This is a genomic window from Methanoculleus nereidis (assembly GCF_032944295.1).
In the GTDB taxonomy this organism is placed as follows: Archaea; Halobacteriota; Methanomicrobia; order Methanomicrobiales; family Methanoculleaceae; genus Methanoculleus; species Methanoculleus nereidis.
Genome location: NZ_JABFFQ010000001.1, coordinates 495813 through 553483, shown reverse-complemented (window position 1 = coordinate 553483; position 57671 = coordinate 495813). Strand labels below are relative to the sequence as shown.

Below are 57671 nucleotides of genomic sequence, written 5' to 3'. Positions count from 1 at the left end.
ATGCCGAGGAGAACGGCAGGCTGAAACGTGAGTTCCGCATCTCGCCCGGCGCGGACCCCTCGCAGATTGAACTGCTCTACGAGGGAGAGAGCATGCCTCACGTGGATGGGGACGGCGTGCTGCGGTTCGCGTCGCCGGCAGGGGAGCTGCTTGAGAGCCCTCTCGTCTGCTGGCAGGTGATCGGCGGGAAGAGAGTCGACCGGGCCGCGGAGTACATCGCCGATGACGGATCGGTTCGTATCGCGGTGGCGGAGTACGACGCCGGGCATGAGTTGATCATCGACCCCGAACTGGTCTACTCGAGTTATCTGGGCGGAGAGTATTGGGATATGGGGTATGCCCTTGCGGGTGACGGCGAAGGAGGGGTATGGGTTACGGGATATACGGCCTCTCCCGATTTCCCGGTCCTGGACGACTCCAATGGGAAATGGAGTCAGATTGCTTTCGTCTCCCACTTCTCGTCGACCGGCGCTCTCCTCTCATCGACCTGCCTCGGTGGAACGATCACCGAGTACGGACATGTCCTTGCGGGTGACGGCGTCGGTGGGGTCTGGGTCATGGGACAGACGGTCTCAACCGATTTCCCGGTCCTGAACCCATCCCAGAGCGACTATGGAGGTGGTGGAGATACCTTCATCTCCCACTTCTCGTCGGACGGTACTCTCCTCTCATCGACCTACCTGGGCGGAGGGGAAACTGAAATCGACAATGCCCTTGTGGGTGACGGCGAAGGAGGGGTCTGGGTCACGGGACTGACGACCTCAACCGACCTCCCGGTAACGGAGGATGCATACCAGAGCACCTATGGAGGAGGTTCTGGCGATGCCTTCGTAGCCCGCTTCTCGTTTGACGGCGATCTCCTCTTATCGACCTACCTGGGCGGGGAGAATTATGACTATGGATCGGCCCTTGCGGGTGACGGCACCGGCGGAGTCTGGGTCATGGGGGGCAACCAGTATGGCGGCTTCCCGGTCACGGGTGGTGCATTCGAGAGAGGCAACAGAGGGGGGTGGGATGTCTTCGTCTCCCACTTCGCATCGAACGGCACTCTCCTCTCATCGACCTGCCTGGGCGGAATGAATCAAGATGACGGATCCGCCCTCGCGGGTGATGGCGATGGAGGTGTCTGGGTCACTGGAGAGACACAGTCAGTGCATGTGCCGGATAACCCCAACAGTGGCTTCCCGGTCCTGAACGCATACCAGTGGGACAATGAGGGGAGTTATGATGCTTTCGTCTCTCACTTCTCGTCGAACGGCACTCTCCTCTACTCGACATACCTGGGTGGAGACGAACGTGATTCCGGATATGCCCTTGCGATTGACGGCGCCGGAGGGGTATGGGTCACAGGAGATACACGCTCTGATAATTTCCCGACCCTGAACGCACACCAGAGTATCTACGGGGGAGGGTCATCTTATGGCGATCGCTTCGTCTCCCACTTCTCGCCGGAGGGCGCTCTCCTCTCATCGACCTACCTGGGCGGAGAGGGGGATGATTGTGATGGAGGCGCAGGGAGAGAAGATGATCATCGATATACCCTTGCGGGTGACGGCGATGGAGGGGTATGGGTCACGGGGTGTACAAAATCTACCGCCTTCCCGATCACGGATGATGCGTTCCAGAGCACCTACGGAGGAGGAGATTATTACGATGCCTTCGTCTCCCACTTCTCGTCGGAGGGCGCTCTCCTCTTATCGACCTACCTGGGTGGAGAGGATACTGATTATGGAAAAGCGCTTGCGGGTGACGACGCCGGCGGAGTATGGGTCGCGGGGTATACGGGATCTAATGACTTCCCTGTCCTGCGGGCATACCAGAGCACCTATAGTGGAGGGAGTAGCGATGCCTTCGTCGCGAAGTTCGGCATCGTCGAACTACCAACCGCAGACTTTGCCGCGAACGTCACCTCTGGCCCCGTCCCGCTGGTCGTCCAGTTCACGGACCTCTCCACCGGCGACCCGACTTCCTGGCTCTGGTCCTTCGGCGACGGTGCCACCTCCACTGACCAGAACCCGATCCACATCTACACCGCAGCGGGCACCTACACGGTAAGCCTGACGGTGAGCAACAGCGCCGGCAGCGATGAGATATCTATAACCGATTACATCACCGTCGAACACGGAACGATCAGCATCACAGCACCCGGGTACGGAAACGCCACAATCGGTGACGAGATCACACTATGGGGAATGAACAACGATAGTGCGACGACCTACCTCTTCCTGACAGGGCCGGGGCTGAACGCAACCGGAGTAAACCTCACAGACCTTTCAATGCCCGTGGTCAACGATAACCCGTCGACATTTACCATCAGGTATGTCGAGATCGACGATTCGTGGGAGTACCTATGGAACACTCAATATGTGCGTGGCGGACTTCTCGAAGAGGAGACGTACACCATCTACGCTGTCTCCTCCCCCCGGGACGGAGCCCATCTCTCCGATGCCGTGTACGCCACGACCACCATCCGGTTCCAGGCCCCCACCATCACCGCCACGGCCTCCAGCGCCACCGTTGCCCCGGGAGACGAGTGCCGGATCACCGGAATCGCAGGGGGAGCGCCGCCCAACGTGCAGATCTGGATCTTCGGCCCGGACTATTACGGAGATTATAATGGGGCGCTGGGAGTATGGATCGCCAGCGTTGAGGCCGATGGCACCTTCGATTACGTCTTATACGGGACAGACATGCTTCAGGAGGGGCAGTACTATGTGGTCGTCCAGCACCCGGTTGATGATAACTTCGGGGTCATGGCCGACCCCGCTACCGGAGTGATCTACGGAGAAGGCATCGCCAACGTGACACTCACCGACCTGCAGGCCTCCGACGCCGTAACTGCGCTCATCAACGCCCTCGACTCGCCGGGTGTCGATGATATCTACGCCACGCTGAACTTCGAAGTCATTGACTCGGCCCCACAGGCAAACTTCACCGCGAACGTCACTGCCGGCACCATGCCACTCACCGTGCAGTTCACCGACACCTCGACCGGAGACCCGACGGCGTGGTCGTGGTCCTTTGGGGACGGCAACACCTCGACCGATCAGGACCCGGTCCACACCTATACCTCTCCCGGCAACTACTCCGTTGCACTCACAGTATCGGACGGCAACGCGATCGACACGATGACAAAAGAGCACTATATCCTGGTGCAGCAGCCGCTCCCCCGCGCCGAACTCATCTTCAACGTCAACTACAACCGGGGCACGGCGAACGACACCATCGCAAGCGGCACATCCCCCTGCCGGCTGGCGTACCTCACAGGGGTGTACAATCCCTCGGACAACCGGGAGAGCATCCTCGGCAACCTCTCATTCGTCCTCGACGCACCGGAGATTATCAGTACCGAGCCCGCTGCGGAGATCGACGGGACCCGGGTGACCTGGACCTTCCCCCCGACAACCGAGATTAGCCCTGGTATGACGCTCTCGACCGCGGCAACGACCTCGGCGTTTGCACCCAGGACTTCCGGCGTGACGCTGGAGCGGTCCTGCAACCGGACAACGTTCACCGAAGCGGGTGTGCAGCAGGTCACCCTGCAGATGACCTTCGATACCGTTGACAACCTCGACAACCTCTGGGGCAGGATCGAATGCACCGGGACCGACGACGTCCGGCCTGCAATCGCCCCGGGCTCGATCTCGACCGACCTCCCCCTCCGCAGTCTCGGTGAGGGGTATGCAGGTGTCCAGTTTACGATCAACCGATCTGCAATTGAAACCGGCCGGCAGTATACCCTCTCCTGTGCCGTGGAAGTCGACCCCCTCCGGCCGGTGACGTATACCCCGGCCTGCGCGGTCTGGGAGGTCAAGAACTCGGCGTCGGCAGTTGCGCCCGAGGGAACCACAGTGACCCTTCCTGCGAATCTCCTCCCGAAGAACGTCAACAATGTCGTGTTCTCCTCGGCCACCCCCTGTGCGTGGTCATGCACCCTAAACGACCATGTCATTACCAGCCTCCGTCAGCGGGCAGTCCCGGTATCGATGCCGTCAAACGCATCCTTCACCGCCGATACAACCGCCGGGGTGGCCCCGCTCACCGTCCGGTTCACCGACACCTCATCGAATAATCCAACCTCCTGGCTCTGGACCTTCGGTGACGGCGCGACCTCCACCGACCAGAACCCGATCCACACCTACACCCTCCCCGGCAACTACACGGTCACACTCTCCATAAACGGCGGCAAAGAGACCTGCACGAAACCCGGTTACATCAAGGTCACTCCAGTCCTCTTCGGGGACGCAAACGAGGACGGGACGGTCAACCAGGCCGACACCCTCGTCGTCCTCCAGGAGATCGTGGGCCTGGGCTTCCTGGAGAAGCCCGACCCCGAGACCGACCCCGACCGGTTCAGGAAGACCGATGTCCACGCAAACGGCGTGATCGAGGTCAGCGACGCCCTCTTCATCGCCCAGCACAACGTCGGCCTCCGGGACGTCTGGTTCGAGATACTCTGACGGCTCGGAAGGCTCACCCCTTTTTCCAGATACATCACTCTTCATAGTCCCGGTACTCCGCTAACCAGAGTCCCCGGCAGGGAACCTTGCGGCCGCAACGAAGACGCAAAGAGGAGTTGGCAGCACCCGGACACCGGAGTTCGAGCACCAGAGGTGTGAAATGCGATGTCTCGTAAGAACAGAGCCCGAAGGCCGGCAGATGTGAAGGAAGTCAGTTATTTGGCCTCCGGGGACTTCTTCGAAAAACGTTAGCGAAGTACTGAGTCCAGGAGCTCCGAGACGCCGATCAAAAGAACTCCCTCGCAAGAGAGAAACCATCGTGACGGGGTCCGTGAAACACCGGCAAACCGCCGGCGAAAGAAAAAAAAAGGTTTAGCCGAAGAGGGCACCGAGACCGGCCATGCCGCTCTCTTCTTCCTCTTCCTTCTTGGACTCTTCCTCGGGCTCTTCCTCGGCTGCCGGTGCGGCGGCTGCAGGGGCAGCGGCTGCGGGGGCAGCGGCGACGGGCGCGACGGCGGCCTTGCTGATGGCCTCCTCGATGTTCACGTCCTCGAGTGCGGCGACGAGCGCCTTCACGCGGGCGTCCTGGGCCTCGACACCGGCCGCGTTCAGGACAGCAGTCACATTCTCTTCAGTTACATCCTTGCCTGCGTTGTGCAGGAGCAGTGCAGCGTAGATATACTCCATAGTTCATTCACCTCTTTTTGAAATGATATTAGCCGAAGAGAGCGCCGAGACCGGCCATGCCGCCCTCTTCATCCTCTTCCTTCTTCTCCTCTTCCGTCTCTTCTTCCTCGGGCTTTTCCTCGGCTGCCGCCGGGGCTGCTGCCGCGGGTGCCGCAGCGGTCGCAGCCGATGCGGCTTTCAGGGTCGCCTCATCGAGCTCGAACCCACGGCCCTGTGCCGCGAGCGCGACGGCCAGCATCTCGCGCTGTGCCCGCCCGATGATCAAATCGACAATATCCTTCTCGTAGATGCTCGCCTCGACACCCACGTTCCGGGCTTCGCGCACCGCCTTGCCGATGATGGCCGCGACGGTGAGCCTGGTCGGGATGACAGCGTTAACCGAGAGGTTGAACGCCTGCTGGGCCGCGAGCACGATGTTGTTCGCGTAGGCGTCCTCATCGATAGCGAGCAGGTCCGGCGTGAAGATGGTCTCCCGGTAGTATGCGGCCTGCAGGATGAGGCCGACATCCATCGGCTTGACACCGAGTTTCACGAGAGCTTCGGCAACCTTCTTGTTGATGACCTCGCCCTTCTTCACGACCGTCTTCGTCTCACGGATCTTGACCTTTCCACCCTCAATGGCTGCGGGAATGCCCACCTGCTGAAGCTCGCCCACGATCGGGCCCGGCTTGAAGCTGGTCGGACCCTTCGGGATGACGATATCCTCCGGCGCAGTCTCGCCGGGTTTCGCCGCCATCTTCGTCTTGGTCTTCTCAAGCAGCTTGAAGAGTTTGAACGGGTTCTCGTTCGTGAAGATCAGGGCGCTCTGACCTTCGGCGTGGTCGTTTAAGGACGCGACGCTACCGCCGAGCTCGTTCAAGGCGTGCTCGATCAGTGTGTTGCGGGCCATCTTCACCCTCGCCGTGCCGCGGAGGTTCCGCCGGATCTGCTGGACCTGTGAGGCGGGAATGCCGTACATATCCACGACACCGACGAGCGTGTGCTCCTCGATACCGTGCTTGATCTCTTCTACTTCTTCCCGCTTCCACCGGGGCAGATGGTGCGTATAGAGTGCCATCTAGATCACCCTCACTGCTGGCCCCATGGTCGTCTTCACGTAGACCGAGTGGATGTTCATCGTTCCGCTCTCCAGGACGGACTCGACCCTGTGAAGGACGGCGTCGATGTTCTCGGCGATCTGCTCATGCTCCATCCCGGAAGTTCCGACCTTCGTGTGGAAGACCTTCTTGTCCTTCGTCCGGATCTTTACGGAACTTCTCAGGCGCTGAACGATGGGCCGGATATCCATTCCCTGCGGAACCGGCATCGGCATCCGTCCACGCGGACCGAGCCGGACACCGAGATAGCGGCCGACGAGAGGCATCATTGCCGTCTCGGCAAGGAAGAACCGGTACTCTTCCGCCACCTTACGCGCTTCCCGGGGTTCGCCCCCGAGCCGCTCGATCTCCTCAGGTCCGATGATCAGGTCCACATTCACCTCTTTTGCCTGGGTGACAATGTCGCCCTTCCCGAGAACTGCGATCTTGACGTTGTCAAAACCGTTCGGGAGATGAATCGTCTCATCAATACGATTCTTGGGCTGGGACATATCGATATTCCTGAGGTTGACGGTGATATCCACGCTCTCCTTGAACTTCCGTTCCGGAGCCTTTGAGAGGGCCGTCTTCACGGCTTCCTGTATAATGGTTTTGTCAACCATCCTTTGCCTCCATAGTACACGACCTCATGATCTTCTATGGTTGTCTGACATCTATGCGACGAGTACGCCGTCGTACTCCCCGTCATTGATGGCCTGGATCATCTCGCGGGGCTTCTTCCCCTCGACGGTGACACCGACGCTCACGCACGTTCCGAGGACCTCTTTGACCGCGGACTTCAGATCGTACGAGAGCATGCCATCAAACTTCATACGGGCAATACGAACGGCGGCCTCCAGCGGCAGATCTCCTGCCACCAAAGCACCCGGCTCTGCCGAACCCTTCCCGATACCGGCCTCTTTCATGACGAGCGCCGTCGTGGGCGGAATACCCACCTCAATCGTGAAGTTCTTCTTATCGTCGACCGTGACTGTCACCGGCACCTGCATGCCGTTGAATTCAGCGGTTTTCTTGTTAATCTCGTCGACGACAGCCTTCACGTTGATACCGAGAGGTCCGAGCGCAGGGCCCAGAGGCGGACCTGCTGTTGCCTTGCCGCCGGGTACCAATACCTCGACCGTTTCTGCCATACAAGTTCACCAGCTTATTATTCCTCAGGGGAATAGTTGCCTGGGTTATCTAAGGTCGACGTAAGAGGATTTAAAGGATGGTGCCCGGGTGTCGCACGGGCACCACACACATACATGCGCTCAGCCGATGAGAAGCACATCGGCGGCGGTTCTAACGTTCTTGCCGAACAAAAAAGAAGATAAACGTGTATTTCTCAACTGGCGTCTTCCGAGCGCTCCACAACACGGACGGAATCGCCGCGGACCGTGATCGGAATGGGAACCATACTCTCGTAGAGTTCGACCGTGATCTCTTCCTTTCCGGAATCGATGCGCTTGACGACTGCCTTCTCGCCCTTGAATGGGCCGGCGATGATCTCGACGATAGTACCCTCGGTAATGCCGCTGACAACCGGTTTCGGCACCAGGAAATGCTCCACCTCAGAGAGAGCTGTCGAGCCCTGCACCACCGCGCGCGCATGTGGGATCAACTCCACCAGCTGCTCTATCCGGGCGATGGAATCAGGGCTCTCCACGAGGACGTAGCCCTTCAGTTCCTCGGGAACCATGACGGCCATCACGTGGATGTCTTTCTGCTCGCGGGTCACCTTCTCGATGTTGTCGGCAACCGTCCGCTCCTGCTTTGCGGTCGTCTTGATCGCGTATACTCTGTTTGCGCTCTCAGCCATATCCATCATTTGGGCAATACCAGCAGGATCTCGTATATAATAAAGCCGACAAGGCCGATGAGCATGATCCCGGCCGCCGCCACGATGGCGATCTTGGAGAACTCATCGCGGGTTGGCGTCCGTGCCAGTTTCAGCACGCGCCAGTACTTCTTGAAGAGTTCCTCCTCGATCTTGAACGACTTTACTTCCTCCAACGTCTCTTTATAATCCATCATACCGGCTCACTTCAGGAAGTCGATCTCAAACTGTTTCATCATGCGTGGCATACTCTTTTCATTTCTCCCATATATTTGTGGTGACCGGACGCCGGTGACCACGAGCAGCGTACGCATCTTGCCCTGCATGTCAGGGTCGACCTGGGCACCCCAGATAATGCGGGCATCGGGGTCGATACGGTCATATACCTCCTGAATGACGCCTTCAGCCTCGGACATCGTCATATCGGGTCCGCCAACCACGTTGACGAGCGCGGCCGTCGCGCCGGAGATGTCGACGTCGAGCAGCGGGGAGCGCAGCGCCTTCTTGACCGAGTCGGCGGCTTTGTCCTCGCTATCGCTCTCTCCCATGCCGATCATCGCGACGCCTCCCCGCTCCATGACGGTCCGGACATCGGCGAAGTCGAGGTTCACAAGCCCGGGCATTGTGATGAGCTCGGTGATGCCCTTGACCGCTCGCATCAGCACCTCGTCCGAGACCTTGAAGGCGGCGTGGAGCGGAAGCCGGGGCACGACCTCGAGCAGACGGTCGTTGGGGACGACGATGACGGTATCCGCCACTTCGCGGAGCCGCTCGAGACCTGCCTCGGCGTTCTGCCCCCGGATAGCGCCTTCGGCCGTGAACGGCAGGGTGACCACCGCGATGGTCAGGGCACCCTCTTCCCGTGCTGACTTCGCCACCACGGGTGCGGAGCCGGTACCGGTGCCGCCCCCAAGCCCGGTGGTGATGAAGACCATGTCGCAGCCCTCGACTGCCCGCTTGATGTCGTCCTCGTTCTCGAGGGCCGCCTCCTCGCCGACCTGAGGGATCGAGCCCGCACCAAGGCCGCGGGTCCTCTGCCTTCCGATGAGAATCCGGGTCTCCGCCCGGGCCCGGATAAGGTGCTGAGCGTCGGTGTTGAGAGCGATCAGCCGCGCCCCGTTGATGCCTTCCTCCGCCATCCGGGTGACCGTGTTCGAACCGCCGCCTCCGCATCCGACGACTGCGATCTCCGTCCGGAGCTCCATGAGGACATCCTCAAGATCCTTGTCGACCTCTACGGGCTCTGCAAAGCGCTGCTCCTCTCGCGCCCGTGAAAGTGCCTCTTCTACGATGGATTTCATATGTATCTCTCCAATCCCGGGATATGTATCCGCTTTACGCTGGTTGTCTGCACTGCATCGGGTGTGATCATCCGCCCTTCAATCTCAACCGCTTTCCCGCCGGCAAGCATGCCGAAGAGCGGTCCCTTTGAAACCCCGTGTCTGCGCGCCTTCTCAGGGTCGAACCGCACCTTCCGGAGGACGAGGTGATCACCGTCGATAGCAGCATTTTCACAGATAAGTAAGAGTTTTACACACAGGGTAGTTATATCACTTGCGAGTCGGGACACCCCATTTTCAAAGCAGATGAACGTCGGTAGAACTTCTGTAGAACCTTTTGAAAGATGGATGACCGGCAATCCGTCAAGGCCCATGATAAACCCGGACTTATCGATTTTTAGTACCTCTTCAATAAGATCAGGAGTTATCAGCACCGTAACGGGAGTTCCTTCCCCTGTAAGATCGTGGATACAGATGCGTGACCCGGGAGCGATCTCTTCAGCAAGAGCCCTGACCCGGAGGTAGGTGGCCCACTCGAGGCGCGAGGCTTCCTGGACCTCCGACTCGGAGAGGACAGGGAGCCCGGTGTCGTCGAGCATCCGCTCGATCCGTCTGACCTCATCGTTAGAGAGCGATTTTTTGTCGATATACGCGGCCACGGCACCGCCCGCCGCCTGCATCGCTCGGAGGAGGGTCGGATTGACGGCACCGATCTGCCGTGCCGGAGCAATGTGCCCGAAGGCGCCCCGGGAGGAGAGGGCGATCTCGGTTTGCCGCACTGCGTAATGGGTTCCGCCGAAACCGAGGAGGTTGATCGTCTCCTGCGGCTCCGCGAAGAGGATGCTCTCCGCTACTGCCCTTCCGGCGACCGGATCGGCCCATTCGGTCGCGGTCGACCCGATCTCGACGAAGAGCGACGGAGTCTTGAGCGCCGTCGGACCGTGGTGCGTCACCTCATAGGAGACCCGGTACCCCTCCGGAGCCCGGGCGGCGAGGTTGCCGAGGATCGCGTGCATCCACGCGGGAGCTGCCGGAGCAAGTTTCCCGGGCTCCCCGCCGAGGTCGGCGGCCTCGTAATTGCCGGTGACGTGCACGGTCAGGGCGGGCGTCGGGTGTACGCTCGAGTGCCGGGATATGAAGAGGATGAGATCCGCATCGATCTCCTCGTCGATCCGGGCCTGGTGGATCAGCCTTCCTGCGACCTCGCAAAACGTCAGTTCGTGCTGTTCCGCAAGCGGCCACCGCCCGCCTGCCGCGAGCAGGGTCTCGAGATGGTGTTTGATGTTTACCCCCGCAACGTCTTCTCTTGAGTTAATCAGCGCGATCCGCATTGATATGTACATGGGCGGGCTGCATGGTAAATGGTAGTGCCTGACTGGCTCGATAGTAAATCCTATCTCCCTTCAGGCAGAATAAGTGAGTACTATGGATGAAGACAAGATACAGGAAGCATTCGAGGCGTACGGTATAACAGATGAGATCACCTGCCCGCAGGCGTTCGAGATAGCGGAGAAGTACAGCATCCCGAAGATGGACATTGCCCGATACTGCAACCAGCGTGAACCAAGAATAAAAATCAGGGGCTGCCAGCTGGGCTGCTTCAGATGAGCCTCTTTCTCGAGGTCGTTTCTGTCAGCGAGGCCGTGGAAACGGTGCGGAGGATCGCGCCCCTGCCAGGGTGCGAGGAAGTTCCACTCGAAGACGCGCTCCACCGGGTCCTCGCGAGGGACGTCCGCGCCGATATCGACATCCCGGGATTCGACCGCTCGACGGTCGACGGCTACGCGGTCGCCGCGGCCGAGACCACCGGGGCCTCCGAGGCCATCCCGGCGATGCTCCAGTGCCAGGGCCGGGTCGGAATGGGAACCGCGGATGCAGGGGTGGTCTCGCGAGGAACGTGCCTGTACGTCCCCACCGGCGGTGCTCTCCCCGGGGGCGCGGACGCGGTGGTGATGATCGAGCACACCGAACAGATCGGAGACGACGTCCTGATTCATCGTCCGGTGGCGCCCGGTGAGAACGTGGTATTCCGGGGCGAGGACTTCGGAGCAGGGAGGGTGATCCTGGAACGCGGGCGCGTGCTCTCGCCCCGGGAGATCGGGGTCGCCGCGGCCGTCGGCGCCGACCGGGTCGGTGTGGCAAAGATGCCAAAGATCGGGATCGTATCCACCGGGAATGAACTCGTCCCCGTCGTCGAGACCCCGGGGCCGGGGGAGGTGCGGGACGCGAACTCCTACCTCGCTGGCGCCTTCGTTACGGAGCGAGGCTGCCACCCGGTCTATTTCGGGATCGTCAGGGATGAGCGGGCGGTGCTGAAACGGGCGATCGCTTCAGCGCTTGATAGGTGCGACGCAGTCCTGGTCTCGGGCGGGTCCTCGAAGGACGACCGGGACAACACCGCGGCGGTCATCGCGGAACTCGGCAAGGTGCTGATCCACGGGATCGCCCTCGCGCCAGGAAAGCCGACCATCATCGGGACAGCACGGGGAAAACCGGTCATCGGGCTCCCGGGGCACCCGGCCTCGGCGTTTGTCGTGCTCGTCGCCGTCGTCGACCATCTGCTTGCGGCGATGCGGCAGACCGCTGTCTCCTGGCGGACCATCCCCGCACGGCTGACCCAGAACATCCCCTCCGCCCGCGGGCGGGAGGACTACGTCCGGGTCAGTCTCAGCGGTGGGGAGGCGACACCGGTCTTCGGGAAGTCAGGGCTCCTCAATACCCTGGTGCAGAGCGAAGGGCTGGTGCGGGTTCCGGCATCGAGCGAGGGGTTCGAGGTCGGCGAGGAGGTCGAGGTGATCCTGTGGTGAAGCGCTACCTCTCAGTCATATCGCTCGCAGAGGCGCGGGCGCTCGTGGAGCGCTCGTTTACGGCGATTCCTGGGGTCGCCCGGGTTCCGGTGAGTCCCCGAATGGTGGGGAGGATCACCGCAGAGCCCATATTCGCCCGGTTCTCGGTCCCCGCCATCCACCTCTCGGCGATGGACGGGATTGCGGCGAGAAGCGCCGATACCATCGGGGCGAGCGAGCAGAATCCGGTGACCCTCCCTGATGCAACGAGGGTCAACACGGGAAACATCGTCCCGCCCGGCTACGACACAGTGGTGATGATCGAGGATGTCTGGGTTGGGTCGAAGTCTGACGACGTCGCCCGCTCCGCTCCCGTGGAACGTCGCGACGGCGAGACCTACACCGTCCGAAAGCCGGTCAGCCCCTGGCAGCACGTCCGCCCGGTCGGCGAGGATATCGGCGAGTCGGAGATGATCCTCCCGAGGGGGCACCGGATCCGGCCGCACGATGTGGGAGCGCTTGCGAACTACGGCGTCACGGAGGTTGCGGTCCAGAACGTCCGGGCCGGCCTGATCCCCACCGGGAGCGAACTCGTGCCGGCTGGCGAGATGCCCCCGCCCGGAAAGGTGGTGGAGAGCAACACCCTGATGGCCGCGGCGGTCCTCGCCGGGGTGGGCGTGGAGGCGCACCGCTACCCTATCGTCCCGGACGACTACGATACGATCCGTGACGCCGTCCGGCGCGGCGTCGCGGAGAACGATATCCTGCTCGTCTCGGCGGGATCGTCCGCCGGAACGCGGGACTACACCGCCGATATCATCCGCGACCTCGGCGAGGTGCTGGCGCACGGGGTCGCCATCAAGCCGGGAAAGCCGGTGATCATTGGCAGGGTCGAGGGAAAGCCGGTGATCGGGCTCCCGGGCTACCCCCTTGCGGCGGCGACGGTGCTCCGCGAGCTTGTCATGCCCCTCGTCGCCCGCTACGGCATGCCCGGCCGCGAGCCCGGGCGCGTTGCCGCCCGGCTGACTACGAGCCTCCAATCGGATATCGGAACCGACGAGTTCGTCCTCGTCTCAACAGGGAGGATCGATGAGCGCTGGGTTGCGGTCCCGCAATCACGGGGCGCGGGAGTCCAGATGAGCGCGATACGGGCGAACGGCTACCTGCAGATCCCCTCGCAGAAGGAGGGGGCTGAGGCCGGGGAGACCATGGACGTCCGGCTCACCGTCCCGCGCGCGGAGGCGGAGGAGGCGGTGCTCGTCACCGGCAGCCACGACCCCGCCCTCGACTACCTGGCTGACCTGGTCCGGCCGCGCGGGGTCGATATCCACTCCACCCATACCGGGAGTATGGGCGGGGTGATCGCGCTGAAGAAGCAGGAGTGCCACGCAGCGCCCATGCACCTGCTCGCGCCCGACGGCACCTACAACACCCACTACCTGGAGCGCTACATGCCCGGAGCCGACCTCGTCCTCCTCTGCGTGGCGGAGCGCCAGCAGGGTGTCATGTCACGCGACGGCCTCGGATTCGGCGACCTGCCCGGCCGGATGTTCGTCAACCGGCAGAAAGGATCCGGGACCAGGATGCTGCTTGACCACCATCTCGCACAGCGCGGCACCGACCCGGCGTCCATCCCCGGCTACGAGCGCGAGGTGACGACGCACCTTGCGGTGGCGCTTGCCGTCCGGACGGGTGAGGTCGACGCGGGGATGGGGGTCTACAGCGCCGCGAAGGCGCTCGGCCTCGCATTCGTCCCGGTGGCGACGGAGCGTTACGAACTTGCGATGCACCGTGAGATGCTCGACGACCCGCGGATCGCGGCCCTCATCGAGACAGTCGCCTCGGAGGAGTTCAAGAAGATTCTCCGGGACCTCGGGGGCTACGAGACGGCCGAGACAGGCGTGCTGCGCGAACTGCGAGGATGACCGCCTCCTCGGGCGTTGCGCAGACAAACACCCCCTCTATCTTCCAGGTCTGAAGGCCGAAGACCGGCTTTCCCGTCTTGAGCGCAATGGCAATCTCCGAGAGCGTGCCGTAGCCTCCCCCGACGGCGATCACCGCGTCGGCCGAGTTGACCAGGACGACGTTCCTCGCGTGGCCCATCCCGGTACGGATGACGATATCGAGAAAGGCGTTCCCCTCCCCGGTGTCCGGGAGGATGCCCACGGTCGTTCCGCCGGCCTCTTTTGCCCCCCTGCAGGCGGCCTCCATCACCCCGCCAAGGCCGCCGCAGCAGACGGTCTCATGGTTGCCGGCGATGAGGTAGCCGATGGTCTCCGCCGCTTCGTACTCCTCAACGGAACAGTCCCCCCGCCCGATGACTGCAATCTGCATGGGGGAGATGTCGGGGGGTTGGGAGATAAAAGAAGGGGTGGGTTAAGGTGCAATGAACGTCGCACTTCGCGTGAGTCTGCACCACTCCCTATAGTACAAAACGCTTTGTCTCCCAACAACAAACGGTACACCAGAGTGCTGAATATGAGGGATACGAGGTGAAAGAAGTCACCGGCAGTTATAACCCGCGCGAACTTGAGGCGGGAGTCCAGGACTACTGGAAACGGGAGGATACGTATGCACGAGTTCAGGAAGTGCGAAAAGATGGAAAAGCGTTCTTTTTCGTCGACGGGCCGCCGTACACCACCGGCCACATCCATCTCGGCACCGCCTGGAACAAGATCATAAAAGACGCTATCCTCCGTTACCACAGGATGCGGGGCGCTAATATTATCGAGCGGGCCGGTTACGACATGCACGGCCTCCCCATCGAGGTGAAGGTAGAGCACCAGCTCGGGTTCACCTCCAAAAAAGACATCGAGGATTACGGAATCGCCGCGTTCATCGAACAATGCCGGACGTTCGCCGTGACGCATATGGAGATCATGAGCGACCAGTTCCGGAAACTGGGTGTCTGGCTCGACTTCGACAACCCCTACCAGACGATCAAGGAGGAGTACATTGAGTCCGCGTGGTGGACGATCCAGCGGGCCGAAGAGCGCGGGCTCCTCGAGCGCGGCCACCGGGTCGTGAACTGGTGCCCCCGGTGCGAGACGGCGATCGCCGACTCAGAGGTGGAGTACTGGGACGAGACCGATCCCTCCATCTTCGTCAAGTTTCCGATCGCCGGGCGCGAGAACGAGTATCTGGTGATCTGGACGACCACGCCCTGGACGCTTCCCGCAAACGTGGCGGTAGCGGTCAACCCCGCGTTCACCTACGCGCGGGTGCGGGCGATGAAGGACGGCAACGAAGAGATCCTCTGGATCGCCGACGAACTCGTCGAGTCCGTCCTGAAGATGGGGCGCTACCAGGACTATACCGTCCTCGAGAGAGTTAACGGCAGCGACCTCGTCGGAACGGAGTACGAATCACCGCTCGCCGGCCAGGTCCCCCACCAGGCGGAGATCCGGCACCGGATTGTTAAAGCCGATTACGTCGCGCTCGAGAACACCGGTCTCGTCCACATCGCTCCCGGGCACGGGTGGGACGACTACCTGATCGGCATCCAGGAGGGGCTCGAGGCCTTCTGCCCGGTCGACGCCGGCGGGTGCTTCACCCAGGAGGCAGGGGCGTTTGCGGACATGTATGTCCGGGACGCAAACGATCTCGTCATCGATGCGCTCGGCGGTTACCTCCTCGCCCGGCGGACGATCACCCACCGCTACGGCCACTGCTGGCGGTGCAAGACCCCCATCATCTACCGCGCGACGGCACAGTGGTTCCTGAAGGCCACCGAGATCCGCGAACCGATGCTGCAGGAGATCACGAAGGTGAAGTGGTACCCCGAGTGGGCGGGGAGCGCCCGGTTCCACGACTTTGTCAGGGACTCCCGCGACTGGTGCATCTCCCGGCAGCGCTACTGGGGCATCCCCATCCCCATCTGGCAGTGTGAGCAGTGCGGCGAGCGAACCGTCATCGGCACCATCGCCGAACTCGAGGAGCGGTCGGGTGCGAAGGTTCCCGATCCGCACCGCCCCTACGTGGACGAGGTCGTCATCCCGTGCTCATGCGGCGGGGAGATGCGCCGGGTCGACGACATCTTCGACGTCTGGTTCGACTCGGCGGTCGCGTCGTGGGCGACCCTCAGGTTCCCCAGGAAGCGCGAGGCCTTCGACCGTCTCTGGCCGGCGGACTTCATCACCGAAGGGCAGGATCAGACCCGGGGCTGGTTCTACTCCCAGCTCGGGGCGAGCACCGTGGCGTTCGGCCGCGCTCCGTATAAGAGCGTCCTGATGCACGGGTTCGCTCTCGACGCCGAAGGGCGCAAGATGAGCAAGAGTTTCGGCAACGTGGTGACTCCAGAAGAGGTGATGAACCAGTTCGGTGTCGACGTCCTCCGGTTCTACGTCCTCTGGGCGAGCGCCCCGTGGGACGACCTGAAGTTCAACTGGGACAGCGTCAAGACCATTCACCGGACGCTTAATATTCTCTGGAACGTCTACCGGTTCCCGCTCCCATACATGGTTCTCGACTCGTTTGAGCCGGCATTTGGGGAAGGAAACCGGTGGGACGACTCGTTTGTCCAGGCTAATATCTACGATATGCCGGAGGAAGACCGCTGGATCGTCTCCCGAATAAACTCGCTTGCACGGACCACGGCCGAGGACATGCAAGAGTACCAGCTCCACAAAGTGACACGGGCGCTCGCCGCCTTCATCCTCGAGGACCTCTCCCGCTGGTACGTCCAGCTCGTCCGGCCGAGGATGTGGCTCGAGGAGGATTCGTCGGAGAAGCGGTACGCCTACGAGACCGTATATTACGTCATGCGCCGCCTGACCGCGCTCCTTGCGCCGTTCACCCCCCACATCGCCGAGGAGATCTACGGCAACCTCCGCCTTGCGGGCGACCCGGAGAGCGTCCATATGCTCGACTGGCCTGAAGCGGACGACCTGCTGATTGCGCCGGACCTCGAGAGCGCCATGGAGGTTGTCCGATCGTTCGACGACGCGGTCGCCACCGCCCGGCAGAACGGGAGGCGGAAACTCCGCTGGCCGATCTCCGAGACCGTTGTGGTCACCGGGAGCGACGAGGTGAAGACGGCTCTCGAGGACCTGAACGAACTCGCCCTGAACCGCGCAAATTCCCGGGCGGTCAGGGTCGTTACCGGAAGATGGGACCGGATCCTCTGGCAGGCCGAACCGGTGATGCGGGCGATCGGCCCGGAGTTCGGCAAGGAGGGGCCGAAGATCAAAGCGCTGATAGAGAGAGCGGACGGCACCGCCCTGAAAGCCGCCATCGAGCGGGACGGAAAGGCCGAACTCGACGGCTACGAGATCGCCGGACGCCATGTCACCTTCGCGGAAGCCCTCCCCGAGGGTGTTTTTGCCGCGCCCATGAAGGACGCGACGGTCTACGTGGATGTCACGCTTACCCCGGCGCTGGAGGCCGAGGGCTACGCCCGCGAGGTGATCCGGCGGATCCAGGAGATGCGCCGCCAGCTGGACCTGAACGTCGACGATTTCATCGTCGCGGCCGTGGATATCGCCGACGAACGGGTAGCCTCGCTCATCGGAGAAGAGGCGTGGCAGAAGGAGATCGCTGGCGAGGTGCGGGCAGCAACCCTCACCGTCCACCGCAACGGGGAGAAGCCAGCGGAAACCTTTGCCCTCGAGAAGGACTGGGACGTGGAAGGCGTTCAGATGCAGATCGGCATCTCACGCGCCGGTGAGTGACCGGATCAGGGCCTCTCCCTCCGGGGTTGAGAAGAGAGGTGTCTCCTCCGGTTCCCGGATGCAGGTTCGCACGGCCTCGACGGTCTCCCCCGTCAGGGGGTTGTAACCCTCTTTTAGGCACTCGTCCCGGTAGAGAAGTGTCCCCCGCCGCTGCCAGGCCGGCGTCGCCGCCAGGTTGACGCCCCGCTCGAACATCATCTCGTGCATCTTCTCGGATCGCATCCCCCGGAGCGCCGCAGCGGCCTCCCGGGGACTCATTCCCTCCTCGATCAGCGCGTTCTGACAGTAGGCGTTGATGTGGTTCCTCCACGCCTCGTTCTGCCTTGACTTAAGATACTCGACCACAAACTCTCTCGCCGCGGGGATCGTCCGGGCGTCGAACGCAAGGGGCTCCGTACACCCGAGCTCGAGCGTGAGCTTGCTCGCCGCAACCGCGGCGGTCACGGAGTCGAGTTTCTCCACCCGCCCGGAGAATGGCAGCGCGTTGAAGTAGAGGCTGATCTCGTCGGAGAAGGTGTAGGCAAACGCAGGAGACAGACCGCTTTCGGTGAGGAGGTAGCGGCAGACCGCCCGCATGCTTGCAGAGAAGGCTGGATCGAACGGCCTTTTGAGACGAAGCGCACGTGCCAGGCGGTGAAAGGCGCGGCCGTCGAGCCGGACAAAAACAGGGGGGAATATCGTGAGGGTCGAGAAGATCTCACGCTCTTTCGTATCCATATTCTATCTGCAGGGTGCCACGGACAGACCGGACATCACGCTCAGTCTTCTTTTGCCGGGGATTTGAAGAGCCCGGGGATGTGGCGGACGATGACGATATCTCCGACACTCTTTACGATGCGGAAGGGAATCTGCATTCCGGCGTAGCCTTTGACCTCGCCGATCTCGGGGTTGAGCTCGCCGACTGCAAGGGCGTCGATCTTTTTCTGGTCCACGTCGAGCACGACGTCGTCAACGCTCCCGATATAGACAGCCCTGTCGGTGTAGACGCGCAGTCCGAACATCTCTGTAATCTGTGTTCTCATCGGTATCCTCTGAAGGTATATTACTATAAATGATAAAAAGATACTCCTTTTCATGGAAGCGTCGCTACAGATCGGAACCCTGGCCGGGATTCCGGTCAAACTGCACTGGAGTTTCCTCCTGGTGATCCCCCTCTTCGCATGGATCATCGGGAGCCAGATCCTGCTCACGACCGGATTGATCGAGGCTCTCTTCGGTGTTCCGATCGACCCGACGCTGATTACGGAGGGGTTCAACCCCTACATCCTCGGGATCGTCGTCGCGCTCGGCCTCTTCTTCGGTGTCTTCATCCACGAGATGGCTCACTCGCTCATCGCGAAAGCGAAGGGGATCGAGATCCACAGTATCACGCTCCTCATCCTCGGAGGGGTCTCCCAGATGGAGGAGACGATGCCGGACCCGAAGATCGAACTGCCCATGGCGCTCGCGGGGCCGCTCACGAGCCTCGCGGTCGGCGTGATCTCCAGCGCTCTGGTCTACGTCTTCGCGGCGGTCGAGTTGGACCCGGGCATCGCCGGCGTCCTGATCTTCACCTTCGGCTACCTCGGGCTCCTGAACGTCCTGCTCTTCGGGTTCAACCTTCTTCCGGCGTTTCCCATGGACGGGGGGCGTGTCCTGCGGGCATGGCTCGCCCGGCGGATGCCGCTCTCGCGGGCGACCCGGATCGCCGCCGATGTCGGGAAAGGGTTTGCCGTCCTCTTCGGGATCGTCGGGCTCCTGCTCTTAAACCCCATCCTGATCATCATCGCCTTCTTCATCTACATCGGGGCGAACCAGGAGGCCACCTACCTCCGCTACAACATCCTGCTGCAGGACGTCATCGTGGCGGACGCGATGAGCACCCCGGTCGCCACCGTGGAGCTGACGATGCCGCTACCTCAGCTGCTGGAGATGATGTACGAGACGAAGCACCTCGGCTTTCCCGTGGTGGAACGGGGATCGCTTGTCGGGATCGTCGCCCTCGCCGACGTCCACAAGATCTCGCCGCAGGACCGCGAGGCGATGCAGGTGCGCGACGTCATGACCCGGAACCCAACCACCCTCCCGCCGTCGGCACCGCTCATCGATGCGCTGAGGATCATAACAGGCCAGGATATTGGGAGGATCCCGGTGGTCGCGGACGATGCCCTGGTCGGGATCGTGACCCGGACGGACGTGCTCCGGGTGATGGAACTGCGGGAGGAGGAATAGTCAGGCGATTTTTCGAAGGTGCGACGGACAGAACGACGGGGGTTTGAGATGCGCCGAAACTCCTCGAATTCCTGCCCAGCGGGCCATTGCATCCTACGGAAAGTCGTTCCGTTGGAACATCGCATAACCCCATGCACGGATTTCGAGGGGATATCGCCATTGGGGGTGGGGCTGACGGGGAGGGGGGAGCATCCCCCCTCCCCTGTCATCTCACACCAGATGCCTCTCCTCAAATAGCCCCCCACCGCCCGCGCTTCGCGCTCCTCCCGCCCCCCTCGGGGGGGCGGGCAGTGCGTGGCGATGGCCGATGGAAATCCGTAGATGGGGTTTGCAACTGACTTAAAGCGGGGGAGGTGAGCACCACAGGAACCCTATTCTTCAGGAGTGGAGTTTGAGCGCAGCCAGATACGGACAAACGCGACTCCTGAAAAGAACTACCACCAATAAAGAAACCCCGCCCTAAAACCTCATCACACCCTCGATCCCCGTCTCCCCGGCAACCGCCCGGAACTCTTTAAGGCTCTTAAAAGGCCGGCGGGCGGCGATGGTTGCGGCCCTCTTCTTTCCGACGCCGGGAATCCACCGGAGCGCCGCGACCGGCAGGGTGTTGACCTCCACCGGGCAGGGGAGGGCCGTCACCGACCGCATCCCCCAGTCCACCACGACGGCGTCGAGCACCGCCCTTGCCGGGAGTTCGAGGGGGATCCCGACGAGGATGGGGTACGAGCCCATCTGCCGCCCGAACGACGGTTTGCCGGGAACTTCGACGACGACTTCCGGAAGAACGGTCCCGGCGGGAAAGACCCGGCGGAGCATCGGTTCGTCAAAGTGCGTCCGGGCCCACTCCTTGAACGCCCGGAACCGGGCATCGTGCTTCCCGAGGGTGTTCTCGTCGTAGGCCTTTGTCCCCTCGAACGGCATCAGCTGCCGGATGTTCACCCGCCGCACCAGGAGCCCGGCATCGAGCACCCGCCGGAGGAATGCCTCGTTTATGTCGAACGTCGCCGATGTCTCCCCCGCGAGGCCGACGATGAAGTTCAGGCCCGGGAGGAGTTCGGGGACGCCACCCGTCCGTCTTGCCCCCACATCATTCACGACCTCGATCGCGCGGAAGACGTCGTCCGGCATGGCTTTGAGGTTGTTTGCCCCCACAACCGCCGGGTCGGCGGTCTCCATACCGAAGGCCGCGGTGTCGCCGGGGGTGTGGCCGGCCACGATCGCCGCGAGCGCCGCCCGTGCCGCATCCTCGTGCCGGGCGATGGTGCCCGGGTTAATGTTGTCGATGTGCAGGGTTGCCAGATCAGGAGCGCTCTCCCTGACGGCCGAGAAGAGTTCTTCGAGCATCTCCGGGCGCGGGACCGGGAACTCCCCGCCGCCGCTGCTTTTGTAGGCGAGGAGGTCCGGCTGCCGGCCGAGCCTGAAATGGCGGGCGCCTGCCGAATGGAGCGCCGCCACCTCCTCCGCGATCCCCTCGATGCTCCGGTAGCGCGGGAGCCCGTAGAAGGGCTCGGTGCAGAACGAGCAGCCCCCGACCGTCGCCCGCGAGCACCCGGTCGCGGTCTCGAGTTCGCACATCACGTACGGGAATGCCGGGTGCTCGCCCACGATCCCGGCGCCCGCCACCGACCAGGGATCGGTCAGGGAGTAGTCGCCCGCACCGGCGGGCTCCCCGCCCGAGAGCCAGGTATCCAGCGCGATCGCAGGCGAGCCCGAGAGCGTGACGTCGAACCCGGCGATTGCCTGCCGGATAGCCTTCCTCCCGCCCCCGGGAGCGTAGCCGAAGGCGATCGGCCCGCCGATCGCGGTGGTCGGCTCCCGGAGCAGAATCCCAAGCTGCTGGATCTCCGTCAGGGTCGCGGGCTTCCCCCCGATGTAGGCGCCGGGCACGGTCAGGCCGGCGATCATCACCACGAGATCGCCGCGGCCGTGCCCGGCGACGAGGGTGGGATCGGCCCGGACCTGGTCGATGGTGACGTAACGGGCCGCGTAGCCGTGCCCGGCGAGGACGCCGGCAATCTCTCTCACGTAGGGGGAGATGTAGGGCGCGACGCCGAGGCAAGCGGGCTCGTCGACGTAGCCGTCGATGATGAGGGCGCTAGAGCTCATACCCGATCAGGCGCAGGAGTTCCCCCGCCCAGTAGAGTTTTCCCCGCTTGAGCGGGTCGACGTTTTTGTCGGCAAGGTCGAACCCGATGATCCGGATCCGTGCCGCCCCGAGTTCGTCGGCGGCAAAGACCGCCCGGTCCCCGTCGGTGAACCCGCCGAAGTTGTAGACGTGCGGGAGCGGTGCCGCCTGCGTGGTCGCGACGAACGGGCCGGGGATACGCGGGACCCAGTGGCGGAGGAGCGGGACGTTGTCGCCGTGTGCGTGCACGACCATCACCGTCCCCTGCTCCGAGAGGTCGATGAAGACGTCTGTCGCCCCGTCGAGGTCGGTGAAGACCGCGTCCGGCCGGATCCCGTGATCTGCGAGTACCTCCGCCGCCGCATCGGCGGCAAGGATCGTCCCCTCGATCCGGTCGATCTCATCCGGGAGAGAGGGCGCGTTTCCGCAGACCGTCACCTCTCTCCCCCGGATGAGCGCTTCAAGCAGCCCGACGTCGTCCCGATCCGCGAGATCCGCGAGCAGCCGTGCGGCAGCCTCGTCCGCCTCGCGCTCGAACCCGAAATACTCAAGAATTGCAGTGTAGTGAGGTTCCCAATCCGCAAACTTCATTGCTTGTCCTCGTCGTCCAGGCCGACGATGCTGGAGAACCTTTTCAGGATCGGGTCGATGATGAGATCGAGCAGGCCCTCCTTCTCCTTGACCATGGAGAAGTAACTGAGCGGTATCATGGCCGCGGCCATCGTGGCGTGCCCACCCGCCTCGCCGATAGGCCCGAAGGCCTCGGCCATCACGTTGCCGAGGTGGAGCCTGATATCCTTGTTGCGGGCGGAGATGACGATATTCTGGTCGCTGATACCGTAGACCAGCGCTGTGTTGACACCCTCGAGGTGGATCAGCATGTCGGCCGCCTGCGGGAGAGCGTCACGGTTCCTGATGTAGCCGACGTTGGAGAAGAGGTAGCCGCTCTTGAGCCGCCGGTTCCGGATGGCGTTCCCGATGATCTCGACCGTCTCCTGCGATATAGAGGGAGACGTGATCTTGTCGAGGAGATCCGAGTCGGTCAGGGGAAGGAGGAACGCCGCGTAATTGAGGTCCTGCGGGGTGACGTTCCTCTTGAAATCTCTCGTATCGGCCCTGATACCGTAAAGAAGCGCGGTGGCCACCGATTTGTTCACCGGGATATCGAGTTCCATCAGGTACTGGGTCATGATGCTCGCCGTGGCCCCGACCCCCGGCCGGATGTCGACGAAGTCGGCGACAGTGGAAGGATGCTCGCCGTTCTTATGGTGGTCGACGATGATGTTGACCCGGGTGGACCTGGGGAGTTCGTTGTTCACGCCGGGTCCTGACGAGTCGACCAGGGCAATGTAGTTGCACTCCTCGAGGATCTGGGGGGTAAGCCGCTCCATCTTGATCTCGAGGAGGTTGATGAACGCCCGATTCTCCTGGTGCCCGATGTCCCCCTCGTAGAGGATGCGGCAATTGAGTTTGTTGCGGCTCGCATGCCGCGCAATCATCGAAAGTGCCATGGCACTCGAGATCGAGTCGGGATCGGGGTTTAAGTGGGTGACGATGCAGAGCGTTCCTTCCCAGGCGGCAAGCATATCGTAGAGCCGCAGGGCGAGCCGTGACGAGTGGAGCTTCCTGATGTGATGGATGGCGGTACGGGCCACCACCTCCTGCGGGTAGAGGACAATGTCGGCGCCCTCCTGCTGGAGGAGGTCGACGCTGACCGGATCGGTGGCGCGTGCGATGACATATGTCGCCGGGTACCGGGTCTTGACGGTCTTGAGCGCCGCGAGGTTGGCATCCCGGTCGTTAGCGAGGATGAACGCGACCTCCGGCACGGGCAACCCTTCCATGAGGTTCGGGTCCCGGAGGTCGCGAACGAGCGCTTCGTATTTCTGGTCACGAAGGTCCTCCACCCGCTTCTCGTCCTTATCGAGTATGATGAGATCTTCGTTTTCCTGCTCGAGCTCCTCTGCGACGTTATAGCCGGTGCTTCCGCAGCCAAAAATCATATATTTGATACGTTCCTTCGAAACGTTCTGGACCGCCTCAGGCATGCGTACAATGGTGTAACTTCTCATGGTATTAAGGGATTCCATTTCGGCGATTTTGGGGAGGGTTCCACAAGATTTATACCCTTTCCCATGTCATACTATTAGGTCAGATACATGGGCCTGTAGCTTAGTTCGGCAGAGCGACGGACTCTTAATCCGTAGGCCAAGGGTTCAAATCCCTTCAGGCCCGTCGAACACTCGATTCTTTCTATCGTTTGTATCCGATACCGATTCTTCAATGACAACCCTCCGGAGTGGTTTCTCCATTGCGGACAGGACGCCCGCCAGTCCGGTCAACCTCCATCACCCTTCGCCCGCGCCATTGTTTTTGGCGGGAGGCCGGTTGCTGCGAGGGTAACGGGGTTCTAGAGGCACATGCATGTCGCTGCTATATAAATCCTGCTCTGCGGGAAAACTCGCAAGAATGCTATGCAGGGAAGAGAAATGCGGGTAATCCTGTTCGGCACTCACTCCCGCAGATTGGGTGGCAGGGTCAAAAAACGAGGGTTATGGCTGCGCTGCATTCTGGAGGATTCAGCCGGATCCCATCCGGTCTCACGCGTCTCCAGTCAACGCCCAATCTTCAACAGCATCTCCTCGAGCGTCGGATAGCGCGACTCAATCCGCTCGATCATTGCGCCGTCTGCTGCAAGCGCCGCGGTCGTCCTGTTCAACTCCTCGACGGAGTGCGCCTCGGTGAGGTAGCGGCCGTCACTGGCAGAGTAGCCGACCGATGTGGCGAAGGCCACCGCGTCAGGTATCCGGAAGAAAACCCGGTAGGTGATCGAGCCGAAGGTCTCCCGGAGTTCGGGCATGGTGCCCTTCGCCACCACCTTCCCCCGGCGCAGGATCAGCACGAGGTCGCACGCCTCCTCGACCTGGAAGAGATTGTGGGCCGAGAAGATCACCGTCTTGCCCCGGTCACGCAGGCCTTTGACATAATCAAGCACCGACCGCGAGGTCATGGGATCGAGGCCGGAGGTAGGCTCGTCGTAGATGAGCAGGCCGGGATCATGCATCAGCGACCGCGCGATCGCAACCTTCCGCTTCATCCCCTTCGAGAACTCCCCGATCTTCTTCCCATCCGTTTCAAGCGCGAGCGAAGCGAGGAGTTCGTCGCGCCGCTCCCGGATGACTACCTTCGGGAGACCATAGATCTCACCGAAGAATGCAAGATACGCATCCGTGGTCATCGTCTCGTAGAGCCGCGACTCCTCGGGGAGGTAGCCCAGGTTCTGTTTCAAGTCGAACGGCCTTCTTGCGACATCGATCCCGTCAACGACGAGGCTGCCTGCCGTCGGCGCGATAAGGCCGGCCATAATCTTCAAGAGCGTCGTCTTGCCGGCGCCGTTATGCCCGATCACCCCGAGTATTCGTGCATCGTCGAGGTCAAAGGTGACACCGTCGAGGGCCGGGAAGTCACCATAGTGCTTGACGAGAGAGCGCGCCGTGATCATCAGGTATCCCCTATGTCTCCGATGCCTACTAATAGGTTGCTGCATAGAGATATGGTCCTCCGACACCTTCAGGGGTCACCATGAGTCTTGCCACCTCCATCCGGACGATCGCCGTCTGGGAGATAAACCGGTCGATGACCACAATGGGGAGAAACATCCTCCCGCTCGCGGCAGGGCTACTTATCCTTCTGGTGCTGGTGACGGTGTTTGCCGCCCAGAGTGGCGTCCATATGCAGGACGGCATGTACCGCATCGGCATCGACGACCCCGACGTTGCCCGGATTGTCGCCCCGGACAGCCGCTTCGCTGCCTACCTCGACAGCGGCCCGGCCCTCTGGGAAAACCGGTTCGCGTACGACATCGTCATCATGAACGGCGAGGTCTACGCTGCAGACACAGATAAAGGGCGGGCGGCGTTAAAGACGCTCGAACGCGACTACGAGACCTATGTCTCCTATGTAGCCGCCGGAGAACCCGACCTCTTTGCCGCCTACCCACTCTGGATCGATCTCCAATATATAAAGAGTGAGATCGATTTCCTGGCGACCCAGAGTGGGCAGCAGGTCGGCGCCCCGGCGGGTGCCCGGGTGCCGCCCACTCCCTCAGGCCCGGTCGAGGCGGTGACCCTCCCGCCGTCGGCGATGCCGGTTTCCGAGGACGACCTCCGGGAGCACCTGGAGATAGGGGGCGGGCATCCCCTCAAACGCTACACAGGCATCATCTCGGGCGATTCTGCGATGGACAGGCTCAGGACGCCGTCGGAACTCTCGGCGCCGCTCCCCTTCGACGCGATCGTTCTGGTCTTCGTCTTCATCTTCCCCCTCTACTTCACCTCCCAGTTCTTCATGATGAGCGTGATGAACGAGCGGGTGGGAAGAGCCGGGGAGGCCCTCCTCTCCACCCCCATCAGGGCGTCTGCGATCGTCGTCGGCAAAGCGCTCCCCTACTTCACGATCATGCTTCTTATCGTGGCCGCTATCACCCTCTTTGCCGGGGCACCGCTCACGATCCTCCTCCCGCTCATCCCGGTCATTCTCTTCTTCCTCGCAAACGCCCTGATCATCGGGATGGCCGCCCGGAGCTTCAAGGAACTCTCGTTCGTTTCGATCTTCTTCTCGACCCTCGCCACGTCGTACCTCTTCTTCCCGACGGTCTTTGCAAACACTCACATCATAAGCATCATCTCCCCTCTCACCCTGGTCGTCCTCGAGATCCAGGGCGACGGGTTCACCGCCATGGAGTTTGTCTACTCGACCGCGCTCTTCTTTGCAACAAGCATCATCCTCTTCTACGTCGGGACCGTGAACTTCCGGGAGGAGCGGCTCTTCTCGGAAAAGCCCCTCGCATCAAGGCTCATGGACTTCATCTCTGGCGGGATCAGCCGCAGCCACCCGCACCTCTCGCTCTCCCTCCTTGCTGCCTTCACGATACCGTTCGTCTTCATGGTCCAGATGATGACGCTCATCCTCTTCTTCAACATCCCGATGCCGCTCTCCCTCGTCCTCCTGACCGTCTCTGCGGCGTTCATCGAGGAGTTTGCGAAGTCGATCGGGCTTTACGCGGTAGCAAGGGAGCGCCCCGGGTTCCTGACCGTGAGGAACCTGCTCCTCGGGGCGGCAGCAATCGGCCTCGGGTTCCTCATCGGGGAAAAACTCCTCCTCTTCGTGACGCTCGCCCAGATCACCGAGTCGATCTTCGGGAGCGTCCTCTTCCTCTCCCTCCAGGTGCTCTGGATGCCGCTCCTCCTCCACATCGCCGGGGTGCTGATCACCGGCGGCTTCCTCCTGCTCTGGGGGCGGCGAGCCTACGGGCCGGGGCTCGTCGTGGCGAGCGTGGTGCACAGTCTCTATAACCTTCACTTCCTGTCGGGGGCGCTCCTGTGAACGCGCGCCGTATCGCTATCGTCGCGAAGAAGGAACTCTTTGGGCTCTCTTCGGAGAAGACGATCGTCTTCGCCATCCTTCTGCAGGTCTTCATCGCGATGTTCTCCTCGTTTTTGATGGTGGGGCTCACCGCCATGTACGATCCGGAGGCGATCGAGGGGTACTCGACGATCACCTACGGCGTCGGCTACGCCGGGGCGGACTCAGCCCTCATCGACGAGTTCGAAAAACGGGACGACCTCGTCCTCCACCGGATGGACCTCGATGTGGCACTTGTGGCGCTCCGCGACCGGGCGGTTGCGGCGGTGGTCTATGTCCCGGATACGCCGCCGGATGCGGAAGAACCGGTCACGGTCACGCTCTACCTCATCCATAACGACCTGCAGTCGAGCGTCATCAACGTCAAGGTAAAAGAGGCCCTCCAGGGCTACGAGAAGGAACTCCGGGAGGTCCGGGCCGATCGGATGACTTCGTTCCCCGTCAGGCTGAACTTCCCCGAATCCGGAAGCGGCGAGAACTTCTTCGAGTTCGTCTACGGCCTCCTGATCCCGTTGCTTGCCCTCCTCCCGGCGATCGTCTCGGCGGCCCTGATCATCGACCTCATCACCGAAGAGTACCAGCGCCAGACGCTTGAGACGCTCATCTCGACCCCGGTCACCTTCGCAGAGATGGTCTGGGGGAAGATCGCCGCCTGCGAGGTCCTGGTCCCGATCCAGGCAGGAGTGTGGTTCCTCCTTCTCGGGGCAAACGGCATCGCGGTCGATAACGCCGCCGCGATTCTCCTCCACGTCTCGGTGGGCGGGCTCTTCCTTATCCTGCTCGGCGCCCTCGTCGCCCTTTACTACCGCGAGCGGACGAGCGCCCAGTTCATCTTCTCGACAGCGCTCGTCGTGGTCTTCCTCCTCGTCATGGCCGTCCCCTACAATCCCTTGAACCTCATGGTAAGGCTCGCGGTGGATACCGCCGGCCCCGTCCACTGGCTGATCCTCGCGCTGGTCGCGGGCGCGACGGCAGTCCTCGGATGGATCACGACGGTCTACGCCCGGCGAATCGGGGAAGCCGCCCCACCGGTCCGGTGAGCTCACCCGCCAGACGGTCCACGGGGTCCCCGGCGGAGGGGCGCGGGCATAGCCACCATTTCACCGCCTCATATCGTGGACAAAATATATACCAGAGGGTATGTAATTCAGCCCATCAATGACCCACCTCCGTCACCACAATACCACCTGTGCGGTCTGCGGCGAGTCCTGCCGGTTCACCATCCCCGAAGCCGCAGGCAGCGTCGGGTCGCGCGACCTCGATACCCGTCCCGCCGAACCCCTGCGTTCCACCATCTACGCATGGGTGAAACGATGCCCGTCCTGCGGCTACTGTGCCCCTGACCCGGGCAAAGCCCTGGAAGGCGTGGCCGACGTGGTGAAACTCCCGCGCTACCGCTGGCAACTGGACTCCCGCAAGTTCCCAAAGATTGCAAACACCTTCCTCTGCTGGTCTATCATCCAGGAAGACCTCGGCACCCCGGCCCAGGCGGCGTGGGCATCCCTCCACGCTGCATGGATCTGCGACGATGAGGGAGAGGACGTGGCCGCACGGGTCTGCCGGACACGTGCCGCCGACCTCCTGCGGCGGGCGTGGGAGAAGGGCGAACGCCTGGCATCCCAGCCAGGGACAGACGAGGCGCTCCTCGCTGACCTGCTCCGCAGGGCAGGGAGGCTCCGGGAGGCCCGCGCCGTGGTAAAGAAGGCGCTGGAGCAGAACCCGCAGCCCGTCATCGCCGATATCCTGCGGCTCCAGGCCAGGCTGATCGCCGCATCGGACCGGGGTGTCCACACCGTTGCCGAGGCCCGGCGGTTCAGTCGGCCGGCACCGCTCTGACCGGGGGACCGGCAGATCCCCACCATTTGTATATTGTTCCACCGATACTCTATCATGGAGATCACGATCCTCTCCCCCGGCATCTACACCTACGGCGCCATGCTGATCGGCGGCGTCCTCCGCGACGCGGGTCATCGGGTGACGCTTACCCGGACGCCCGCCGCGCCGGCCGATTCAATCCTGCTCATGAGCCTCTTCTCGACCCAGCACCTCCTCGATCCCGCGATCCGGGACCTGGTCCGGACTCACCGCGAGCGCGGAGGGCTGGTTTACGTCGGGGGGCCGGTCTCGGCCGCGCCGGAGATGGTGCTCGGGGAGCTCAGGCCCGACGCGGTGGTCGTCGGCGAGGGCGAGGAGACGGTTGTCCGCCTCGTCGGGGAGGGGGTCTCGGATACCCTCCCCGGGATCGCGTATCTCGACGCCGGCCGGCCGGTCGTGACGCTCCCCGCCCCGCCGGCGCCGATCGACCGGCCGCTTCCCCTGATCCCGGACGACATCGGGGACCAGAGCATCCGGGGCGCGAGCGCCTACATCGAGACCCACCGGGGGTGCATCGGGGGGTGCACCTTCTGCCAGGTGCCCCGGTTCTTCGGAAGAGCGATCCGGAGCCGGCCGCTTGAAAGCGTTATCGAGGAGGTGAAGGCCTTTTCGGCGCACGGCGCAACAAGGCTCTCGGTCTCAGGGGGGACCGGGTCGCTCTACGGCTCCAGCAACGGGGAGATGAACCCGGAAGCCTTCATCGAACTCCTCCGTGGGATGGCAGAGGTGATGGGGCCGAAAAACGTCTCCTCCCCCGACATCCGCGTGGATTGCATCACCGACGAGATCCTGGACGCCATCCGGCAGTATACCATCGGGTGGGTCTTCTTCGGGATCGAGTCGGGGAGCAAGCGGGTGCTCCGGCTGATGGGGAAGGGCGCGACCGTCCGTCAGGTCGAGGAGGCGGTGGAGCGGTGCCGGGAACACGATCTTCGGGTTGCGGGAAGCTTCATCGTCGGCTACCCGGGAGAGACAGAACGCGACTACGAGGCGACGAAGGACCTGATCGCCGCGCTCTCGCTCGACGACGTCTTCGTGAGCAGCGCCGAGCCCATCCCGGCAACACCGCTCGCCGACCTCGTGGTCCGGACACCCCGCGATAAGAACCCGGCATTCGTGCCGCACACCGGGGAGTACCGGGCGCTCAACCTGACCGAGAGCGAGGCCCGGTGCTTCGACCTGATGATGCACGCCGATCTCTTCCGCCCGCAACTGCGGCTCGTGACCGACGAGGTCTACAACGTTTACCTTGCCGAGGCAAGGAAGCAGGGACGGGATATCAGGGCGGCGACCGAACTTATCCTCCGCTACGCCCGGGCGTAAGTTCGGGCCGGCACCCTTTCTCCTCTCTACGCTCTCGTCCCGGATATCGGCCGGTTCGCCCGAGCGGGAAACGCTTAAGTATCCTCGATCCTCTACCCCCCTGCCTTGAAGGGGATAACCCTTCGCAGGTAAACGAGTTGGAGGGAGATACGATGGCTGAAAGACAGGCAGGATCGATGCTGGAGACCCGGCCGAGGCGGGAAGAGACAGTGGATCTGATGCGGGCACATGACATCAGGGATATCAAGGTGCGGAACCCGGAAGGGGAGAACCTCGGCGATATCAGCGATATCGCCATTGACCGCGACAGCGGCTGCGTCGCGTATGCCGTGCTCTCCTACGGGGGGATACTCGGGTTCGGCGAGAAGCACTTCGCCATCCCCTGGGAAGCGGTTCGCACCCGCCCGGGCGAGAGGAGCGCCGTCGTGGATGCGGATAAGCGGACACTGGACACCACGCACGGGTTTGCCAGGGACAGGATGCCTCGCGAGGGGGACTGGAGCCTGATCAGGACATCACCCCCGGCGCGTGCGGCAGCGGAACCCGCGCCCCCGGTGACGGAGAGGGAAGTCCCGCCACCACGGGAGGCGGGTACAGCGGCAGCAGCAACAGGCGCAGCGGTTACAGGCGCAGCAGCCGCAGGCGCAGCGGCGGAGCGCACGCCCCCCGGCAGGGAGAGGGCCGTTCCGACGCCGCCGGGCGTCCAGACGGTCGCGGGCGGCTGGGGCGGACAGCCGACGGGCCAGCGTGTCGAGGAGCGGCCGGTAACAACGGAGGCCCCACCCCGGGAGCCCGGCGTCAAGGAAGTCCAGAGGGAGCGCACGGGTGGGATGGAGACCCGGCCCCGGGAGACTGTTGTCGAGGAGGTCCGGAGAGAAGAACCGGTTGAGACGGTGACGCCACCCCGGGAGACCATCGTCGAGGAGGTCCGGAGAGAGCGCCCTGCCGAGATGGAGACCCGGCCGGTGACGGAGGCCGAACGGCCCACGACGACGCCGGGACCGGCCCCCGGGCACCTTTCGGCCGCCGGCCTGCAGACCTACCTCAAGGGCATGGATTACCCCGCGGGCAGGCAGGACCTGATCGCCCACGCCAGAAAGAACCAGGCCCCGGAGAGCGTGATCACGGTGCTCGAGGGCTTCAGCGACCGGTCTTACCGGTCTGCCGCCGAGGTGAGCGAGGAGTTCGGCAGCGAGATTCGCGGCGGACGGCCGGCACGGGCGGAGACCATTGTCGAGGAGGTCCGCGAGGAGCCTCCCGTTACCCGGACGGGAGCCCCGTCGCTCGCCCACCTCTCCGCCGCCGACCTGCAGGTCTACCTCAAGGGTATGGACTACCCGGCGGGCAGGCAGGACCTGATGAACCACGCCCGGAAGAATAATGCCCCGGAGAACGTGATCACGACGCTTGAAGGCTTCAGCGACCGGACTTACCGGTCCGCTGCCGACGTGAGCACGGAGTTCGGCAGAGAAACCCGTGGGGAGCAACCGGTTGGCATGGAAACCCGGCGGGAGACCGTCGTCGAGGAGGTCCGCGAAGAGCCCCCCGTTGCCCGGAGGACGGGATCACCGTCGCTCGCTCACCTCTCCGCCGCCGACCTGCAGACCTACCTCAAGGGCATGGACTACCCCGCGGGCAAACAGGACCTGATTACCCATGCCAGAAAGAACAACGCCCCGGAGAACGTGATTGCGGCGATCGAAATGTTCGGCGACCGGACCTACCAGTCAGCCACCGACGTGAGCACGGAATTCGGCAACGTCAAGTGAGGGGATAGACTCCACCGCTACGGGTGGCAGCCGGGAAACACCCCTCCCGCTCTCCCCCGTATACATTTTATGCGGTGGAGAATCCCCTGCCGACGCCCCGGCACCGGAACCGGGGAACCCTTAAATAGTCGCAACACGCATCGCCCGCTCTGCGCGAAGGTGAAGACTGCCTTCGGAAGCATACAAGGGATATGGTGGTTGCAATGGCTGAAACGATTCTGGAACAGCAGGTGCGGAGGACGGAGGGGCAGGAGTTCTTCTCATCTGAAGATGTCGTAGGGAAGCGGGTGAAGAACCCAGAGGGCTATGACCTCGGTGAGATCTCAAGCCTCCGGGTCGGTCTCCCCACAGGAAGAGTGGTATACGCGGTGCTCAGGACCGGAGGAATGTTCGGTCTCGGGTCGAAGCTCTTCGCGATCCCTATCGAGGCCATGGTCTACCGGCCGGGGGACGACGTCTTTGTGGCGAACATCAGCAAGTATAAGCTCGACAACGAGCCCGGATTCTCTGAAGGCGATTGGCCGCGGGAAGCAAACTGGAGCCTGATCGAGTCGAGACGGCCGATGGGGCCCCCGAGCCAGGAGGAGGCCCGGGCCGTGACCCGGACGGAGGCACCGCCCCGGGAGGTCATCACGACGGAGCGCGTGGAGGTGCGGGAGAGGGGCGTCCGCGAGGAGATGCCGATAAAAGCCAGGGAAGTAGAAGAGGGCAGGGCCAGGCCGGTGGTGCCCGTGACGGAGGCACCGCCCCGGGAGACTGTTGTCGAGGAAGTCGAAACCCGGCCAGTGACGGAGGCGCATGCGCCGACGCTCGAGTCCATGATGAAGGCCGAGGACGTGGAAAAGGGCAGGGTCGAGACAGCAGTGCCCGTGACGGAGGCACCGCCCCGGGAGACCGTCGTCGAGGAGGTCCGGAGAGAGCCCCCTGCCGAGATGGAGACCCGGCCGGTGACGGAGGTCGAACGGCCCACGACGACGCCGGGACCGGCTCCCGGGCACCTTTCGGCCGCCGGCCTGCAGACCTACCTCAAGGGCATGGACTACCCCGCGGGCAGGCAGGACCTGATCGCTCACGCCAGAAAGAACCAGGCCCCGGAGGGCGTGATCACGGTGCTCGAGGGCTTTAGCGACCGGTCTTACCGGTCCGCTGCCGAGGTGAGCGAGGAGTTCGGCAGCGAGATTCGCGGCGGACGGCCGGCACGGGTGGAGACCATGGTCGAGGAGGCTCGCGTAACGGGGGAGGTCCACGAGGAGCCTCATGTTACCCGGACGGGAGCCCCGTCGCTCGCCCACCTCTCCGCCGCCGACCTGCAGGTCTACCTCAAGGGTATGGATTACCCGGCGGGCAAACAGGACCTGATCGCCCGCGCGAGAAAGAACGACGCCCCGGAGAACGTGATCACAGCGCTTGAAGGCTTCGGCGACCGGACGTACCGGTCTGCTGCCGACGTGGGTAGTGAGTTCGGAAAGGTCAGATAACCCGCACCAATTTTTTTTGGGACACCGCACCTGTCCGCACGCTACAGGACAAGCTTCGTCTGCACCGCATCCCGTCCGCCGAACGTGAGGTAGCGCCCGGCGGCCTTCCCCCGGATACCGGCCCGGGCAAGATCGGCAGATCCGGTAAACGGCCGCACTCTCCGTAGCGCAAGGATCCGGTCCGCGGCCTTCGGCCCGATTCCGGGAACCCGGAGGAGGTCGCGGCGCGGGGCAAGGTTGACGTTCACCGGTGCGCTCCCGGCCGCAAGAACAACTTTTGGGTCCCGGTTTGCGAAGAACCCCTCCTCGTCGAGGGCTGCCCGGAGCTCGTCGGCCGTAACCCCATAATCACGGAGCAGGTAGTCGGCCTGGTACCACCGCCGCGCCCGCCATGTCGGGGTATCGGGATGCGACGCGAGGGGAGTCCCCGAGAGAGCGCGAAACGCCGAAAAATAGACCCGGGAGGGCCGGACCCGCCGGTACTGGTCGGCGAGGCAGGAGAGGATCTCCGCATCGGTCTCGTCTGCCGCCCCGACGACGAACTGCGTGGTGTGGCCGCCGGGCTTCTCCTCCGCCACCCACGACTGGCGCTTCAGGATGTCCTGCCGGTAGTCCTTCACCCCGGCGATATCCCCAAGGCGGTCGGGGGACGTTGTCTCCAGGTTGATGCTGATCCGGTCGGCCACGCGGGCGGCGTCGCGGATATCCTCCCGGATTGCGCCGGGGAGGACCTTCAGGTGAAGGTAGCCGCCGTAGCCCCGGCGGCGCAGGATCTCCCCCGTCTCCACGAGATCGTGCATCACATAATCGACGTCCCGGGGGATGCCGGAACTCAAAAAAAGTCCTTCGACGAGTCCGTCCCGCCAGAGGCGGAGGAAGGTATCGGCGAACTCCCGGGGGGAGAAACTCACCAGCTCCCGCTGGGTGCGGACGGCGCAGTAGGCGCAGTCGTAGGAGCAGGTGCCGTTGAGGAGCATCTTGAGCATCCGCCCGCACCCGCCCGTCCGGCGGTTGTAGGGGATATAGGGAGCGATCACGGTTCGCACATTCGGATCTTCGAGACCGCCAGGGGCTTCTTGAGATGCACGATGGGTATCGAGCGGAACAGGCAGAATTTCCGGCGTTTGAGAGGTCTTTTTGGCGTCGAGCGTCATCGGGAGGAGTTGAAGGCATTCGCCCGGGCTGCAGATGTCGAACCGCCCGGCAGCGGTGAGATAGGTGAGTTTCTGCTCCAGAGCGGACATACCGGAAGCATCGACCCGCGAATAAAAGAGCCTGCTCCGCGGAGGGTGAAAGTGCTCGGGGAGCGATCTACTCTCCCGGGGGAAAGAAATATGGTCTGTGCCGGAATCTATCATCGCAAGGAGAGAGGAGATGAAGAGTCGGCCCGAATACGATGCGGTCGTCGTCGGCGGCGGGCCCGCCGGAAGCACCGTCGCCTGCCTGCTCGGGGAGTCCGGGCACAGCGTGGCGCTCCTCGAGCGGCGGGCGTATCCGCGGAACAAAGTCTGCGGGGGCTGCCTCAGCCAGAAGACCGTCCGGTTCCTCGACCGGGTCTTTTCCCTCCCGGTTTCGACCCTCCGGCGGGAGGAACTGCTCGACTTCACCGGGACGGGGTACGCGCTCTACATCGGGAGCAGGCGCATCCTCGCCGAAGACCTTGCGGAACCGGTCTACTTCACCCGCCGGGAGCGTTACGACACCTACCTTGCCGGGAGAGCGGCACAGGCAGGAGCGGAAGTCCACACGGGCGCGGAAGTGACTGCGGTCGACCACGCCCGCCGGACTGTCACGACATCGGACGGCGACCGGTATTCCGCCCGGGTGATCATCGGGGCGGACGGGGTTCACAGCCGGGTCAGACGCACCCTCCCGGAGAGCGTCGTCGACAGGAAGCGGTGGCAGAACAACCTCGGGTGGACGCTGGAACTCGCGGTCCCCCGCAGGGAGGCGGAGGCGCTCGTAAACGTGGACGGGCCGATCCGCCTGGATGACGGCCTCGCGACGCCCCACCTGGTCCTTGGCACCTGCCGGTGGGGCTACGGATGGGTCTTCCCGAACAGGGAGGCGATTATCATAGGGATCGGGGGGCTGCTATCGGCAAACGGAAACAATTTCCGCGAAGAACTCGCAGCGTTCCTGAAGTCTGTCGGGCTCTCCGCGTTCGCTGGCTGGAAACCGGCGGGATACCCCTTGCCGCTCGGGAACTACATCCCCTCCCCGGCCCACGAGGGGACGGTCCTCGTCGGCGACGCGGGCGGATTTACAGGCCCGCTCCTCGGGGAGGGGATCTTCTACGCTCACCGGACGGCGGAACTTGCCGCCCACGCCATAGATCGCCATCTTACCGCCGGAGCACCGCTCGCCGCGACCTACACCGCCCTCCTCCGCCGGCGCCTCATCCAGGAACTGCGGGCAGAGACGGCGCTCCGGAACTTCCTCTACCGCTGCCTCGACGCCCGGATGCATGCGCCGCTCGTGGCGTTCATGCGGGCGACGAACACCCTGGTCGTCGACGCGGTGCAGGGCACCCGGTCGTTCCGGGGGTTCTGGCGTGACGGCGACCTACACTCCGGTGTCTGGTAAAGTCAGAGATATATCTATCCGCCTGCACATCCGAGGAGATCCTGCCATGAACACTCAACGCCACCCCGCCCTCTACGAGGTCAACGCCCGCGTCCTGCTCCGGCGCCTCGCCCGGGAGGCGGGCAGCCACGTCACGCTCAACGATATTCCGGACACCTGGCTCGCAAACCTTGCCGGGTGCGGCTTTTCCTGGGTCTACCTTATGGGGGTCTGGGAAACCGGGGAGGCCGGGCGCCGGGTCTCCCGCTCGAACGAGCAGTGGCTCGCCGGGTACCGGTGCCTGCTCCCCGACCTTGTCGAGGAGGATATCTGCGGCTCTCCCTTTGCCGTCACCGGCTACCGGCTTCACCCCGAACTCGGGGAGGCGGAGGATCTCGTTCGGTTCCGTGACCGCCTGCACCGGCACGGGATCCTGCTGATGCTCGACTTCGTCCCGAATCATACCGCTCCTGACCACCTCTGGGCACGTGACCGCCCCGACTACTACGTCCACGGCACAGAGGAGGAACGCGCCCGCCGACCGCAGGAATTCATCCGTTTGGACCTTCCCGGAGGCTCGACCGTCCTCGCCCACGGCCGAGACCCCTACTCCGGCGGCTGGCCCGACACCCTGCAGCTCGATTACGGCAACCCGGCCTTGCAGGAGGCGATGGGCGCCGAACTGAAGAGGATCGCGAGGCAGTGCGACGGCCTCCGGTGCGATATGGCGATGCTCATCCTCCCGGAGGTTTTCCGGCAGACCTGGGGATGGGAGATAGAGCCGTTCTGGCCCCGCGCGGTTCGGGAGGTCCACAAAGAGCACCCCGGGTTTACCTTCGTGGCTGAGGTCTACTGGGATCTCGGGTGGAAGCTCCAGCAGCAGGGGTTTGACTACACCTACGACAAGCGTCTCTATGATCGGCTCAGGAACGGAGAGGCCCGGCCGGTGCGGGAGCATTTCTGGGCGGACACGGAATACCAGCGAAGATCCGTCCGGTTCCTCGAGAACCACGATGAAGGGCGGGCGGCGGCATCCTTCCCGCCCGACCGCCACCGGGCAGCCGCCGTCCTCGCCTTCCTCTGCCCCGGTCTCCGGTTCTTCCACCAGGGGCAGTTTGCCGGGCGGCGGAAGAAGGTTCCCGTCCACCTCTGCCGGTGGCCGGAGGAGCCGGCCGACCGGGCCATAGGAGAGTTCTACCGGAGGCTTTTTACCTGCCTGCGCCTGCCGGTGTTCCGGGACGGTGATTGGCGGCTCCTCGACTGCAACCCCGCCTGGGAGGGAAACCCGTCTCACGACGGGTACATCGCCTTTGCCTGGGAACACGGAGGAGAACGCTGCATCATCACTGTCAACTACGCCCCCGACCGGGGCCAGTGTTACGTCCCGTTCCCGTGGGCGGATCTTGCGGGGAAGGCGGTCCGGCTCAACGACCTCATGGGGTCGGCGCGGTACGACCGGGACGGGGGAAGCCTCCTCTCTCCCGGCCTGTACCTGGATATTCCCGGATGGGGCTGCCACGTCTTTGAGGTCGCGGGAGAGTGACCGCTCCCCTTCAGGGGGACGGGGGGATCTCCTCCACCGGGAACTGGACCTCGGTCAGGAGTTCGTCCTCCAGCACCTCTGCGGGGTCGTTGAGGTAGAGCTCCCGCGAGGGGCCGGCTGGTGCAAGGCCGTGCTCACCCATGTAAGCAAAGAGCCGTTCGTAGGCCTTCCCGACGCCGGGATAGGGGCCCGTGTGGAGCACCGAGAGGAACCGGCCGCTCGGAAGGGTCACGACCTCGACGGCGGTTCCGTCGAGGTTGACGGAACCGGTGATCGGGATCGCCACCTCGATAGCCGCGTCCGTCTCCTGGTACTCCTCGTCGTGGCAGATGAACATGATCGGCCCGGTCACCTTTGCAGCAGGCTTCCGCCCTTCTGCAGGAAAGATATCAGCGCAGAGTTCCCCGATCAGTCTCGGGATCGCTTCCTGGTAGACACCCCGCTCCCGGCGGGAAAGCGCCCGCATGGCAGGGATATCCTTGATAACAGGTTCGGTAATCGACATACGAAATCCTCCGTTCAGTGGGTCCTGTGTCCGCAGGGCCTCTGCAATCGCATGCAGCCGTCCGATCTCCTGCTCGGTTGCAGCGAGACGCCGTGCAAAGTGCTCCCGGATCATCGCGGAATCGCCGCGTTCCCGTGCCCCGAGAATGGCGTCCACCTCGGAGAGGCCGAACCCGAGCCAGAGCAGGTGCCTGATATGAATGCCCCGCTCGGTCTGGGCGAAAGTGTAGTAACGGTATCCCGTGCAGATGTCTCTTGCCGCGGGGACGAGGAGCCCCCGCTCGTCGTAGAGGCGGAGCGCTTTCTGTGAGAGCCGGGTGATCCGCGAGAACGTGCCGATAGGGATCTGGTCGACTGGCATGGATACAATCCACCTGTTGGCGTCGCCGGGCAATAGACGATCGGAGTCTCCCCTGGGGGAGAGTTCCTGCCCGGCAGAATAGCTCCCGGTTGGACGGTGTCCGGTGTCAACCTTCCGGAACGGCTCCAGGCAGGCCGTGCCCGGAGGGAGAGTCCGGGCTCCTCACCACTTCTGAATGAGGGAGAGAAGCATCTTCCTGACCTGGGTGGTCAGTTCACAGGAGGGGTTTATCTCAAGCGCCTTGTCGGCGCACGCAAGTGCATGCCGGTACATGCCGAGGTGGTAGAGGACACTGCACTTCATACTCCACCCGGCGGCGTACTTCGGATCAATTGCGAGCACCTGGTCGAAGCATTCGAGGGCTTTGCGGTACTCCCCAAGCGCATACAGGGCGCCGCCCTTCAGGCTCCAGACCCGGACGGTCCCGGGATCGTCGGCGATGGCGTGATCGTAACAGGCGATGGCGTCCTCGTGCCGGTGCTGGAGGAAGCGGGCGTAGCCGAGATCGGTCCAGGCCGCCACAAAATGAGGCTCAATCGAGAGCACCCGTTCGTAACAGGCAACTGCATCGTCCAGCCGGTGCATCGCGACGAAGATGCCGCTCCGGTTGTACCAGGCGACCGCAGAGTTTGGATTGAGTTCCAGGGCGCGGTCGTAGCAGGCGAGCGCCTCCTCGAGCCGGTTGCGGCGCCGGTGAAGCATGCCCCGGGAGACCCACGCCGGAGCAAATTCAGGGTCAATCGAGAGTGCTTTATCCCAGCAGGCAAGCGCATCCTGATCCCTGCCGATGAGATCCAGAAAGACACCCTTGTTGTTCCACATCTTCACGTTTGCCGGATCATCTTCAAGCACGCGATCAAAGCATCCAATAGCCTCGTTGAATCGCCCTTGCTGGGCGAGGGAGACCGCTTTCCTGCTTACTGATGTATCTGTGCCGGTGCCGTCACGCCCTTCGGGATCACTTTTGCCGAAGAGTTTTCCCGTAATACTCATGCCGGACATTCCCCCCGTGGTCACGCTACTGGTAGCAGGCATACGATATAACCGTTCCCCCGCTCCCGGCGGTGATCAACGGAGGAAGCGGTCTTCAGGAACGTCCAGTCTCCCCGCCCACAGGGGATCGCGTCGACCGGGGGGCTCGGCGCCGTACTGCCGGGAGCAGCCGCGCCATCCGTCTCGCCCCTCCTTCCCGGCGGAGCTCGGTATGCACCCGGGCATGGCAGATGCCGCACAGCGTGGTAAGGTTAGCCGGATCGTCGTTCGTGGGGTCGCAGTCGAGATGGTGAATGTGAAGGTCCCGTTCACCGCCGCAGATAGTGCACCGTTGCCCGTCGCGATCCAGGATCGCACTTCGGACTGCTTTCCATCCTGGAAGGGCATACTTCTCCTGCGCCCGGATGTAGATCGAGAACCGTTCGCAGTAGATAGTGCCTGCGGTCCTCATGGCGAACGGGCACTGGTAGCAGAGTCGGCGGAAGCCGTTCCGGTCGGGACGATCGTTGCAAAGGGGGTCCAGGGAACGGTCGAACGCGTCCAGGCACAGCTGGAGATCGGTGCTCACGGTCAAAAGAAGGTAGGTTCCAGGACGGGATAAGGATGGGGTAACCCCCATCCCGTGGATCACGGCGGTGTCGGGACGGGTGTCGCGGGGGCCACAGACGTCCTGCTCTGGTGCAGGACAACACCAGCAGTGTTCCGGATCTCAATCTCGATTGCCGCGCCGTCCGAGGGGTCCTCCCGCGGGACGACGATCTCGATGGGGTTGCTGCGAGAGATATTCTCGTACCGCACGTCCTCCCGGGTCTCGATCGTCGTGCCCCAGGAGACATCCCGCTCGATCGTGTGGGTCACGCTGTAGGTTGCCGCTTCATCGGTGTTCGGGATGAAACGGAACTCTACACGGTCTTCGTAACCGGAGGTCTCGCTCCGGAACTCCGTATCCATCGCCTTTCCTGAAAAAGACTGTTGATCGGTGCATCCTGCAGAGAGGAGGAACGCCACAAGGAACAGGCAGACGAGCAATGCGTGCGTTATGGTCGAAGTCATTGTTACCGCTTCCTGTCGGCTCTACACTCACAGAAGCCCTGCGGGTGCGTGCCGCAAACAGAGTGCTGTTGGCTCCCAGACATTAAAAATGGGTTCTATCGGCGTTTCCGCCTATCCGGGAGAGAAGGACGGCGAAACGTCACCCTTTCTTCTCCTCTTCCCGGTAAGGGATCGGGACGTAGGCGACCGACGGGCGGCGGGGCATCGCCTGCGGGAAGAGGTCCATTAGCCGGTAGATCCCGGCGAGCATGCCTGAGGTGACGGGGAGCCCGAGTTCCCGTGCCTGCTCGAACGTGATCGGGTAGTCGTGGGTCCACGTCCCCTCCACAAGCAGCCGGGAGAGGCGATCCGCCCTCCCGGTATCCATCCGGTCTCCGAGCAGGCCAGTCACGAACTCCCGCATCTGGTTCTGGGCTTTTGAAGCGATGTCGACCAGGATGAAGGTCTCGTCATCGATCTCCTCCGGCGGTTTCAAACGTGGAACCCGGAGGATTGACGCTGCCGGGTACTCCCCGATCCGGGGATCGACCGGACCGAGCACGGCGTTCTCGTCCATCACCACCTCGTCGGCAGCGAGGCAGAGGAGCGTCCCGCCCGACATGGCGTAGTGGGGAACAAAGACCGTCACCTTTCCCCTGTGGCGCCGAAGCGCCATCGCGATCTGCTCGGAGGAGAGGACCAGGCCTCCGGGGGTGTGGATGATGAAGTCGATCGGCATCTCCGGCTCCGTGAGGCGGATCGCCCGGAGGATGTCTTCGGAGTCGTTGATGTCGATGTAGCGGTAGAACGGGATACCAAGAAACGCGACCCGTTCCTGCCGGTGGATAAGGGCGATAACCCTGGTTCGGCGCTCCACCTCCAGGTCCCGGATCGCCCGCAGGCGGCGGGTCCTGGTCACCTGCTGCTGGACGATCGGCACCGCGAAGAGGAGGAGAAGGATGGCAACGAGGAGCACGGTCCAGATATCGGGCATACCGGAACCATGGTGCACACCGCACGTAAAGAAGGTTCGCTTCACGGGACGTGTCAGGAGAGGAACTCGTCGATAGACGCCTGCCGGGTGCGCCCGCCCTCCAGCGTCGAGAGCCTGATCCCGAGGAGCCGGACGTCTGTGCCGTTGAGGAACGGCAGGAGCAGGGCGGAGGCAGCCCGCCGGATCACCCCGGGGTCCGCGGTGAACCGCGGGAGCGTCCGCGACCGGGTATGCGTATCGAATCCGCGATACCTGACCTTGACCGTGACGGTCCGGCACCGGAGACCGTCGGCGGCAAGTGTCTCCGCGACAACATCCGCAAGTTCGGCAAGGGTTCCCGCGAGGATTTGGGGGTCGGCGGTATCTGCTTCAAACGTCGTCTCCCGGGAGACGGATTTGCACCCCTCCCTGCCCCGGACCTCGCCGTCATCGATGCCCCGGGCGAGACGGTGCACCCGGACGCCGGGTCTCCCCAGCCGGGCGACGATCTCCTGGACGTCGCGGCACGCGAGGTCGCCGACGATCAGGATGCCCATCTGCCGGAGGCCTTCACCGGTCTTCTTCCCGATCCCCGGGATCTTCTCCACCGGCAGGGGGCCGAGGAATTTTGTAACCTCGTCCGGGCGGACGATCGTCAGCCCGTCGGGCTTCTGGTAGTCGGAAGCGATCTTCGCCACGGCCTTGCCCGGGGCGACGCCGACCGAGCAGGTGAGCCCTGTCTCGTTCAGGATCTCCTGTTTGATTGCGGCGGCAAGCGCCCTCGCCGCCGGGAAACTGCCGGCACCGCTGACGTCGAGGTAGGCCTCGTCGATGCTCACCTGCTCGATACGGCCGGCGTGGCGGGAGAGGATGGCCATGATCTCACCTGAGACCCGGACGTAGAACGGGCGGTCCACCGGGAGGTAGACGCCGCGCGGGCAGAGGTCGAACGCCCGGGAGATGGGCATGCCGGAGTGGACCCCGTAGCGGCGGGCCTCGTACGAGCAGGTGCTCACGACCCCGCGGCCCGCCCCTCCCTTCGGGTCGGCGCCCACGATCACCGGCCTCCCGGCAAGAGAAGGATTCCGGCGGATCTCCACGGAGGCAAAGAAACTGTCCATGTCCACATGCATGATGATCCGGCCGGTTGTCACTCTGTGAAGTCCCCCTCCCCGGTTTCTTACGAGAGTGTTGGAGGTCCGGCGATATAGGGGGTTTGGTGGCGTGGGGCGAAAGTGCAGGGTTGAAAGAGGGTTTGCACGGGTGCCGGATATGGGCCAAGAGCGGCTTCCTCTGATCATACCGGTAGTGACCATGTGAAAGCCCAAAAACAGCTTCCGAGGGGATATCGCGTTTGGAGTGGGGGTGACGGGGAGGGAGGAGCATCCCCCCTCCCCTGTCTCTACCCCGTAAGGCTATGCCTGTGACCCCCACTCGAAGACCTTCGGTCTTCTCAAGCTCCGGACGTCCGTCCGTCCGTCGCACCCCACCCGGCCTCCGGCCTCCTCACCCGCACCTTCGGTGCCTCAACTCCGCTCCTAGCGGAGCGTCGTTCCCCGCCCCGGGGGGCGGGGGCAGTGCGAGGCGATACCCCCAAGATCCACTGGAATGGGCATTTTCCACGGATCTAACATATCAATCTGCTGTAGAAATCCGTTTTTGGGCTTTAACCTCGTATCTTACACTTGCCTCGATCTCCAGACGCCCCGGCATGGAGCATCTCTGCAACAGGGGTTTCGCCCACCAGCCCACGCACCCCACCCCAACCCCTGCGCGCCTCCCGGTGACCGGGGCGGGCATCCCGGCGGCCGGAATAACCGATGATGCGAAAAAGTCACTGAAAATAAGCAAACTTCGTGATACAAATATAAAGCCTCATAAGACGTGGGCGAGTGAGAACCACTCGCTCCACCTTCTCCAGCTGATCGGCAGGAATGTTTGCGATCGCGGGACTATGAGGACGTGCAAATAAAAGGGGTAATGGAGTTGTTTACCGGGCCGGAACGATGAGCGAACGCTCACCGGCGGGCATAAACTCGCGGATGGCACCCTTCGCGAACTCGCGGCGGGGCTCGGCGAAGTCGAACCTCAGCGCCGGGTCGGCGAAGCAGACCTTCACGAGCGGGCTGTAGCAGAACGCGTCGCCGCGGCCGTAGTGCGCACCGCCGACGATGGCGGCGTACTCGCCCTGGTGACCGACGTTCATCGCGTAGTTCGGGTAGTTCGGGCCACGCAGTTCGCCCATCAGACCACGGTCGGAGACCATGGAGAGGGAGTTCGCGGAACCGCACTGGTCCTGCAGGTCGTAGCCGAAGAAGCCGAGACGCGACCATCCGTCCTTGTGCAGGAGCATGGAGAGATACCAGCCGTTTAAGCCGGCGTTCGAGTTTCCGGTCGTGATAGAGGTCGTGAGACCGGACGCGGCGGCGATGACACCGGCACGCTGGGACCCGCCGAAGTGGTCCTCCATCATGGTCGGGAACTGCTCGTACTGCTCCATAGCGTTGAGGGTGACCTCGGTTGCGAGATCGTTGACGATCTCCTGGGTCGGCTTGACCTTGTCGCTCGAGCTCGGGTTCTTCCAGTCGACGTTGTACTTGTCCTTGGCGTAGTCCATACCGTAGTAGGTGAACTCGTCGAGGATGTTGTCGGTGTAGGCCGCGGTCGCGTACTGCGTGAACCCGACACCACCGGACATGTAGGAGCCGAGCCAGATCTGGTCGTAGAGCATGGTTCCGGCACCGACGACCTCAAGGGCAGCCTTCGCGGGGTCATTGGGGTACTTCCGGTTCGCCTGGACGATATCGCTGAAGAGACCGAACTTGATACCGCCGGGCTCATTCGGGCCACGGGCACGCCGGGCGGGCAGGATCGAACCCATCTGGACGACGCCTGCGTGCTTCGCGGCGTAGGAGAGGTCGGCGACGGCTGCTTCGCCGGCGCACATACGGTACGCGGCGATGAAGGACATACCGATCTGCATCGCAGACCACCGGGAGGTCGTTCCACCGTCGCAGGTTCTTGAGACCGCGGTCGGGATGTGGATCGCCTGGTACATGCTCTTGCCGACTTCGGCCTTGAGTTCCTCGGCCTGCTTGGCGGGGAAGAGCTTCTCGATGTCCAGCAGGAACTGCGGCTCGATGTCGTCTGCGAGCTCCTGGTCGCCGGTGAAGACCTTGACGTAACAGTCGTCGACGAGGCCGGGGTGGGTCTCGACCATGTGCTCCTGGACGACGGCGCCGCCGGGCATCGCGTGGTTCAGGATGTGGAGATACTCGTTGATTGTCTCGGGGGTAACTTCCTTGCCGAGACGCTTCTGCAGGGTCTGGTGAGCAAGGTCCATGCCGACGATGACAGTCCTCCTGATGTCGTCCCACATCTGCTGCATTGCGGAGTTGTTGACGAAGTGCAGGTCGTCACCTTCGACGAAGACACCGGTGCCGGAGACCTCGTAGGTCATCAGCTGGCGCTGTCCCATCGGGATACCGCCCAGGTGGCAGCGCTCGGGGTCGTACATGGCGATGCCGCGGTCCATCTCGACAGCACGGCTCGCCTTCATGAACTCCATCTTACGGGGAGACTGGCGGACGCCGTTGAAGTTGTAGAACTCGGCAGTCTCGGACTCGACGTCCTGTCCCTGGAACTTCTCCTTGAGGGCCTTCAGGAACAGCTTCTGGGATCTCTCAATCTTTGCCATTGTAATCACTCCTCTTTCGGCATGAAGCCGTATTTCGTGCGCAGCGAGTGGATGCGCTGGACGTACTCGACGTACTCGGTGTCGTCACGGTAGGCGGTTCCTACGAGCGAGTGGTAGATCGTCGTGTGAGCCTTGAGCCACTTCTGGTCCATGGGCTTGCCGACGGCAACCTCACGGTCGAGAGGCTCGCCGATCTGGTTCTTGACGTACTTGACGATGCCATCCTCCCCGAGGACGTTCCTCTGGAGCATGTCGAACATCATGCCGTCTTCAGCGAGACGGAGCGAGTGGCCGTGCACGGTCGCACCGCGGATGCCGACGAGAGCGGGGTCGAACATCTCGGTCTCGATGAGTTCCTTGGAGTATTTCTCCAGGTCGCGCTCACGGCACTCGACGATCTGACGGCCGGAAAGCGTACCGGGGTCGATGCCGCGGAAGCGGTACATCTCGGTGTAGGTCCGCTGGTAGGGCTGCGAGGGGGCGTTGAACATCGAGTCCGCGAACTGAATGTAGCGGACGCGGTCGCCGGCCTGTGCACCCTCTGTGGGCTTGACGAGCTTGCGCATGGGGCAGTCGGGCTCCTGCTGCTCGGCGAGCGGCGGGTGGGCCGTCGGGTATGCCGATCCAGGAGCACGGTGGCCGAGGATCAGCACGATGTCCTCATCCGTTACGGAACGAACCTTCTCAAGCTTCTGGCCTGGGTTCATCTGTTTACGCCGGTTCTCGGCGACAACGGATGTCCCGGGACCGTACTGGGGCTTGTATGCCATTTTTCATTCACCTCAAAGTGATTGATATCTTATCCATTTCCTGTCTTGAATGAGTTTCAGCCATATTTCCGATATTTCGCGTGCCGACGGTCACCGTTCCATCCGGATGATCACCGGTCCTTCCCCGTTCCGGGGGTCCGCAAGACCAATGAGTGTTGTATCGGCGTCCGGCCCATACTTCGCGTAGTCCACGAGCGTCGGGGCGGTCTTCATAAACCTGCCTTCCTGGAGTTGGTACGGGAACTTCGTGAAGAAAGCGTCGCAGAGCGACCGAATCTCCTCGATAGCGGAAGCATCCTCGACCTCCAGGATGACCATGCCCACCTGGACACGCAACGCAATCTCAGCATCTGCGACGCGGATTGCCTTGCGGTCGGAGTGCGGGTTCGGGCTCCCCCGTGCCGGCCCGTAAGGGACAAGCTTCGGCAGGCCGGGCCCGTGGATCATCATCCGACGGATGCCGGCGATGCCGGCAAGCATATTGAGCAGGCGTTCTGCTGTCTCAGGCTTGAGCATCCGTGTGGGCACAACCCTGACCTGCGGAAATGTGGCGTTCATCATTCGAATCTCTGCTCGCTCAGGCTCCGTTTGCGATCTGGTCGATCGGCTTGTTGAAGACGTCGATCTTACCGTAGGTCTCAGCAAAGAGCTTGGAGGTGCTCTCGGGCGAGAACATCTGAGTTCCAGCGTCGAGCGCCGCTGCGGCGACCACGCACGGGATAGCCACACCGTTCGCGTGACGGGTCACGACGTGGTTGCCGTTGAAGATACCGGGGCCGCCACCACCGTAGATCGAGTGGCTGAAGAACGAGAACCCGACAGCGGTACCCATAACGCGGCCGTAGTCGGTGCTCGGGAGACCGGTCTCATGCTCAAGCAGGTCGTTGAAGTAGAGGAGCGTCGCGGAGACTGCCTGGGCAAACCGTCCGGCACCACAGTTGACGATGGTGGCTGCCATGGTTCCCGCAGCGGCGTAGGCGTTCCAGAGCATGGGGTCCTTCGTGTCGTAGAACTGGAAGTACCCGCCCTTCTTGCCGGGGACGATGACCTTGTCCTCAATGGCGCGCTCGACCAGACTCTGGACGACCGTACCAACGGTTCCGGTCTCGCCGTTTGCCTTGACGAGGTCGTAGACCATGTTGTTCGCATTCAGGCCCTGGTAGGCGTAAGCGAGCAGCTGGGCGCGCTCGAACGGCCCGACGGCGGAGCCCATCTCAAAGATACCGGCGGTCTCGAGGGTGGATGCGAGTGCCGCACCCTGCAGGGCATTCCTGCCGGTCATCATGACGGTGTGGTTGACCGGGATGTTCCGGAGCGCGTAGCCGATACCCTCGTTGTTCTGGGGGATCGTCAGGATCGACGTGACGAGCGCACCTTCCATGTCCTGCGTGTGGGGGTAACTGCCCCAGCAGGCCGCCTTGACGGTGGATGCGTTGAAGGCGTCGATGTCGAACTGGTCGACGATCGAGAAGGTGGTCGCGGCTGCGACCGAGGTGATCGCGGCGTCGTAGGTGGCCGCGTTGACCAGGCGCTTCGTCGGAACCTGGACGAGCAGGAGTTTTCCACCGTTGAATTCCAGGATATCGGTGTCGTCACCCTCCTCGACCTGGATCATCTCCTTAATCTTGGCGACGATCGCGTCCTTGTTCTCCATGATGGGGAGGTCGAGTTCTCTTCCCTTGATCTTGCCCTTTCCAAGCTTGCCAACCTTGAGCGCATCCTGGATGCCGCCAAGGTTTACGCTGATCGTTCTCTTGGTCAGGTCGATGATCTTACCTGTGGCCGGGTTAACCAGCGGGCTGATTCTGTCGAGGGCGACGCCGCTCTTGAGCAGCTTCCCGTCATCAGAATAGAGATCAATTGTTTCCGTGTATTTAGCCATAGTATTTCATCCTTTTACCCTTGTTCAATACGTTCCGTTCATGCAAGAGATCACGGGGCAATCATATGCTTCGGATCTCTGAAGGCCGCTACTGCACGTCCCAAAAGGGACTATAAGAGTAGAAGAAGAGCTATTAATAAAATTTGCGAAATAAGGCTGACTTTTTTGTAAAAAGTAATATTTATATCGATTATATTTCCAATCGGATATTTTAAAACTCGGGGCTGAACGGTTCAAATAGTTGAACGCGATCCTTAAAAAGGGTTTCTCCAGGCCGCCCGTTAGCAATTGCAGTCAGACAGAGCACCGTAGAGGAGCACATATTAAATAATAAATGAACTAATACTAATAGCAATAGTTAAAATTATTATCTCCAGAAGAGGGACAACCGTACCCGACTTTATAGGTTGTATCTTAAAAATATATAATGCTACCCAATCTGAAGAGGGTTTCCCGGAATACCAGTACTTGGACCTTTGTTTTCCAGATCCACACAACAGCGGCCAGGAGTAAATACGATTTAATTATATAGCACCCACACAAGCCAGCCACTGCACCCGGGCCCGGCCGGGCCCGGGAACAGAGTTGCCAGGATAACCCGCCGATCTGAGCATCCAAAAGAGATAGGGGTACAAGGACAGGACGAATCCCTGTCCCCCTCACCTTCGCTCCGTACTTCCCGCCGGACCACGGATTCGATACCTGCAGGCCACCCGATGCCGCAACGTTCCTCACGATGGATCGCGGTCACCCGACAGATTAAACGGTATTTAAAAAATCCCCCATGTAAATTATGTAACCTTTAATCACTTACAAATTCGGAATGGTTAAATACAAAACATTACAAGTTATGACAAAGCGATCCTCCGGGGGCTCCGCCCGGAAGTTTCGTTTTCCTCAGGCGAGCAGGCTCTCCGCATTTTGCCCGGTTTTCCGGCGCATCCCGGCAAGCTGGCCCTCGCCGTGCAGGAAAGTCCGGCTTGCCGGGTATGGGATGCCGCGGCAGACCCCTCGCAACGCAGGGGAAAGCCCGAAAACGGGCCTTGCCGGGGCACCGTACTCTACGGGGCTCGCCGGAGTTTCGGGAGACCGATCCTACCAACCACATAGAGGCAAAACCATGGCGAACAGGATTACATTGAACATGATCACCCAGCGCTCCATCGAAGAAGGCGTTGCGATGGAAAAGGGCAAAACGACCCCCGAATACTTCGAGGCCTGCTCGATCATCGAGATGCACGACGACGACGTCAAGGCGCTCGGCCTGGTTCCGAACCAGCTGGTACGGGTGACGAGCGAGTGTGGAGATGTGGTCGTCAAGGCCGTCAGGGGGCGTCAGTCGCTCTACCCCGGCCTTGCATTCATCCCGCAGGGCGTCTGGGCAAACCAGGTGGTACCTCCCCGGACCCAGGCGACCGGGGAGCCCCAGTACAGCGGCTTTCCCGTGACGGTCGAGCCGGTGAACGGTGAACGCCGGAAGAGCGCGCTCGAACTCGTCCAGGGGGCTGTCGGCCTGTGGAGAGGTGATCAGTGATGCCAAAAAGAGTTGAGAATGTCGGATGCCCGTACTGCGGCGTCTGCTGCGACGACCTTGTCGTGACCGTATCGGACGATGGAAAACAGATCCTCGAGGTGGAGAATGCCTGCGCCATCGGCAACCAGATCTTCCACCACGCAACCGGCAGCGAGAGAGTCAAGCTGCCCCGCCTCCGCCAGCCGGACGGCACCTACAAGGATATCTCCTACGACGAGGCGGTCGACTACGCGGCGAAGGTGCTCTACAATGCGAAGAAGCCCCTGATCTACGGGTTCGGATCGACCAACTGCGAGGGCATGGCCGCCGCGGCCAAGGTCGCCGAGAGAGCGGGGGCCGTGCTCGACAACTGCGCGTCCATCTGTCACGGCTCCTCGTTCCTTGCTATATTCGACAACGGTTACCCGAGCTGCACCCTCGGCGAGACGAAGAACCGGGCAGACGTCATCGTCTACTGGGGCGCAAACCCCGCCCACGCCCACCCGCGGCACATGTCCCGCTACTCGATCTTCCCCCGCGGCTTCTTCACCGGCAAGGGCCAGAAGAGCCGCAAGATCATCGTCATCGATCCGAGGCACACCGACACCGCCCAGGTGGCGGACATCCACCTGCAGGTGAAACAGGGGCACGACTACGAGCTCTTTGACGCGTTCCGTGCCGTCGTCCGGGGCCACGAGATCCCCGAGGAAGTTGCCGGGATCAAGCGCGAGCAGATCCTCGAGGTCGCCGCGATCATGAAGAAGGCCCGGTTCGGCACCATCTTCTATGGCATGGGGCTCTGCCACTCCGACGGCAGGAACCACAACGTGGACATCGCCATCAGCCTGACCCGCGACCTCAACGACTACACCAAGTGGACGATCATGGCGATGCGGGGCCACTACAACATCACCGGACCGGGCGCGGTCTGGTCATGGCAGTACGGGTTCCCCTACTGTCTCGATCTGACGAAGAAGGACATCGCCCACATGAACCCCGGCGAGACGAGCTCTGTCGACCTTGCCATGCGCGACGAGGTGGACGCTTTCATCAACATCGGAACCGATGCGGGCGCCCACTTCCCGATCGAGGCGGTAAAACACCTCAGAAAGCACCCCTGGATCACCATCGATCCGAACATTTGCATGGCGAGCGAGATCTCCGACCTCCATATCCCGGTGGGAATCGTCGGGGTCGAGGTCCCGGGCATCGTCTATCGGATGGACAACGTCCCGATCCAGTACCGCAAGGTCATCGACCCACCCGAGGGCGTCATCAGCGACGAGGAGCTCTTCGAGCGGATCCACCAGAGGCTCTCTGAACTGGAGGCCGAAGAGGCCGCGAAAGAGCAGGCGAAGGCCACGCCTGAAGGTGTCCGCGCGGAGGAGTGAACCATGAGCGAACTCCTGATCAAGAACGGGTTCGTCTTCGACCCCCTGCAGGGGATCAAGGGCGACCGCATGGACATCGGAGTCAAGGACGGCAAGATCGTCGAACTGGGCGCTCTCTCGAGCCCGAAGACGATCGACGCGGCCGGAATGACTGTGATGGCGGGCGGCGTCGACATCCACTCTCACGTGGTGGGGCCGAAGGTGAACGTCGGCCGGCTCTTCCGGCCGGAAGACAAACTCTTCAAGAGCCCCCACAAATCTCCTACGTGCAACCGCATGGAGATGGGCTGCTCCGTCCCCTCCACGTTCAAGACAGGCTACGACTACGCGCGGATGGGCTACGTCTTCGTCAACGAGGCGGCGATGCCCCCGCTCCACTCCCCGCACGTCCACGAAGAGATACGGGATACCCCGATCATCGACAACGCCGCGATGCCGGTCTTCGGGAACAACTGGTTCACCCTTGAGTACCTCAAGAACAACGAGATCGAGAACAACGCCGCATATACCGCCTGGCTTCTGCGGGCAACCCGCGGGTTCGGCCTCAAGGTCGTCAACCCCGGCGGCTCCGAGGCCTGGGGATGGGGATTGAACTGCGCAAACATCCACGAACCGGTTCCCTACTTCGATATTACTCCGGCAGAGATCGTGAAGGGGCTCATCGAGACGAACGAGTACCTCGGCCTTCCCCACTCGGTGCACCTGCACGCGAACAACCTCGGGAACCCCGGCAACTATGTCGACACGCTCGAATCGCTCAAACTCGCCGAGGGCTACGCCCCGAAGAACGACTTCGGCCGCGACCAGGTGCTGCACCTCACGCACCTCCAGTTCCACGCCTACGGCGGCGACTCGTGGGGCAACTTCGAGTCCCGGGCAAAAGACGTGATGGACTACGTGAACACCCGCGACAACCTCACCGTCGACATGGGCCAGGTGACCCTCGACGAAACCACCACGATGACCGCCGACGGGCCGTTCGAGCACCACCTGTGCTCCCTCAACCACCTGAAGTGGGCAAACGTGGACGTGGAACTCGAGACCGCCGCGGGCGTCGTGCCCTACATCTACAGCCCGAAGGTCAAGGTCTGCACCATCCAGTGGGCTGTCGGTCTTGAGATCGGTCTCTACGCCAAAGACCCGATGCGGACGTTCATAACCACCGACCACCCGAACGCCGGGCCGTTCACCCGCTACCCGCAGGTCATCACCTGGCTGATGAGCAGGGCTGCACGTGACGAGACGATGAAGACGTTCAAGTGGCTTGAGCGGACGATCGACGCCACCTCCATCGACGGCATCGACCGCGAACTCGATCTCTACGAGATCGCACAGATGACCCGTGCAGGGCCGGCAAAGGCGCTCGGCATCAGCAACACCTACGGCGGGCTTGCCCCCGGTATGGATGCCGATATCGCCGTCTACGCCCTCAACCCCGAAGATATGCCCTCGGACCCCGCAATGATCGAGAAGGCTTTCTCCCGGTGCGCCTGGCTCGTCAAGGACGGCATCGTGACCGTCCGGGACGGCGAAGTCGTCGCGGAGCCCGCAAAGCGGACGGTCTGGGTCGACGTGAAGGTCCCGGAGAACGCACAGGTGCAGAGAGACATCTACGAGCACTTCCTCCGGCACTACAGCGTGAAACTCGACAACTACTCGCTCTTCGAAGAGCACCTCCATAACCCGCGGGTGATCGAGGTCGATACGACACAATGAGGTGATGAGAAGATGAAGACAATTACCCTCACCCTGACCAACCCCTCCGAGCTCTATATCGAAGGGCAGAACATCACGCCGGACAACTTCGCAGGCAAGAAAGCCGCCGAGATAGCCGCCCTTGATGTCTGGGAAGGCAAACAGAAGGGCCCGCTCGGGAAGTACTTCACCGTTGAAGGCGACGGCGGAGCAACGGCCGAAGAGACGAAGATCGTCCTCCGCGGGGACTGCACCCGCGTCAAAAGGATCGGGCAGCAGATGACCGCCGGCGAAATCGTCATCGAAGGTAACGCCGACATGTACATCGGCGGCTGGATGAAGGGCGGGAAGATCCACGTCAAAGGAAACGTCGACTCGTTCTGCGGCATCGGGATGGAAGGCGGCGAGCTCGTCGTCGACGGCAACGCCGGGCACCACCTGGGCTCATCCCCCCGCGGAGAATGGCGCGGCATGCAGGGCGGAGTGATCCGGGTCGCCGGAAACGCCGGCAACGATACCGCCACGTTCATCAACGGCGGGACGATCGTCATCGGCGGCGATGCGGACATCCACATTTCCACCCACGGCGAAGGCGGCACCGTCATCGTCAAGGGCAACGCCAGGGGCCGCGTCGGCGGGCAGATGGTGAAAGGCGACATCTACGTCTACGGGACGATCGAGAACCCGCTCCCGGGATTTTCGATGGTCGACGAGGTCGAACAGGAGGTCGACGGTGAGACCGCCCGCTTCGTCCACTACATCGGCGACCTTGGCGAACGTCACCCGGTCTCCAGAGGCAAGACGGTGTATGCGAACCTCTACACCAGACTCTAATTTTTTTGGCCCGGGCAGTGTAGCCGGCTCCTCACCCAGAAGGTCGAATCGATGAACCAGTTTTTCCGTCTTATATCAGTGATCGAGGCTATCAACCTCATCAACCGGCTCTCCCCACCGATCGGGGTGGAGCATGTGTCTCTGACCGAAGCGTACGGCCGCGTTCTCGCCGAGGATATCCCGGCCGACGGCGACATCCCGGGTTTCGACCGTTCAGTCAAAGATGGTTTTGCGGTGAACTCCGCCGATACCGTTCAGGCATCCGAATTGGCCCCGGTCGCGCTCAAGAACGTGGGCAGAATCACCATGGGGCAGGGGGGGAACGGCATCGTGCTCCGGCGCGGCGAGTGCGCCTACATCCCGACGGGAGCCGTCCTCCCGGAGGGTGCTGATGCCGTCGTGATGCTCGAGTACTGCCAGGACCTCGGGGAGACGATCCTCGCGGGCCGCCAGGTCTTCCCGGGAGAGAACATCATCCGTGCCGACGAGGACTACTCGCACGGCGAAGGTGTTCTTGCGGCGGGAAAACTCCTGAATGTTCGGGATGTCGGCGTGCTTGCGGCGGTCGGGGCGTCCCGGGTAGCGGTGAGGAAGCGGCCGGTCATCGGGATCGTCCCAACCGGCATCGAACTGGTGCCGCCGGATGTTGTTCCGGAAGCCGGCGAGGTCCGCGATGTCAACTCCTACCTCTGCAACGCGTTCGTGCAGGAACGGGGCGGCATCCCCCGTAACTATGATCTCGTCAGGGACGACCCGGCGCACCTCACGACTGTCCTCGAGTCGGCGCTCGAAGAGTGCGATGCGATCCTGATCACCGGAGGGAGTTCAAAGGACGATCGCGACATTGCGGCCGGCGTGATCGAGTCGCTCGGGGAGGTGCTTGCACACGGGATAGCACTGGCTCCCGGGAAACCGACGATCATCGGTACGATCGGTCACGTACCCGTCATCGGCATCCCCGGCCACCCGGCCTCGACAATGGTCGTCCTCTCGGTGCTTGCGGCGCCCCTCCTGCAATCGCTCTCCGGCTGCACGGGCCGCCGGGAGATGAAGCAGAAGGCGGCCCTCACGCAGAACATACCCTCGGAGCGGGGGCGCGAAGAGTACGTCAGGATCAAACTCATCGGGGATGAAGCGGTGCCGCTCTTCGGCAAGTCGGGCCTCTTGAACACCCTGGTGCAGAGCGACGGGCTCGTCAGAATACTTCAGGGATACGAAGGGCTCGAGGCCGCAAGCGAGGTGGACGTAACGTTATGGTGAGGCGGCGCCTCGCGTCGAAACCGCTCGCGGACGTCCGGAGGATGATGCGCTCGATCTTCCCGTGCCTGGACCGGATCGTCACCCTCCCGGTTGCCGGGGCGGCCGGACGGATGACGGCAGAGCCCGTCTACTCGTTGCTGACCGTCCCGGCAACGGATATTGCCGCCAGAGACGGTTTCGCCATCGTGAGCAGTGAGACCGCCGGGGCGAGCGCGACAAACCCGGTCAGGCTCAAAACCCCCCACCGGGTGAATACGGGAAATGCGATCCCTCCAGGTTACGATGCAGTCGTCATGATCGAGGACACTACCAAAAAGGACGGGGAGTGGTATACCGGGAAGGCGGTGCTCCCTGGCGAACATGTCCATCCGGCCGGCTCCGAGATCCGGCAGGGCGACCCGATCCTCCCGGCCGGGCACCGGATACGCCCCTGCGATATCGGGGCGCTCCTCTCCTACGGGATCGCTATGGTGGACGTGCGGGACGTGAAGGTCGGCCTCATCCCGACGGGGAGCGAACTCGTTCCGGCAGGCGAACTCCCGGGACCGGGAGGGGCCATTGAGAGCAACACCGCCGCTGCCGCGGCACTGCTCGACGAGGCCGGCGCCACCTGTGTCCGCTACGGAATCGTCCGCGACGAGCCCGGACAACTCCGGCAGGCTATCCAAAACGGCGTCCGCGAAAACGACCTGATCCTGATCTCCGCCGGCTCATCGGCAGGCACCCGGGACTTCACTGCTGCCATCATCAGCGACCTTGGAGAAGTACTCGTCCACGGTGTCGCGATGAAGCCCGGAGAACCGGCGATCATAGGCCGGATCGACGGCAAACCGGCCATCGGGCTCCCGGGCTATCCGATTGCCGCCCTGACGGCCGTACGGGAACTCGCCCTCCCTCTGCTTGCGGCATGGGGCTTTCATCCCCGGCCGGCGGAACGCTTCCGCGCCCGGCTCGCCAGGACGGTCACGGCGGACCCCGGCTACGACGAGTTCGTCCTCCTCACCGTCTCGCGGACAGGCGACGGGTTTGTCGCGATCCCCCTGCCACGGGGGGCCGGCCCGCAGATGGCGCTGGTCCATGCAAACGCCTACCTGCACGTCCCGAGAGGCACCTGCGGCATCTGCGAAGGCACGGAGATCGAAGTCCCGCTGACCGGGCCGCACTGGATGATCCGGGAGTTGGCTGAAAATGAAACTGCATCGGGATACCGGATACGGGAAAGAGAGGTGGCATCCCCGCCGAAAGGCGGTTCCTGACAGAGCCCCACCGTCACCCCTCGCCCTCGCAGGTTTTGATCAGGGTACGGATGCGCTCCTCGAGGTCCGGGAGATTCTCCCGGTACTCACGTGCAAGCAGAAACGTTCTGACAGCGTCGCCCATGCCCCGGTGGGCGCCGAGAAGGTGGCCGTACTCCCGGGGGACAGGATACCGGAAGTGCGTCGAGGCAATGGTGGAGCCGTCGGCGGAGAAATCAATGAGACGGGACAGACGATCGAGGGAGAGGACCTGTTTCATCCCGAAACGACGCCGAATCTCGCGCTGGAGGTCGACCAGCATACACCCATCGAGCGAGAAATTTGCGGTCCGAAAAGCCCTCTTCTCCATACTCGCAGCAAAGACGACGATAGCCGGAGTGTCCCCTGCCGAGACGACCGATTCCATGAAGAGCCGGAGATCAGCAAAAGCGTTCCGCGCCGTCGCCTTTGCCGCGGGAACCTCGTCACCCGAAATCCGGTAGGAGTGATCGTAGGGCATCCCATACTCGTCACGCCCCATGTTCGCCACGGTCGTCGCGACACCGACGGTTTTGCCGCACGCATCGGTCACTTTCTTCCATATCTCGACATCGATATCATACCAGAACTGTTCCCCAACGTAGCGGACGCTATCGTCCTCTAGCCGGTGGACGACCGCACCGATCTCGATCGGCATCATGACTCCCCGGCAGGTGCCGTAGACATAGCCGAACTCGATATCCAGGTAGACATACCTGCCTGCCTCGCCTGTTGCGGACTGCACTGCAAAAGAGATCTCTCCCCGACGACGAAAAGGTTTCCCAGCCTCTCCTTTCCGGCAAAGGTTTATCGGGCAGGACGAAAGCCATTCTATAGAGAAGCAGCAGGAGACCCCTGCACCCGATGACCATGAGACTCTCCACCATCTGGAAAAAACTGGGTATCGGCGGCCATTCCGAGCAGAAACCCTCCGGATGCCCGGAGCCCGTCAGCCGCGACCGGGAGGCAGAGGTGCGTGCGCTCCTCGCCCGTCCCCCGTTCGGGATCACCGGTATCGCCGACGCCGCCTTCCCACTCTACGATCGGGCACTGACCCACCGATCGTACGCGAACGGCGGGGAGTACCCGGCAGCGGTGGTCGATGACAACGAACGGCTTGAATTTCTCGGGAACTACATCCTCGACTTCATCATCGCCGATCACCTCTACGGCGAGTACGAACTCCCGCCAGGGGAGATGAACCGGAGGCTCCAGGTGACCAGGAACACGAAACTCGCCGAGATCGTGCGCGGGCAGGGCCTCGGCATCGACGGCGCCATCAGGCGGCGGGGACTGGCGCTGACCGACTCGATCATCGCCGACGCATTCGAGGCCCTGATCGGCGCCATCTATCTCGACCGGGGCCTCACCGTGGCCCGGGAAG

Annotated in this window: 48 protein-coding genes and 1 tRNA gene (2 of these 49 cut by a window edge); 22 read left to right on the top strand and 27 right to left on the bottom strand. The window is 62.8% G+C overall.

The features are described 5' to 3' along the window. Nucleotides 1-4460: the 3' portion of a PKD domain-containing protein gene (locus HL657_RS02985; RefSeq protein ID WP_317295346.1), read on the top strand. It extends 457 nt beyond the left edge of the window; only the last 4460 of its 4917 coding nucleotides appear in the window; the start codon falls outside the window, past its left edge; the stop codon is at nt 4458-4460. Between the two features lie 372 nt (nt 4461-4832). Here HL657_RS02985 and rpl12p read toward each other — a convergent pair whose 3' ends face one another. The 8 genes from rpl12p to HL657_RS02945 all read right to left on the bottom strand — a co-directional run bounded on the left by rpl12p (nt 4833) and on the right by HL657_RS02945 (nt 10671). Further along, nucleotides 4833-5147 carry a 50S ribosomal protein P1 gene (gene rpl12p / locus HL657_RS02980; RefSeq protein ID WP_317295345.1) on the bottom strand — a complete coding sequence of 105 codons (315 nt, stop codon included), beginning with the start codon at nt 5145-5147 and terminating at the stop codon, nt 4833-4835. A 28-nt stretch (nt 5148-5175) separates the two neighbouring features. Next, nucleotides 5176-6204 (bottom strand): 50S ribosomal protein L10, encoded by a 1029-nt coding sequence (locus HL657_RS02975; RefSeq protein ID WP_317295344.1) that lies wholly within the window; start codon nt 6202-6204, stop codon nt 5176-5178. Continuing rightward, on the bottom strand, nt 6205-6846 hold the full coding sequence (locus tag HL657_RS02970; RefSeq protein WP_317295343.1) for a 50S ribosomal protein L1: 642 nt from the start codon (nt 6844-6846) through the stop codon (nt 6205-6207). A 51-nt stretch (nt 6847-6897) separates the two neighbouring features. Then, complete coding sequence (locus HL657_RS02965; protein ID WP_317295342.1) at nt 6898-7374, bottom strand: 50S ribosomal protein L11; 477 nt, start codon at nt 7372-7374, stop codon at nt 6898-6900. Nucleotides 7375-7568: 194 nt separating this feature from the next. After that, the gene (locus HL657_RS02960; protein WP_317295613.1) at nt 7569-8042 is read right to left on the bottom strand and encodes a transcription elongation factor Spt5; all 474 of its coding nucleotides are present in this window, start codon (nt 8040-8042) and stop codon (nt 7569-7571) included. 5 nt (nt 8043-8047) lie between these two features. Further along, complete coding sequence (locus tag HL657_RS02955) at nt 8048-8257, bottom strand: protein translocase SEC61 complex subunit gamma (protein WP_250986631.1); 210 nt, start codon at nt 8255-8257, stop codon at nt 8048-8050. Nucleotides 8258-8263: 6 nt separating this feature from the next. After that, on the bottom strand, nt 8264-9361 hold the full coding sequence (gene ftsZ / locus HL657_RS02950) for a cell division protein FtsZ (protein WP_317295341.1): 1098 nt from the start codon (nt 9359-9361) through the stop codon (nt 8264-8266). After that, nucleotides 9358-10671 (bottom strand): D-aminoacyl-tRNA deacylase, encoded by a 1314-nt coding sequence (locus tag HL657_RS02945; RefSeq protein ID WP_317295340.1) that lies wholly within the window; start codon nt 10669-10671, stop codon nt 9358-9360. Before HL657_RS02945 ends, ftsZ begins: the two co-directional genes overlap by 4 nt. A 94-nt stretch (nt 10672-10765) precedes the next feature. On the opposite strand from HL657_RS02945, the gene HL657_RS02940 reads away from it, so the two are divergent. The 3 genes from HL657_RS02940 to HL657_RS02930 are packed head-to-tail and all read left to right on the top strand — an operon-like array spanning nt 10766 to nt 14051. Beyond that, on the top strand, nt 10766-10948 hold the full coding sequence (locus HL657_RS02940; protein ID WP_317295339.1) for a hypothetical protein: 183 nt from the start codon (nt 10766-10768) through the stop codon (nt 10946-10948). Beyond that, nucleotides 10945-12147 carry a molybdopterin molybdotransferase MoeA gene (locus HL657_RS02935; RefSeq protein WP_317295338.1) on the top strand — a complete coding sequence of 401 codons (1203 nt, stop codon included), beginning with the start codon at nt 10945-10947 and terminating at the stop codon, nt 12145-12147. The genes HL657_RS02940 and HL657_RS02935 overlap by 4 nt, the downstream gene beginning before the upstream one ends. After that, nucleotides 12141-14051 (top strand): molybdopterin biosynthesis protein, encoded by a 1911-nt coding sequence (locus HL657_RS02930; RefSeq protein WP_317295337.1) that lies wholly within the window; start codon nt 12141-12143, stop codon nt 14049-14051. The genes HL657_RS02935 and HL657_RS02930 overlap by 7 nt, the downstream gene beginning before the upstream one ends. On the opposite strand, the gene HL657_RS02925 is transcribed toward HL657_RS02930, so the two are convergent. Beyond that, nucleotides 13978-14460 carry a TIGR00725 family protein gene (locus HL657_RS02925; RefSeq protein WP_317295336.1) on the bottom strand — a complete coding sequence of 161 codons (483 nt, stop codon included), beginning with the start codon at nt 14458-14460 and terminating at the stop codon, nt 13978-13980. The genes HL657_RS02930 and HL657_RS02925 overlap by 74 nt on opposite strands. 158 nt (nt 14461-14618) lie before the next feature. Between HL657_RS02925 and ileS the strand changes: the two genes are divergently transcribed. Next, nucleotides 14619-17795, top strand: coding sequence for an isoleucine--tRNA ligase (gene ileS, locus HL657_RS02920; RefSeq protein ID WP_317295335.1), 3177 nt, complete (start codon nt 14619-14621; stop codon nt 17793-17795). Here the strand turns inward: ileS and HL657_RS02915 are convergent. Beyond that, on the bottom strand, nt 17778-18512 hold the full coding sequence (locus HL657_RS02915) for a tRNA(His) guanylyltransferase Thg1 family protein (protein ID WP_317295334.1): 735 nt from the start codon (nt 18510-18512) through the stop codon (nt 17778-17780). The two genes, ileS and HL657_RS02915, sit on opposite strands and share 18 nt — an antisense overlap. 41 nt (nt 18513-18553) lie before the next feature. Further along, on the bottom strand, nt 18554-18817 hold the full coding sequence (locus HL657_RS02910; protein ID WP_317295333.1) for a PRC-barrel domain-containing protein: 264 nt from the start codon (nt 18815-18817) through the stop codon (nt 18554-18556). A 52-nt stretch (nt 18818-18869) separates the two neighbouring features. Here HL657_RS02910 and HL657_RS02905 point away from each other — a divergent pair, with 52 nt between their 5' ends. Continuing rightward, a complete protein-coding gene (locus HL657_RS02905) occupies nt 18870-20006 on the top strand; it encodes a CBS domain-containing protein (RefSeq protein ID WP_317295332.1) in 1137 nt (378 codons plus the stop codon). 459 nt (nt 20007-20465) lie between these two features. On the opposite strand, the gene HL657_RS02900 is transcribed toward HL657_RS02905, so the two are convergent. The 3 genes from HL657_RS02900 to HL657_RS02890 are packed head-to-tail and all read right to left on the bottom strand — an operon-like array spanning nt 20466 to nt 24221. Then, nucleotides 20466-22112 (bottom strand): radical SAM protein, encoded by a 1647-nt coding sequence (locus HL657_RS02900; RefSeq protein WP_317295331.1) that lies wholly within the window; start codon nt 22110-22112, stop codon nt 20466-20468. Beyond that, nucleotides 22102-22722, bottom strand: a complete 621-nt coding sequence (locus HL657_RS02895) for a 6-hydroxymethylpterin diphosphokinase MptE-like protein (protein ID WP_317295330.1) — start codon at nt 22720-22722, stop codon at nt 22102-22104. The genes HL657_RS02900 and HL657_RS02895 overlap by 11 nt, the downstream gene beginning before the upstream one ends. Beyond that, the gene (locus tag HL657_RS02890) at nt 22719-24221 is read right to left on the bottom strand and encodes a DHH family phosphoesterase (protein ID WP_317295329.1); all 1503 of its coding nucleotides are present in this window, start codon (nt 24219-24221) and stop codon (nt 22719-22721) included. The genes HL657_RS02895 and HL657_RS02890 overlap by 4 nt, the downstream gene beginning before the upstream one ends. A 71-nt stretch (nt 24222-24292) precedes the next feature. On the opposite strand from HL657_RS02890, the gene HL657_RS02885 reads away from it, so the two are divergent. After that, nucleotides 24293-24366: transfer RNA gene (locus tag HL657_RS02885), tRNA-Lys, on the top strand. A 379-nt stretch (nt 24367-24745) separates the two neighbouring features. Here the strand turns inward: HL657_RS02885 and HL657_RS02880 are convergent. Next, complete coding sequence (locus tag HL657_RS02880) at nt 24746-25633, bottom strand: ABC transporter ATP-binding protein (protein ID WP_317295328.1); 888 nt, start codon at nt 25631-25633, stop codon at nt 24746-24748. 80 nt (nt 25634-25713) lie between these two features. Here HL657_RS02880 and HL657_RS02875 point away from each other — a divergent pair, with 80 nt between their 5' ends. The 6 genes from HL657_RS02875 to HL657_RS02850 all read left to right on the top strand — a co-directional run bounded on the left by HL657_RS02875 (nt 25714) and on the right by HL657_RS02850 (nt 34000). Beyond that, nucleotides 25714-27516 (top strand): PrsW family intramembrane metalloprotease, encoded by a 1803-nt coding sequence (locus HL657_RS02875; RefSeq protein WP_317295327.1) that lies wholly within the window; start codon nt 25714-25716, stop codon nt 27514-27516. Further along, nucleotides 27513-28595, top strand: a complete 1083-nt coding sequence (locus tag HL657_RS02870) for an ABC transporter permease (protein WP_317295326.1) — start codon at nt 27513-27515, stop codon at nt 28593-28595. Before HL657_RS02875 ends, HL657_RS02870 begins: the two co-directional genes overlap by 4 nt. A 118-nt stretch (nt 28596-28713) precedes the next feature. Next, nucleotides 28714-29391 (top strand): hypothetical protein, encoded by a 678-nt coding sequence (locus HL657_RS02865; protein ID WP_317295325.1) that lies wholly within the window; start codon nt 28714-28716, stop codon nt 29389-29391. Between the two features lie 54 nt (nt 29392-29445). After that, complete coding sequence (locus HL657_RS02860) at nt 29446-30753, top strand: methyl-coenzyme M reductase glutamine C-methyltransferase (protein WP_317295324.1); 1308 nt, start codon at nt 29446-29448, stop codon at nt 30751-30753. A gap of 152 nt (nt 30754-30905) precedes the next feature. Beyond that, nucleotides 30906-32522 (top strand): DUF2795 domain-containing protein, encoded by a 1617-nt coding sequence (locus tag HL657_RS02855; protein ID WP_317295323.1) that lies wholly within the window; start codon nt 30906-30908, stop codon nt 32520-32522. Between the two features lie 203 nt (nt 32523-32725). Beyond that, nucleotides 32726-34000, top strand: a complete 1275-nt coding sequence (locus HL657_RS02850; protein ID WP_317295322.1) for a DUF2795 domain-containing protein — start codon at nt 32726-32728, stop codon at nt 33998-34000. Between the two features lie 41 nt (nt 34001-34041). Here the strand turns inward: HL657_RS02850 and HL657_RS02845 are convergent, their stop codons facing one another. Further along, nucleotides 34042-35244, bottom strand: a complete 1203-nt coding sequence (locus HL657_RS02845) for a radical SAM protein (RefSeq protein WP_317295321.1) — start codon at nt 35242-35244, stop codon at nt 34042-34044. 130 nt (nt 35245-35374) lie between these two features. Between HL657_RS02845 and HL657_RS02840 the strand changes: the two genes are divergently transcribed. Together HL657_RS02840 and HL657_RS02835 are read left to right on the top strand one after the other, a co-directional pair. Continuing rightward, nucleotides 35375-36586: an NAD(P)/FAD-dependent oxidoreductase gene (locus HL657_RS02840; RefSeq protein ID WP_317295320.1), complete on the top strand. Its 1212-nt coding sequence runs from the start codon at nt 35375-35377 to the stop codon at nt 36584-36586. 46 nt (nt 36587-36632) lie between these two features. Then, complete coding sequence (locus HL657_RS02835) at nt 36633-38108, top strand: alpha-amylase family glycosyl hydrolase (protein WP_317295319.1); 1476 nt, start codon at nt 36633-36635, stop codon at nt 38106-38108. Between the two features lie 10 nt (nt 38109-38118). Here the strand turns inward: HL657_RS02835 and HL657_RS02830 are convergent, their stop codons facing one another. The 10 genes from HL657_RS02830 to mcrB form a co-directional block, all read right to left on the bottom strand. Beyond that, nucleotides 38119-38973: a MerR family transcriptional regulator gene (locus HL657_RS02830; protein ID WP_317295318.1), complete on the bottom strand. Its 855-nt coding sequence runs from the start codon at nt 38971-38973 to the stop codon at nt 38119-38121. A 162-nt stretch (nt 38974-39135) separates the two neighbouring features. Beyond that, nucleotides 39136-40008 carry a tetratricopeptide repeat protein gene (locus tag HL657_RS02825; RefSeq protein WP_317295317.1) on the bottom strand — a complete coding sequence of 291 codons (873 nt, stop codon included), beginning with the start codon at nt 40006-40008 and terminating at the stop codon, nt 39136-39138. A gap of 52 nt (nt 40009-40060) precedes the next feature. Then, nucleotides 40061-40534, bottom strand: coding sequence for an HNH endonuclease (locus HL657_RS02820; RefSeq protein ID WP_317295316.1), 474 nt, complete (start codon nt 40532-40534; stop codon nt 40061-40063). 59 nt (nt 40535-40593) lie between these two features. After that, a complete protein-coding gene (locus tag HL657_RS02815) occupies nt 40594-41019 on the bottom strand; it encodes a hypothetical protein (RefSeq protein ID WP_317295315.1) in 426 nt (141 codons plus the stop codon). Between the two features lie 139 nt (nt 41020-41158). Next, the gene (locus HL657_RS02810; RefSeq protein WP_317295314.1) at nt 41159-41992 is read right to left on the bottom strand and encodes an SDH family Clp fold serine proteinase; all 834 of its coding nucleotides are present in this window, start codon (nt 41990-41992) and stop codon (nt 41159-41161) included. Nucleotides 41993-42045: 53 nt separating this feature from the next. Further along, the gene (dinB, locus tag HL657_RS02805; protein WP_317295313.1) at nt 42046-43125 is read right to left on the bottom strand and encodes a DNA polymerase IV; all 1080 of its coding nucleotides are present in this window, start codon (nt 43123-43125) and stop codon (nt 42046-42048) included. Between the two features lie 836 nt (nt 43126-43961). Further along, nucleotides 43962-45668 (bottom strand): coenzyme-B sulfoethylthiotransferase subunit alpha, encoded by a 1707-nt coding sequence (gene mcrA / locus HL657_RS02800; RefSeq protein WP_317295312.1) that lies wholly within the window; start codon nt 45666-45668, stop codon nt 43962-43964. A 5-nt stretch (nt 45669-45673) separates the two neighbouring features. Beyond that, a complete protein-coding gene (gene mcrG, locus HL657_RS02795; RefSeq protein WP_317295311.1) occupies nt 45674-46438 on the bottom strand; it encodes a coenzyme-B sulfoethylthiotransferase subunit gamma in 765 nt (254 codons plus the stop codon). Between the two features lie 90 nt (nt 46439-46528). Further along, entirely contained in the window at nt 46529-46966 is a 438-nt protein-coding gene (gene mcrD, locus HL657_RS02790) for a methyl-coenzyme M reductase operon protein D (RefSeq protein WP_317295310.1), read from the bottom strand. Nucleotides 46967-47015: 49 nt separating this feature from the next. Next, a complete protein-coding gene (mcrB, locus tag HL657_RS02785; protein ID WP_317295309.1) occupies nt 47016-48320 on the bottom strand; it encodes a coenzyme-B sulfoethylthiotransferase subunit beta in 1305 nt (434 codons plus the stop codon). 1120 nt (nt 48321-49440) lie between these two features. Between mcrB and HL657_RS02780 the strand changes: the two genes are divergently transcribed. From HL657_RS02780 to HL657_RS02755, 6 genes are read left to right on the top strand one after another with little or no spacing between them, the layout of a single operon-like run. Further along, nucleotides 49441-49854 (top strand): molybdopterin dinucleotide binding domain-containing protein, encoded by a 414-nt coding sequence (locus HL657_RS02780; RefSeq protein ID WP_317295308.1) that lies wholly within the window; start codon nt 49441-49443, stop codon nt 49852-49854. Then, a complete protein-coding gene (locus HL657_RS02775) occupies nt 49854-51224 on the top strand; it encodes a formylmethanofuran dehydrogenase subunit B (RefSeq protein WP_317295307.1) in 1371 nt (456 codons plus the stop codon). The genes HL657_RS02780 and HL657_RS02775 overlap by 1 nt, the downstream gene beginning before the upstream one ends. Before the next feature lie 3 nt (nt 51225-51227). Then, complete coding sequence (locus HL657_RS02770) at nt 51228-52940, top strand: formylmethanofuran dehydrogenase subunit A (RefSeq protein ID WP_317295306.1); 1713 nt, start codon at nt 51228-51230, stop codon at nt 52938-52940. Between the two features lie 12 nt (nt 52941-52952). Beyond that, nucleotides 52953-53753, top strand: a complete 801-nt coding sequence (locus tag HL657_RS02765) for a formylmethanofuran dehydrogenase subunit C (RefSeq protein WP_317295305.1) — start codon at nt 52953-52955, stop codon at nt 53751-53753. A gap of 51 nt (nt 53754-53804) precedes the next feature. Continuing rightward, nucleotides 53805-55013, top strand: coding sequence for a molybdopterin molybdotransferase MoeA (locus HL657_RS02760; protein WP_317295304.1), 1209 nt, complete (start codon nt 53805-53807; stop codon nt 55011-55013). Beyond that, nucleotides 55007-56269, top strand: coding sequence for a molybdenum cofactor synthesis domain-containing protein (locus HL657_RS02755; RefSeq protein WP_317295303.1), 1263 nt, complete (start codon nt 55007-55009; stop codon nt 56267-56269). The genes HL657_RS02760 and HL657_RS02755 overlap by 7 nt, the downstream gene beginning before the upstream one ends. A gap of 13 nt (nt 56270-56282) precedes the next feature. On the opposite strand, the gene HL657_RS02750 is transcribed toward HL657_RS02755, so the two are convergent. After that, complete coding sequence (locus HL657_RS02750; protein ID WP_317295302.1) at nt 56283-57032, bottom strand: hypothetical protein; 750 nt, start codon at nt 57030-57032, stop codon at nt 56283-56285. A 119-nt stretch (nt 57033-57151) separates the two neighbouring features. On the opposite strand from HL657_RS02750, the gene HL657_RS02745 reads away from it, so the two are divergent. Next, on the top strand, nt 57152-57671 hold the 5' portion of the coding sequence (locus tag HL657_RS02745) for a ribonuclease III family protein (RefSeq protein ID WP_317295301.1). Its footprint extends 263 nt past the window's final position; 520 of the gene's 783 nt are visible here — the first part of the coding sequence; the start codon lies at nt 57152-57154; its stop codon lies off the right edge, out of view.

What these genes read in the sequence shown, in the direction of transcription:
- rpl12p (WP_317295345.1), bottom strand. Translation starts at nt 5,147, where the DNA reads ATGGAGTATATCTACGCTGCACTGCTCCTGCACAACGCAGGCAAGGAT.
- HL657_RS02975 (WP_317295344.1), bottom strand. Translation starts at nt 6,204, where the DNA reads ATGGCACTCTATACGCACCATCTGCCCCGGTGGAAGCGGGAAGAAGTA.
- HL657_RS02970 (WP_317295343.1), bottom strand. Translation starts at nt 6,846, where the DNA reads ATGGTTGACAAAACCATTATACAGGAAGCCGTGAAGACGGCCCTCTCA.
- HL657_RS02965 (WP_317295342.1), bottom strand. Translation starts at nt 7,374, where the DNA reads ATGGCAGAAACGGTCGAGGTATTGGTACCCGGCGGCAAGGCAACAGCA.
- HL657_RS02960 (WP_317295613.1), bottom strand. Translation starts at nt 8,042, where the DNA reads ATGGCTGAGAGCGCAAACAGAGTATACGCGATCAAGACGACCGCAAAG.
- HL657_RS02955 (WP_250986631.1), bottom strand. Translation starts at nt 8,257, where the DNA reads ATGATGGATTATAAAGAGACGTTGGAGGAAGTAAAGTCGTTCAAGATC.
- ftsZ (WP_317295341.1), bottom strand. Translation starts at nt 9,361, where the DNA reads ATGAAATCCATCGTAGAAGAGGCACTTTCACGGGCGCGAGAGGAGCAG.
- HL657_RS02945 (WP_317295340.1), bottom strand. Translation starts at nt 10,671, where the DNA reads ATGCGGATCGCGCTGATTAACTCAAGAGAAGACGTTGCGGGGGTAAAC.
- HL657_RS02940 (WP_317295339.1), top strand. Translation starts at nt 10,766, where the DNA reads ATGGATGAAGACAAGATACAGGAAGCATTCGAGGCGTACGGTATAACA.
- HL657_RS02935 (WP_317295338.1), top strand. Translation starts at nt 10,945, where the DNA reads ATGAGCCTCTTTCTCGAGGTCGTTTCTGTCAGCGAGGCCGTGGAAACG.
- HL657_RS02925 (WP_317295336.1), bottom strand. Translation starts at nt 14,460, where the DNA reads ATGCAGATTGCAGTCATCGGGCGGGGGGACTGTTCCGTTGAGGAGTAC.
- HL657_RS02915 (WP_317295334.1), bottom strand. Translation starts at nt 18,512, where the DNA reads ATGGATACGAAAGAGCGTGAGATCTTCTCGACCCTCACGATATTCCCC.
- HL657_RS02910 (WP_317295333.1), bottom strand. Translation starts at nt 18,817, where the DNA reads ATGAGAACACAGATTACAGAGATGTTCGGACTGCGCGTCTACACCGAC.
- HL657_RS02905 (WP_317295332.1), top strand. Translation starts at nt 18,870, where the DNA reads ATGGAAGCGTCGCTACAGATCGGAACCCTGGCCGGGATTCCGGTCAAA.
- HL657_RS02900 (WP_317295331.1), bottom strand. Translation starts at nt 22,112, where the DNA reads ATGAGCTCTAGCGCCCTCATCATCGACGGCTACGTCGACGAGCCCGCT.
- HL657_RS02895 (WP_317295330.1), bottom strand. Translation starts at nt 22,722, where the DNA reads ATGAAGTTTGCGGATTGGGAACCTCACTACACTGCAATTCTTGAGTAT.
- HL657_RS02890 (WP_317295329.1), bottom strand. Translation starts at nt 24,221, where the DNA reads ATGGAATCCCTTAATACCATGAGAAGTTACACCATTGTACGCATGCCT.
- HL657_RS02880 (WP_317295328.1), bottom strand. Translation starts at nt 25,633, where the DNA reads ATGATCACGGCGCGCTCTCTCGTCAAGCACTATGGTGACTTCCCGGCC.
- HL657_RS02875 (WP_317295327.1), top strand. Translation starts at nt 25,714, where the DNA reads ATGAGTCTTGCCACCTCCATCCGGACGATCGCCGTCTGGGAGATAAAC.
- HL657_RS02865 (WP_317295325.1), top strand. Translation starts at nt 28,714, where the DNA reads ATGACCCACCTCCGTCACCACAATACCACCTGTGCGGTCTGCGGCGAG.
- HL657_RS02860 (WP_317295324.1), top strand. Translation starts at nt 29,446, where the DNA reads ATGGAGATCACGATCCTCTCCCCCGGCATCTACACCTACGGCGCCATG.
- HL657_RS02855 (WP_317295323.1), top strand. Translation starts at nt 30,906, where the DNA reads ATGGCTGAAAGACAGGCAGGATCGATGCTGGAGACCCGGCCGAGGCGG.
- HL657_RS02850 (WP_317295322.1), top strand. Translation starts at nt 32,726, where the DNA reads ATGGCTGAAACGATTCTGGAACAGCAGGTGCGGAGGACGGAGGGGCAG.
- HL657_RS02845 (WP_317295321.1), bottom strand. Translation starts at nt 35,244, where the DNA reads ATGTCCGCTCTGGAGCAGAAACTCACCTATCTCACCGCTGCCGGGCGG.
- HL657_RS02840 (WP_317295320.1), top strand. Translation starts at nt 35,375, where the DNA reads ATGAAGAGTCGGCCCGAATACGATGCGGTCGTCGTCGGCGGCGGGCCC.
- HL657_RS02835 (WP_317295319.1), top strand. Translation starts at nt 36,633, where the DNA reads ATGAACACTCAACGCCACCCCGCCCTCTACGAGGTCAACGCCCGCGTC.
- HL657_RS02830 (WP_317295318.1), bottom strand. Translation starts at nt 38,973, where the DNA reads ATGCCAGTCGACCAGATCCCTATCGGCACGTTCTCGCGGATCACCCGG.
- HL657_RS02825 (WP_317295317.1), bottom strand. Translation starts at nt 40,008, where the DNA reads ATGCCTGCTACCAGTAGCGTGACCACGGGGGGAATGTCCGGCATGAGT.
- HL657_RS02815 (WP_317295315.1), bottom strand. Translation starts at nt 41,019, where the DNA reads ATGACTTCGACCATAACGCACGCATTGCTCGTCTGCCTGTTCCTTGTG.
- HL657_RS02810 (WP_317295314.1), bottom strand. Translation starts at nt 41,992, where the DNA reads ATGCCCGATATCTGGACCGTGCTCCTCGTTGCCATCCTTCTCCTCCTC.
- mcrA (WP_317295312.1), bottom strand. Translation starts at nt 45,668, where the DNA reads ATGGCAAAGATTGAGAGATCCCAGAAGCTGTTCCTGAAGGCCCTCAAG.
- mcrG (WP_317295311.1), bottom strand. Translation starts at nt 46,438, where the DNA reads ATGGCATACAAGCCCCAGTACGGTCCCGGGACATCCGTTGTCGCCGAG.
- mcrB (WP_317295309.1), bottom strand. Translation starts at nt 48,320, where the DNA reads ATGGCTAAATACACGGAAACAATTGATCTCTATTCTGATGACGGGAAG.
- HL657_RS02780 (WP_317295308.1), top strand. Translation starts at nt 49,441, where the DNA reads ATGGCGAACAGGATTACATTGAACATGATCACCCAGCGCTCCATCGAA.
- HL657_RS02775 (WP_317295307.1), top strand. Translation starts at nt 49,854, where the DNA reads ATGCCAAAAAGAGTTGAGAATGTCGGATGCCCGTACTGCGGCGTCTGC.
- HL657_RS02770 (WP_317295306.1), top strand. Translation starts at nt 51,228, where the DNA reads ATGAGCGAACTCCTGATCAAGAACGGGTTCGTCTTCGACCCCCTGCAG.
- HL657_RS02765 (WP_317295305.1), top strand. Translation starts at nt 52,953, where the DNA reads ATGAAGACAATTACCCTCACCCTGACCAACCCCTCCGAGCTCTATATC.
- HL657_RS02760 (WP_317295304.1), top strand. Translation starts at nt 53,805, where the DNA reads ATGAACCAGTTTTTCCGTCTTATATCAGTGATCGAGGCTATCAACCTC.
- HL657_RS02755 (WP_317295303.1), top strand. Translation starts at nt 55,007, where the DNA reads ATGGTGAGGCGGCGCCTCGCGTCGAAACCGCTCGCGGACGTCCGGAGG.